55 protein-coding genes and 2 pseudogenes (1 of these 57 only partly in view) are annotated in these 56796 nt (G+C 65.9%); 29 read left to right on the top strand and 28 right to left on the bottom strand.

Translation table 11 applies throughout. From position 1 onward, the window contains the following. Positions 1-859: the 3' portion of a cytochrome P450 gene (locus ABZW16_RS08740; RefSeq protein ID WP_354953764.1), read on the top strand. 371 nt of this gene lie to the left of the window's left edge; only the last 859 of its 1230 coding nucleotides appear in the window; the start codon falls outside the window, past its left edge; it ends in the stop codon at positions 857-859. 10 nt (positions 860-869) lie between these two features. After that, positions 870-2090: a cytochrome P450 gene (locus ABZW16_RS08735; RefSeq protein WP_354953705.1), complete on the top strand. Its 1221-nt coding sequence runs from the start codon at positions 870-872 to the stop codon at positions 2088-2090. Positions 2091-2160: 70 nt separating this feature from the next. Here ABZW16_RS08735 and ABZW16_RS08730 read toward each other — a convergent pair whose 3' ends face one another. The 8 genes from ABZW16_RS08730 to ABZW16_RS08695 all read right to left on the bottom strand — a co-directional run bounded on the left by ABZW16_RS08730 (position 2161) and on the right by ABZW16_RS08695 (position 10117). Then, positions 2161-3147 carry a potassium channel protein gene (locus tag ABZW16_RS08730; RefSeq protein WP_354953703.1) on the bottom strand — a complete coding sequence of 329 codons (987 nt, stop codon included), beginning with the start codon at positions 3145-3147 and terminating at the stop codon, positions 2161-2163. 57 nt (positions 3148-3204) lie between these two features. After that, the gene (locus tag ABZW16_RS08725; protein ID WP_354953701.1) at positions 3205-3987 is read right to left on the bottom strand and encodes a hypothetical protein; all 783 of its coding nucleotides are present in this window, start codon (positions 3985-3987) and stop codon (positions 3205-3207) included. 504 nt (positions 3988-4491) lie between these two features. Continuing rightward, complete coding sequence (locus ABZW16_RS08720) at positions 4492-4818, bottom strand: DUF1048 domain-containing protein (RefSeq protein ID WP_354953699.1); 327 nt, start codon at positions 4816-4818, stop codon at positions 4492-4494. A 1-nt stretch (position 4819) separates the two neighbouring features. Then, positions 4820-5176, bottom strand: coding sequence for a DUF1048 domain-containing protein (locus tag ABZW16_RS08715; protein ID WP_354953697.1), 357 nt, complete (start codon positions 5174-5176; stop codon positions 4820-4822). Continuing rightward, the gene (locus tag ABZW16_RS08710) at positions 5173-5481 is read right to left on the bottom strand and encodes a PadR family transcriptional regulator (RefSeq protein WP_354953762.1); all 309 of its coding nucleotides are present in this window, start codon (positions 5479-5481) and stop codon (positions 5173-5175) included. Before ABZW16_RS08710 ends, ABZW16_RS08715 begins: the two co-directional genes overlap by 4 nt. A 522-nt stretch (positions 5482-6003) precedes the next feature. Then, the gene (gene glpD, locus ABZW16_RS08705) at positions 6004-7683 is read right to left on the bottom strand and encodes a glycerol-3-phosphate dehydrogenase (protein ID WP_354953695.1); all 1680 of its coding nucleotides are present in this window, start codon (positions 7681-7683) and stop codon (positions 6004-6006) included. A 63-nt stretch (positions 7684-7746) separates the two neighbouring features. Further along, entirely contained in the window at positions 7747-9267 is a 1521-nt protein-coding gene (gene glpK, locus ABZW16_RS08700) for a glycerol kinase GlpK (RefSeq protein WP_354953693.1), read from the bottom strand. 34 nt (positions 9268-9301) lie between these two features. Beyond that, on the bottom strand, positions 9302-10117 hold the full coding sequence (locus ABZW16_RS08695) for an MIP/aquaporin family protein (RefSeq protein ID WP_354953691.1): 816 nt from the start codon (positions 10115-10117) through the stop codon (positions 9302-9304). Between the two features lie 258 nt (positions 10118-10375). Between ABZW16_RS08695 and ABZW16_RS08690 the strand changes: the two genes are divergently transcribed. From ABZW16_RS08690 to ABZW16_RS08670, 5 genes are all read left to right on the top strand, one after another. Next, entirely contained in the window at positions 10376-11140 is a 765-nt protein-coding gene (locus ABZW16_RS08690; RefSeq protein ID WP_354953689.1) for an IclR family transcriptional regulator, read from the top strand. Positions 11141-11205: 65 nt separating this feature from the next. Beyond that, positions 11206-12714 carry a glycerol kinase GlpK gene (gene glpK / locus ABZW16_RS08685; protein ID WP_354953687.1) on the top strand — a complete coding sequence of 503 codons (1509 nt, stop codon included), beginning with the start codon at positions 11206-11208 and terminating at the stop codon, positions 12712-12714. Positions 12715-12737: 23 nt separating this feature from the next. After that, on the top strand, positions 12738-12962 hold the full coding sequence (locus tag ABZW16_RS08680; RefSeq protein ID WP_354953685.1) for a hypothetical protein: 225 nt from the start codon (positions 12738-12740) through the stop codon (positions 12960-12962). A gap of 60 nt (positions 12963-13022) precedes the next feature. Continuing rightward, positions 13023-13916, top strand: coding sequence for a DUF5995 family protein (locus tag ABZW16_RS08675; protein ID WP_354953683.1), 894 nt, complete (start codon positions 13023-13025; stop codon positions 13914-13916). 44 nt (positions 13917-13960) lie between these two features. Continuing rightward, a complete protein-coding gene (locus tag ABZW16_RS08670; protein ID WP_354953681.1) occupies positions 13961-15268 on the top strand; it encodes a VWA domain-containing protein in 1308 nt (435 codons plus the stop codon). 47 nt (positions 15269-15315) lie between these two features. On the opposite strand, the gene ABZW16_RS08665 is transcribed toward ABZW16_RS08670, so the two are convergent. After that, positions 15316-15591 carry a hypothetical protein gene (locus ABZW16_RS08665; RefSeq protein ID WP_354953760.1) on the bottom strand — a complete coding sequence of 92 codons (276 nt, stop codon included), beginning with the start codon at positions 15589-15591 and terminating at the stop codon, positions 15316-15318. A 293-nt stretch (positions 15592-15884) separates the two neighbouring features. Between ABZW16_RS08665 and ABZW16_RS08660 the strand changes: the two genes are divergently transcribed. From ABZW16_RS08660 to ABZW16_RS08650, 3 genes are read left to right on the top strand one after another with little or no spacing between them, the layout of a single operon-like run. Further along, positions 15885-17288, top strand: coding sequence for a DUF1254 domain-containing protein (locus ABZW16_RS08660; RefSeq protein WP_354953679.1), 1404 nt, complete (start codon positions 15885-15887; stop codon positions 17286-17288). 12 nt (positions 17289-17300) lie between these two features. Further along, positions 17301-18716 (top strand): DUF1254 domain-containing protein, encoded by a 1416-nt coding sequence (locus ABZW16_RS08655; RefSeq protein ID WP_354953677.1) that lies wholly within the window; start codon positions 17301-17303, stop codon positions 18714-18716. A gap of 22 nt (positions 18717-18738) precedes the next feature. Next, on the top strand, positions 18739-19455 hold the full coding sequence (locus ABZW16_RS08650) for a hypothetical protein (RefSeq protein ID WP_354953676.1): 717 nt from the start codon (positions 18739-18741) through the stop codon (positions 19453-19455). Here the strand turns inward: ABZW16_RS08650 and ABZW16_RS08645 are convergent, their stop codons facing one another. After that, on the bottom strand, positions 19456-19899 hold the full coding sequence (locus tag ABZW16_RS08645; protein ID WP_354953674.1) for a group II truncated hemoglobin: 444 nt from the start codon (positions 19897-19899) through the stop codon (positions 19456-19458). A 278-nt stretch (positions 19900-20177) separates the two neighbouring features. On the opposite strand from ABZW16_RS08645, the gene ABZW16_RS08640 reads away from it, so the two are divergent. Both ABZW16_RS08640 and ABZW16_RS08635 read left to right on the top strand, forming a co-directional pair. After that, a complete protein-coding gene (locus ABZW16_RS08640; RefSeq protein WP_354953758.1) occupies positions 20178-21407 on the top strand; it encodes a cytochrome P450 in 1230 nt (409 codons plus the stop codon). An 8-nt stretch (positions 21408-21415) separates the two neighbouring features. Then, on the top strand, positions 21416-22141 hold the full coding sequence (locus tag ABZW16_RS08635; protein WP_354953673.1) for a TetR/AcrR family transcriptional regulator: 726 nt from the start codon (positions 21416-21418) through the stop codon (positions 22139-22141). Here the strand turns inward: ABZW16_RS08635 and ABZW16_RS08630 are convergent. Both ABZW16_RS08630 and ABZW16_RS08625 read right to left on the bottom strand, forming a co-directional pair. Then, entirely contained in the window at positions 22131-22892 is a 762-nt protein-coding gene (locus tag ABZW16_RS08630; protein WP_354953671.1) for an NAD(P)H-binding protein, read from the bottom strand. The genes ABZW16_RS08635 and ABZW16_RS08630 overlap by 11 nt on opposite strands. A 150-nt stretch (positions 22893-23042) precedes the next feature. After that, the gene (locus tag ABZW16_RS08625) at positions 23043-24842 is read right to left on the bottom strand and encodes a TerD family protein (protein WP_354953669.1); all 1800 of its coding nucleotides are present in this window, start codon (positions 24840-24842) and stop codon (positions 23043-23045) included. A 641-nt stretch (positions 24843-25483) separates the two neighbouring features. Here ABZW16_RS08625 and ABZW16_RS08620 point away from each other — a divergent pair. Next, positions 25484-25972, top strand: coding sequence for a hypothetical protein (locus ABZW16_RS08620; protein WP_354953667.1), 489 nt, complete (start codon positions 25484-25486; stop codon positions 25970-25972). A gap of 244 nt (positions 25973-26216) precedes the next feature. On the opposite strand, the gene pabB is transcribed toward ABZW16_RS08620, so the two are convergent. After that, positions 26217-28304, bottom strand: coding sequence for an aminodeoxychorismate synthase component I (gene pabB, locus ABZW16_RS08615; protein ID WP_354953665.1), 2088 nt, complete (start codon positions 28302-28304; stop codon positions 26217-26219). Positions 28305-28384: 80 nt separating this feature from the next. On the opposite strand from pabB, the gene ABZW16_RS08610 reads away from it, so the two are divergent. The 3 genes from ABZW16_RS08610 (at position 28385) to ABZW16_RS08600 (ending at position 31429) form a co-directional block, all read left to right on the top strand. Continuing rightward, positions 28385-29449 carry a phosphotransferase family protein gene (locus ABZW16_RS08610; RefSeq protein ID WP_354953663.1) on the top strand — a complete coding sequence of 355 codons (1065 nt, stop codon included), beginning with the start codon at positions 28385-28387 and terminating at the stop codon, positions 29447-29449. A gap of 90 nt (positions 29450-29539) precedes the next feature. Then, a complete protein-coding gene (locus tag ABZW16_RS08605; RefSeq protein WP_354953661.1) occupies positions 29540-30124 on the top strand; it encodes a DinB family protein in 585 nt (194 codons plus the stop codon). A gap of 174 nt (positions 30125-30298) precedes the next feature. After that, entirely contained in the window at positions 30299-31429 is a 1131-nt protein-coding gene (locus ABZW16_RS08600) for an NDMA-dependent alcohol dehydrogenase (protein WP_354953660.1), read from the top strand. Positions 31430-31744: 315 nt separating this feature from the next. On the opposite strand, the gene ABZW16_RS08595 is transcribed toward ABZW16_RS08600, so the two are convergent. Then, positions 31745-32431 carry a winged helix-turn-helix transcriptional regulator gene (locus tag ABZW16_RS08595; RefSeq protein ID WP_354953658.1) on the bottom strand — a complete coding sequence of 229 codons (687 nt, stop codon included), beginning with the start codon at positions 32429-32431 and terminating at the stop codon, positions 31745-31747. Between the two features lie 9 nt (positions 32432-32440). After that, positions 32441-33139 (bottom strand): alpha/beta fold hydrolase, encoded by a 699-nt coding sequence (locus ABZW16_RS08590; RefSeq protein ID WP_354953656.1) that lies wholly within the window; start codon positions 33137-33139, stop codon positions 32441-32443. A 212-nt stretch (positions 33140-33351) separates the two neighbouring features. Here ABZW16_RS08590 and ABZW16_RS08585 point away from each other — a divergent pair, with 212 nt between their 5' ends. Further along, on the top strand, positions 33352-33777 hold the full coding sequence (locus ABZW16_RS08585) for an organic hydroperoxide resistance protein (RefSeq protein ID WP_354953654.1): 426 nt from the start codon (positions 33352-33354) through the stop codon (positions 33775-33777). A gap of 186 nt (positions 33778-33963) precedes the next feature. On the opposite strand, the gene ABZW16_RS08580 is transcribed toward ABZW16_RS08585, so the two are convergent. Beyond that, positions 33964-35154: a serine hydrolase domain-containing protein gene (locus ABZW16_RS08580; RefSeq protein WP_354953652.1), complete on the bottom strand. Its 1191-nt coding sequence runs from the start codon at positions 35152-35154 to the stop codon at positions 33964-33966. A gap of 85 nt (positions 35155-35239) precedes the next feature. On the opposite strand from ABZW16_RS08580, the gene ABZW16_RS08575 reads away from it, so the two are divergent. Together ABZW16_RS08575 and ABZW16_RS08570 are read left to right on the top strand one after the other, a co-directional pair. After that, positions 35240-36070, top strand: a complete 831-nt coding sequence (locus tag ABZW16_RS08575) for a serine hydrolase domain-containing protein (RefSeq protein WP_354953650.1) — start codon at positions 35240-35242, stop codon at positions 36068-36070. A 121-nt stretch (positions 36071-36191) separates the two neighbouring features. Then, positions 36192-36725, top strand: coding sequence for a DUF3145 domain-containing protein (locus ABZW16_RS08570; protein WP_354953648.1), 534 nt, complete (start codon positions 36192-36194; stop codon positions 36723-36725). A 238-nt stretch (positions 36726-36963) separates the two neighbouring features. On the opposite strand, the gene pcaC is transcribed toward ABZW16_RS08570, so the two are convergent. Beyond that, positions 36964-37350: a 4-carboxymuconolactone decarboxylase gene (pcaC, locus tag ABZW16_RS08565; protein ID WP_354953646.1), complete on the bottom strand. Its 387-nt coding sequence runs from the start codon at positions 37348-37350 to the stop codon at positions 36964-36966. 21 nt (positions 37351-37371) lie between these two features. Here pcaC and ABZW16_RS08560 point away from each other — a divergent pair, with 21 nt between their 5' ends. Continuing rightward, positions 37372-37506 carry a hypothetical protein gene (locus ABZW16_RS08560; protein ID WP_354953644.1) on the top strand — a complete coding sequence of 45 codons (135 nt, stop codon included), beginning with the start codon at positions 37372-37374 and terminating at the stop codon, positions 37504-37506. A gap of 79 nt (positions 37507-37585) precedes the next feature. Here the strand turns inward: ABZW16_RS08560 and ABZW16_RS08555 are convergent, their stop codons facing one another. Together ABZW16_RS08555 and ABZW16_RS08550 are read right to left on the bottom strand one after the other, a co-directional pair. Beyond that, positions 37586-38221 carry a helix-turn-helix domain-containing protein gene (locus ABZW16_RS08555; protein WP_354953642.1) on the bottom strand — a complete coding sequence of 212 codons (636 nt, stop codon included), beginning with the start codon at positions 38219-38221 and terminating at the stop codon, positions 37586-37588. Positions 38222-38298: 77 nt separating this feature from the next. Beyond that, positions 38299-38961: a TetR/AcrR family transcriptional regulator gene (locus tag ABZW16_RS08550; protein WP_354953640.1), complete on the bottom strand. Its 663-nt coding sequence runs from the start codon at positions 38959-38961 to the stop codon at positions 38299-38301. Between the two features lie 124 nt (positions 38962-39085). On the opposite strand from ABZW16_RS08550, the gene ABZW16_RS08545 reads away from it, so the two are divergent. The 4 genes and pseudogenes from ABZW16_RS08545 (at position 39086) to ABZW16_RS08530 (ending at position 42650) form a co-directional block, all read left to right on the top strand. Continuing rightward, positions 39086-40219 carry a VOC family protein gene (locus tag ABZW16_RS08545; protein ID WP_354953638.1) on the top strand — a complete coding sequence of 378 codons (1134 nt, stop codon included), beginning with the start codon at positions 39086-39088 and terminating at the stop codon, positions 40217-40219. Beyond that, the gene (locus ABZW16_RS08540) at positions 40216-41154 is read left to right on the top strand and encodes a fumarylacetoacetate hydrolase family protein (protein WP_354953636.1); all 939 of its coding nucleotides are present in this window, start codon (positions 40216-40218) and stop codon (positions 41152-41154) included. Before ABZW16_RS08545 ends, ABZW16_RS08540 begins: the two co-directional genes overlap by 4 nt. Before the next feature lie 133 nt (positions 41155-41287). Next, positions 41288-41485: pseudogene (locus ABZW16_RS08535) on the top strand (AMP-binding protein); the annotation flags it as partial. 232 nt (positions 41486-41717) lie between these two features. Beyond that, positions 41718-42650, top strand: a complete 933-nt coding sequence (locus ABZW16_RS08530; RefSeq protein ID WP_354953634.1) for an alpha/beta hydrolase — start codon at positions 41718-41720, stop codon at positions 42648-42650. A gap of 11 nt (positions 42651-42661) precedes the next feature. Here the strand turns inward: ABZW16_RS08530 and ABZW16_RS08525 are convergent, their stop codons facing one another. The 3 genes from ABZW16_RS08525 to ABZW16_RS08515 all read right to left on the bottom strand — a co-directional run bounded on the left by ABZW16_RS08525 (position 42662) and on the right by ABZW16_RS08515 (position 46135). Next, entirely contained in the window at positions 42662-43558 is an 897-nt protein-coding gene (locus tag ABZW16_RS08525; RefSeq protein ID WP_354953632.1) for a hypothetical protein, read from the bottom strand. 103 nt (positions 43559-43661) lie between these two features. Continuing rightward, positions 43662-44636, bottom strand: a complete 975-nt coding sequence (locus tag ABZW16_RS08520; RefSeq protein ID WP_354953630.1) for a phosphotriesterase-related protein — start codon at positions 44634-44636, stop codon at positions 43662-43664. Beyond that, positions 44633-46135, bottom strand: a complete 1503-nt coding sequence (locus tag ABZW16_RS08515) for a long-chain fatty acid--CoA ligase (protein WP_354953628.1) — start codon at positions 46133-46135, stop codon at positions 44633-44635. The genes ABZW16_RS08520 and ABZW16_RS08515 overlap by 4 nt, the downstream gene beginning before the upstream one ends. Before the next feature lie 340 nt (positions 46136-46475). On the opposite strand from ABZW16_RS08515, the gene ABZW16_RS08510 reads away from it, so the two are divergent. The 5 genes from ABZW16_RS08510 to ABZW16_RS08490 all read left to right on the top strand — a co-directional run bounded on the left by ABZW16_RS08510 (position 46476) and on the right by ABZW16_RS08490 (position 50199). Next, positions 46476-47054, top strand: a complete 579-nt coding sequence (locus ABZW16_RS08510; protein WP_354953756.1) for a helix-turn-helix domain-containing protein — start codon at positions 46476-46478, stop codon at positions 47052-47054. A 147-nt stretch (positions 47055-47201) separates the two neighbouring features. After that, positions 47202-47957, top strand: coding sequence for an SDR family oxidoreductase (locus tag ABZW16_RS08505; protein ID WP_354953626.1), 756 nt, complete (start codon positions 47202-47204; stop codon positions 47955-47957). Further along, positions 47954-48937: an NADPH:quinone oxidoreductase family protein gene (locus ABZW16_RS08500; RefSeq protein ID WP_354953624.1), complete on the top strand. Its 984-nt coding sequence runs from the start codon at positions 47954-47956 to the stop codon at positions 48935-48937. Before ABZW16_RS08505 ends, ABZW16_RS08500 begins: the two co-directional genes overlap by 4 nt. Before the next feature lie 35 nt (positions 48938-48972). Then, complete coding sequence (gene fabG / locus ABZW16_RS08495; RefSeq protein ID WP_354953622.1) at positions 48973-49734, top strand: 3-oxoacyl-ACP reductase FabG; 762 nt, start codon at positions 48973-48975, stop codon at positions 49732-49734. A gap of 12 nt (positions 49735-49746) precedes the next feature. Continuing rightward, on the top strand, positions 49747-50199 hold the full coding sequence (locus ABZW16_RS08490) for a MaoC family dehydratase (RefSeq protein ID WP_354953620.1): 453 nt from the start codon (positions 49747-49749) through the stop codon (positions 50197-50199). A 117-nt stretch (positions 50200-50316) separates the two neighbouring features. Here ABZW16_RS08490 and ABZW16_RS08485 read toward each other — a convergent pair whose 3' ends face one another. The 6 genes and pseudogenes from ABZW16_RS08485 to ABZW16_RS08460 form a co-directional block, all read right to left on the bottom strand. Further along, on the bottom strand, positions 50317-51372 hold the full coding sequence (locus ABZW16_RS08485) for a phosphotransferase family protein (protein WP_354953618.1): 1056 nt from the start codon (positions 51370-51372) through the stop codon (positions 50317-50319). A 15-nt stretch (positions 51373-51387) separates the two neighbouring features. Further along, positions 51388-52608, bottom strand: a complete 1221-nt coding sequence (locus ABZW16_RS08480) for an acyl-CoA dehydrogenase family protein (RefSeq protein ID WP_354953616.1) — start codon at positions 52606-52608, stop codon at positions 51388-51390. Positions 52609-52666: 58 nt separating this feature from the next. Continuing rightward, a complete protein-coding gene (locus ABZW16_RS08475) occupies positions 52667-53299 on the bottom strand; it encodes an HAD family phosphatase (RefSeq protein ID WP_354953614.1) in 633 nt (210 codons plus the stop codon). Further along, complete coding sequence (locus ABZW16_RS08470; RefSeq protein WP_354953612.1) at positions 53296-54105, bottom strand: SDR family oxidoreductase; 810 nt, start codon at positions 54103-54105, stop codon at positions 53296-53298. The genes ABZW16_RS08475 and ABZW16_RS08470 overlap by 4 nt, the downstream gene beginning before the upstream one ends. Continuing rightward, positions 54105-55118, bottom strand: a complete 1014-nt coding sequence (locus ABZW16_RS08465; RefSeq protein ID WP_354953610.1) for an NADP-dependent oxidoreductase — start codon at positions 55116-55118, stop codon at positions 54105-54107. The genes ABZW16_RS08470 and ABZW16_RS08465 overlap by 1 nt, the downstream gene beginning before the upstream one ends. 138 nt (positions 55119-55256) lie before the next feature. Beyond that, a pseudogene (locus ABZW16_RS08460) lies at positions 55257-56796 on the bottom strand (protein kinase); the annotation flags it as partial.

The raw sequence follows: 56796 nt of genomic DNA, 5'->3' as shown, positions 1-56796 counted from the left end.
TCTGCACGCACTGCATTTCACGGTCGAGAAGATCGCCGTGCCGGTGATCAATTCCTTCTGTGCCTCCGGTGCGGCCGACCTGGTCACCCAATACGCGCTGCCGGTCGTATTCGAGGTGCTCAATCGGATGGTCGGCTGCTCGGCGGAACTGGGGCAGCGGGTCGCGACCGGTATGGCGATGCTCTTCGATACCGTCGAGGCCGCCGCCGGTATGGAGATGCTCAGCGCGGCGCTGATGGAGCTGGTACAGCTGCGGCGGGCCGAGCCCGGTGACGATGTCACCTCCCGGATGGCGCATCACCCGTCCAAGCTCGACGACACCGAAATGCTATGCCAGCTGATCAGTTTCTACGGCGCCGGTATCGAACCGATGCAGAACCTGATCACCAACACCCTGTTGCTGATGCTCACCGACGACCGGTTCGGCGGCGATATGCTCGGCGGCAGCCTATCGACCCGCGATGCGCTCGACGAGGTGCTTTTCAACGACCCGCCGATGGCGAACTTCAGCATTACCTACCCGCGCCAGCCGATCCTCATCGACAACACCTGGCTGCCAGCCCATCAGCCGGTCGTCGTCAGCCTATCCGGCTGCAATAACGATCCCGCGATCCGCGGCGGGGATCGCACCGGCAACCGCTCCCATCTGGCGTGGGGCGCCGGACCGCATGCCTGCCCCGCCAAATCCGTTGCCTACCTGGTGGTGCAGGACGCCATCGATCAGCTGCTCGACGCACTCCCCGAAATGGAACTGGCCGTGCCAGCGGACGAATTGACCTGGCGGCCCGGTCCGTTCCACCGAGCCTTGGCGGCGCTGCCGGTCGAATTCCCGAAGTCCCCTCTGTTGCCAGTGTTCTAAGGAGATAACGATGGAGCATGAACCAATAGCCCTGGACCTGACCGGCGCCGATATCCAAGGCGAGAACGAGCGGATCAGGGCGCGTGGGCCGGTCGCGCTGGTTGCCTTGCCCGGCGGTGTGCCCGCATGGTCGGTGACCGATGCCGCCGTGCTCAAGAGCCTGCTCGCCGACCCCCGGGTGTCGAAAGATGCTCGGCAGCACTGGACTTCGTTCATCAACGGCGAGATCGCCCAGGAGTGGCCGCTGCACCCGTGGGTCGCGGTGGACAACATGTTCACCGCCTACGGTGCCGACCACCGCCGCCTGCGCAGGCTGGTCTCGCCCGCGTTCACCCACCGGCGCACCACCGCGCTGCGTCCGCGCATCGAGGCCATCGTCGAGGGGCTGCTCAACGCGCTCGCGGCCACTCCACAGGGCGAAACCGCGGACCTGCGCGAGGGATTCGCGTATCCGGTGCCGATCGAGATCATTACCGAAATGATGGGTGTGCCGGACCATCTCGGCCCTGGCATGCGCACATGCGTCGACGGGTTCTTCGACACCTCGTTCGGGCCCGAGGAAGCACAGGCCAACTACCTCGAGATGTACGGTCTCGTCAGCGAACTCGTGGCCTACCGGCGCGAGACGCCCGGCGACGATGTGACCAGTGTGCTGATCGCCACCCGCGATGAGGATGACGGTTCGCAGCTGAGCGAGAAGGAACTCGTCGATACGCTGATGCTGGTCATCAATGCCGGGCACGAGACCACGGTCAACCTGCTCGACCAGGCGATCTTCGCACTGCTCACCCATCCGCAGCAGCGCGCGGACCTGGTCGAGGGCCGGGTGCCCTGGTCGGATCTGGTCGAGGAGACACTGCGTTACGAGGCGCCGGTCGCGCATCTGCCGCTGCGCTATGCCGTCGACGATATCGAGATCGGCGATATCCGAATCCCCAAGGGCGAGGCCATCCTGGCCTCCTACGCCGCGGCGGGCCGCGACCCGAACCTGCACGGCGCCACTGCCGCCGCATTCGACGTGCACCGGGCCAATAAGGAACATCTGTCCTTCGGTCACGGCGCCCATCACTGCATCGGCGCGCCGCTCGCCCGGCTCGAGGCGACCATCGCGCTTCCGGCCATCTTCGAGCGCTTCCCGAATCTGCGCTTGGCCGTCGACCCGTCGGAATCGGCTCCGGTCGGCAGCTTCATCTCCAACGGACACCGCACACTGCCGGTGTTCCTGGACTAGTTCCGACGCCGAGTGGGGTGCCGCATCGGCACCCCGCCTGGCAACGCTGCCCGGGGTACCGCTGTGCGACCTACTTGCCGCCCAGGGTTCGGATCGCGTCGAGTTGGGCCGGTGTCCCGAGGACGATCAGAATCGTATCGGCCTTCAGCGTGGTTTCGCCGGTGGGATTCGCGATGAACTGGCCGGTCGCCGTTCGGATGGCCAGTACCAGTGCGCCGGTTGTCTGGCGCAGTGCCGAATCCTTCAGGGAACGGCCGACCAAGGGGGATCCGGGGACGATCTCGACTTCTTCGATTCGGTAGTCGAGTGTGTCGTCGTGCATGACGACGTCGAGAAATTCGGCCACATTGGGCTGCAGGGCGAATGCGGCCATCCGGCGGCCGCCGATCAGCTGCGGGTTCACGGCTCGATTCGCACCGGCCCGCAGCAGTTTCGACTTCGAATCCTCGGTCCGGGCGCGGGCGATGATGACCAGGTCATGGCGCAGTGCACGGCTCGACAAGGTCACGTAGACGTTGTCGGCGTCGCTGTCGAGCGCGGCGATCAAGGCTTGGGCGCGGCCGATTCCGGCGGCCTGCAGAATGCTGTCGTCGGTGACATCGCCGAGCACATTGGGGTATTCGAGATCCTGCAGGCGCGCCGGGTCGCGATCGACGATCACGATCTGCTTGCCGAGTCCGCTGAGATATTGCACGCAGGAGCGGCCGACGCGGCCCCAGCCGCACACGATGACATGACCGGACATCCGGTCGATCCGGCGGTCCATGCGTCGCCTCTCCATTTGTTGGCGCAGATGTCCCTCGATCAGCGCCTCGAGCACGACACCGAACAGATACAGCGCGGTGCCCGCACCGACCAGGATGAGCAGCATCGTGAACACCATGCCCACCGCGTTGAGCGGGTGGACCTCGCGAAAGCCGACGGTGGTTATCGTGGTCACCGTCTGATAGAGCGCATCGAGCAACCCGAAACCGAGCAGGCCATACCCGATGGTTCCGACCAGCAGCATCAGCAAGAACGCCAAAAGCGCTCGGCTGATACGTCGTAACGGGCTCACGCGAGGATTGTCCACCCGCGGCAACGGTCGTATCCGGCAATTGCCGCGCGACGCGCGTTATGCGATTGTCGGTTGCTCCTCGGCTGGTATCGGGGAGATCGAGCCCTCGACAACTCCGACGGCCGCACCGACGGCGGCGCCGGCGGCGGCGGCCGGGGCGGCGATCACCGCATAGCCGATGGCCGCGCCGATAATGGGGACGACCACCAGGCCCGCCGGGAGGAATGGGATTCCGGCGATGAAGCCTGCGACCGCACCGACGGCGGCACTGGTGCTGGCGATCGGGCTCGCCAGGGTGGAGCCCACCGACGCGCCGATGACCGCGTCACCCACGACAGCACTGGCGATCTGGTCGGAACGAGCGCGTTCGACACCTCCCGACTGCAGGGCCTGGGACAGCGCGGATTCGGTGCCCGCGGAAGCGTCATTGATCTGGGCGGCCACCTCGGGCGGCAGAAAATCCGGGCGATCGACCTGGACTTTGCCGATCCGGATGCGGTTGGCGGGGGCAGCGAAGGGTGCCTGCGGGACTTGGCCCGGCAGTGCCGCGTTCGGACCGTCCGGCACCACGAAGTCCGGATCGGCCACGGGTGCGGCGGCGTAGTGCAGCGGCAAGGGTGTGAATGCGGCCGGGTCGTCGACCGGAGCCGATGGATCGGCGATGAGCGCCAGTCCATAGGGAGTCCGCGACAGCGTCGCGGTACCGAGTGATTGCGACTCGGCACTGGCAGATGCGGTGCTGGTCAGGGCGACGGACAGGGGGAGCGCACTGGCTAGGATCAGTGCGGCTGTGCGTCGACGGATGGGATGAACCTGAACGGCGGGCTGATGTTGGCCCATGGGCTACCTCATTCCGAACATCGGTTGGTTACTTACCTACATTCGGAACAGTCCGCCTTTCGGATGAATACGAATTTCGAGGTTGTGTGCGCTGGCTGATGCGAGCGGGTGGCGGTGCGGTTCCGTGCCACCAATGTGGCGGTCCGAACCGGCTTGCACCGTCGAGCCCCGGCACTCGCGAGCACCGCATTGCGCCGGTCCCCGGTCGCCTCTGCCAGCCGCGCCGAAACGAATCCGCCACCCAAATCCATACCGGCACCGGTGATAACGAGCCCACCGGCCTCGATCAGCGGGGTCAACTCGGCCCGAGCGCTCCGGCATCGGACCGTGCCGCCCACACCACGGCCGCAACATCGGGCAGATCGCGCGCCCGCGGATCCACTGGCTCCCCGCTCTCGACCCGGCATCGGAATCCTGAAGCAGAGGTCTATGTGTGGTTTCCAGCGCAAAGCCAACGTTTACGAGCCGTGAGTTCGGTGATCAGTCCGTGCGAGACGATGGAGATCATCTCGTTCCCTTTGACTTCCTTGCTGCCACGGACTCCTGATAGATGTCGGCGTAGGTTCGTGAGTCTTTTACCAGGTCATCGGCGAAAGCCGCGACATCATTGCCAATGAGTTCCATGACTCCTTTGTCAGCTGCGACCCCTTCCTCGAAGAAATCGACAATCCCCGAGAGCAAGCTCCCGTCGACCAGTTCGACCGGCCCGATCTTGAAAAAGTACTTTTGCATCTCTTTGTAGACGATCTGGTAATCGGGTGGGAGCGCCTTGACTCGCGCCATGTGCGCCCGCCACGCTCTCTTACCTTCGATGATGTCGTGGATGCCCACCTTATCCTCCTAGCCGGCCCAGTTTCTTTGCAACGTTCTTGTTCAGCTGCGTGCGCCACTTGTCGTGAAAGCTCTTGGCTCCTTCTTCGCCAGCAATGGCCGCACAGAAGCCTTTGATGTCGTCGCCCAGTGCCTCGTGGACACTCTGACCATCCGACGCTGTTTCCTCGAGCAGCCCCAGAGCGCCGTCGAGAATGGGCATCAAGTTGCGACCCGTGAAGTCTCCGTAGGGGAAGAGATGGATCTGGATCTCTTCCCACGCCGTTTGATACTCGGTCGGGAGGGCCTTGGCTCGAGCTATGAAGGCTTTATATTCCCTGGTGAGATCGCTGCCTGTGATTGTCTCCCAGAAATTCATTGGTTGCTTTCCTTGAGATCATTGATGCGTGATGAGACGTATTCCCATTTCGTCCAGAATGTCGCGAGTTCTTTGCGTCCAGCATCGTTGAGTGTGTAAAATTTGCGCGGCGGGCCGACTTCGGACGGTCGTTTTGAAACATCGACCAATCTGTTCTTCTCCAACCGCAGCAGAATGGTGTAGACCGTCCCTTCGATGACGTCTGCGAAACCGAGTTCATTCAGCCGGCGCGTGATGGCGTAACCATATGTCTCCTCGGTGTCGATGATCTCGAGGACGCAGCCCTCGAGCGTACCTTTCAGCATTTCCGTCAAATTGTCCGTAGCAGGCCTCCTTCGATCGAAAGCGCACTATTCAGTGCTACTGACTACCACTAGACTGTATCACAGAGTAGATGTCGAGACACCCCTCTCGAAGAGGTCGTCACGGAGCGGCCGTGGGTCGCGGTCGGGCGTTGATGTGCACCATCGCCGATTGCAGTAGGTGCGGCGCCAGCATCGACGCCTCGGCGTGCGCGCGGTCAGCGCCGGTGAGTTGGGAATCCTTGCCCGAGCCGTGATTCCGAGTCCGAGGTTTCGGTTCCCATTGCCCGGCTGAAGGCCAAGGCTCTGGCAGCTGCGCGATATCTCGAGCCGCGTCGATATGGCACGGGCGGTTGGGCTTTCGCACGCGCATTTCAGCCGGGAGTTCCGGCGGGTGTTCGGAGAGTCGCCGCAGGGTGTTGACCAGGCGGTTGGAGCGGGCCGCAGCGCTGCAGAGTTGACCGACACCGAATACAACTCGGCCCTGTGCGGTAGCTACCGCACAGGGCCGAGTCGCGATTCGGATCAGGCCACGGCGACCAAACGGGCCGCATTGGCCGACTCGTCGTCGGCGGCCTTATTGGCCGCCAGCTCGGCCTCGACCCGCTCGCGATAGCGGGTGACTTCGCGGTCGGTGGTCGCGGCATCCCAACCGAGTCGGGCGCCCATGAGGTAGGCCACCGCGGGGGCGGCGGTCAGACCGCGGTCCGCGGCTTCGATGGAGATGCGGGTGCGGCGGGTCAGGACGTCATCGAGATGCAGTGCGCCCTCGTGAGTTACCGCGTAGACGACCTCGGCACCGAGGTACTCGTCGGCACCCGGGAGCGGTTCGGCCAACTCCGGTTCGGCGGTGATCAGATCGAAAAGTTCGGAGACACCCGATCCGTAGCGGCCGAGCAGATGTTCGACGGTCGCGACGGGCAGGCCCGCGCGCTGCGCGACGCTGTGCACGTCGGCGGCCAGTTCCTGATAGCCAACGGCGCCGAGCAGCGGCAGATGTTCGGTCACCGACGGGGCGGCGGCGCGGCCGAAGCCCTTGACGGCGGCATCGACCACATCGGCGGCCATCACCCGGTAGGTGGTGTACTTGCCGCCCGCGATCACGAACAGACCCGGAACCGGTTCCGCGACAGCGTGTTCGCGCGACAGCGATGCGGTATCGCTGGACGCACCCGACAGCAGCGGCCGCAGACCCGCGTAGGTGCCGACAATATCGTTGCGAGTCAACGGCTCTCGCAGCACCGCGTTCATATGGTCGAGGATGTACTGCACATCGGCGTCGCTGGCGACGGGATGGTTCTTGTCCAGCGCCCAGTCGGTGTCGGTGGTGCCGATGATCCAGTGCCGAGCCCACGGGATCACGAACAGCACACTCTTCTCGGTGCGCATGATCAGACCGGTATCCAGGTCGAGCCGTTCACGCGGGACCAGAATGTGCACGCCCTTGGACATGCGCACGTGGAATGGGAATTTCACGCCGGTCATCTCGTTCATCTCATCGGTCCAGACACCGGTCGCGCTGATCACCCGGCGGGCGCGCACGGTGTATTCGCGACCGGTCTCCAGATCGGTGACGTGCGCGCCGATGACGCGCTCGCCGTCACGCAGCAGTCCGGTGACCTTGGTGCGGGTGAGTACCGTCGCGCCGTGCTGTGCTGCGGTGCGCGCGATGGTCATGGTGTGGCGGGCGTCGTCGACCTGTGCGTCGAAGTAGCGGATCGCGCCGATCATCGCGTCGTCACGCAGCGCTGGCGCCAATTCCATTGCGCGCGTGTGCGATAGGTGCCGGTGCATGGGCAGCGCCCTGGCTCCGCCGATGGTGTCGTACAGCGCGACGCCAGCGCCGATGTAGGCGCGCTCCCATACCCGGTGCTGCAGCGGCAGCAGGAACGACACCGGCCGCACCAGATGCGGTGCGAGCCGGTGCAGCAGCAGGCCGCGTTCCTTCAATGCCTCACGTACCAGCCAGAAGTCGAGCTGCTCCAGGTAGCGCAGGCCACCGTGGATGAGCTTGCTCGAACGGCTCGAGGTGCCCGCGGCGAAGTCCCTGGCCTCGACCATGGTGACGGTCAGGCCGCGCGCTGCCGCGTCGAGGGCGGCACCGGCGCCGACCACGCCGCCGCCGATAACCAGTACGTCGATTTCATTGTCGCCCAATGTGTTCAGCGCATCGGCGCGGTAGTTCGGGTCCAAACGTGCGGACACGGTACGTCTCCTTGTTTCGGTGCTACTCAGTCTTCGGGTTCGGGCCGAGCTGGTTTTCGAGGGTCATTCGTCCACATCGATCCAGTCGAGGGTGCGCGTGACGGCCTTTTTCCAACGGGCATAACCGCGTTCGCGCTGCTCTTCGGTCCAGGTCGGGGTCCAGCGCTTGTCCTCGTGCCAGTTCTGCACGAGTTCATCGGTGTCGCTCCAGAATCCGACCGCCAGCCCCGCGGCGTAGGCGGCGCCGAGTGCGGTGGTCTCGGCGACCACCGGTCGCGAGACGGGCACATCGAGGAAGTCGGCCTGCAACTGCATGCACAGTTCGTTGGCGGTGACGCCGCCGTCCACGCGCAGGGTGTCCAGGCGCACACCGGAATCGGCCTCCATGGCCTCGACGACATCGCGGGTCTGGTAGCAGATCGATTCCAGCGTGGCCCGCGCGAGATGGGCATTGGTGCTGTAGCGGGACAGGCCGACGATGGCGCCGCGCGCATCCGAACGCCAATACGGTGCGAACAGTCCGGAGAACGCGGGTACGAAGTACACCCCACCGTTGTCCTCGGCCTGCCTGGCCAGTGATTCGCTCTGTGCCGCACCGGAAATGACACCGAGCTGATCGCGCAGCCACTGCACGGCCGAACCGGTGACCGCGATCGAACCCTCCAGCGCGTACACCGGCTTGTCGTCGCCGAACTGGTAGGCGACGGTGGTGAGCAGGCCGTGCTGCGAGCGCACGATCTCGGTTCCGGTATTGAGCAGCAGGAAGTTTCCGGTGCCGTAGGTGTTCTTGGCCTCACCCGGACGGAAGCACACCTGACCGACGGTGGCGGCCTGCTGATCGCCGAGCACACCGGCCAGCGGCACCTCGCCGCCGAACGGGCCGTCGGCCCTGGTCTTGCCGAACAGTTCCGGATTCGATGAGGGTGCGATGGTCGGCAGCATCGCGCGCGGAATCCCGAACAGCGAGAGCAGTTCGTCGTCCCAATCGCAGGATTCCAGATCCATCAGCATGGTGCGACTGGCATTGGTCGGATCGGTGACATGCACCCCGCCGTCGATGCCGCCGGTGAGATTCCACAGCAGCCAGGTGTCGGTGGTGCCGAAGATCGCCTCGCCCCGCTCGGCATCGGCGGCGACGCCGGGGACGTTGTCCAGGATCCAGCGCAGTTTGCCGCCGGAGAAATAGGTGGCGGGCGGCAAGCCGGCCTTGCGGCGGATGACTTCGCCATGACCCGCGCGTTCCAGGTCGGCGGCGATCTTATCGGTCCTGGTGTCCTGCCAGACGATGGCGTTGCAGTACGGACGCCCGGTCCGGCGATTCCACACCACCGTGGTTTCACGCTGGTTGGTGACACCGACCGCGGCCAGATCGCTCGCGACGAGATCGGCCTTGTTGAGTGTGGAGGCGATGACCGAGCGGGTGCGCTCCCAGATCTCGGTCGGATTGTGCTCGACCCACCCCGCGCGCGGCAGGATCTGCTCGTGCTCGAGCTGGTGGCGGGCGATCTCGTTGCCGCCATGGTCGAACACCATGAAGCGTGTGCTGGTGGTGCCCTGATCGATGGCGCCGACGTACTGGCTCATCGCTGTCCTTTCGAAAAACGCATGGGAAGAAGATTCAGAACAGGAATTGCGCGGCGAGTCCGGCGAGCGCGCCGCCAACCAGCGGGCCGAGTACCGGCACCCAGGCATAGGACCAGTCGGAGTTGCTGCGACGGGGTTCGGTGGGGTGTTCGGGCAGCTGTTCGGCATATCCCGCACCCGCCGCGACCGGGATTCGCGCGGACTGCGCTGGCGCGGGCTTGCCGATCGGCAGCAGCGCGTGCGCGATGCGTGGCCCGAGGTCACGGGCCGGGTTGATGGCGTAACCGGTCGGGCCGCCGAGCGAGGCGCCGATGCCGACGACCAGCAGTGCCGCGGCGACCGGACCCAATCCGGTCGGGGTGTGGCCGAACGCCATGATCACCAGAACCAGGACGAATGTGCCGATCACCTCGGTGGCGAGGTTCCACCGCAGGGCACGGATCGCGGGCCCGGTGGCGAAGACCGCCAGCTTCTTGTCCGCATCGGTCTCGGCGTCGAAGTGCCGTTTATAGGCCAGATAGGCCAGATTCGCGCCGAGGAAGGCACCGACCATTTGCCCGCCGAGATAGGCGATGGTGTTGACGACCGAAATATCGACACCGGGCGCGTACTCGTCCGCGCCACTGAAGAGAATGCCGATGGTGACCGCGGGATTGAGGTGACCGCCCGATTTGTAGGCGACGTACACCCCGGCCATGACGCCGAGACCCCATCCCATATTGATCAGCAGCCAGCCGCCGTCGTATCCCTTGGATTTGGTCAGCAACACATTCGCGACCACGCCGACACCGAGTAGCAGCAGGATCCCTGTGCCGAGTGCCTCGCTTACGAATACCGAGCCGAAGTTCACCGTTGAGCCTCCGTCTGAAAATGCCAGCCGCGGTTGCGGCTGCTGGCGCAGAGGTTACGACCGCGTTCCCGTACCGGACATAGCTCGCGTTCGACAATGCCGAACGGTTGTGGTGGCCGTCGCACTGCGCCGCCACTACTGTCCAGCGACCGTGGAGGTCACCATGACGCAGGTCACACCTCATAGCGCGGGTGTTGCTCGGAGGTCCCTACGCATTCGACATTGTCGAACTCGCAGGTTCCGGATAGGTTTCGGCGTATGCCCGGTCCGATCCAATCGATCGAACGAGCGGCGGCCGTCCTACAGCTGCTCGCTCGGGGTTCCGGCCGCCTCGGGGTCGGTGAGATCGCGGGTGCGCTCGATCTGGCCAAGCCGACCGCGCACGGCATTCTGCGTACGCTGCAGGGTGTCGGATTCGTCGAACAGGATCGGGCCAGCGGCAAATACCAGCTCGGTGCGGCCGTCTTGCATCTCGGGACCAGCTATCTCGATAACAACGAGCTGCGCTCGCGGGCGATCAACTGGGCCGATGCCTTGGCCGCGCGCACGGGTGAGTCGGTGCGAATCGGAGCGGCTGCGGAAGGAGATGTGGTGGTCGTGCACCATGTCTTCCGCCCGGACAATACCGAGCAGGCGCTCGAGGTCGGGGAACTGCTGCCGATGCACGCGACCGCGCTCGGCAAGGTGCTACTCGCTTATGACGCCGAGGTGGCCGCCGCCGTCCGCGCCGGTGAGCTGGCGCGGCTCACCCGGCGCACGATCGTCGACCGGGCGGCGCTCAACCGGGCGCTCGCGGCGGTTCGGCAGGCCGGATGGGCCGGAGAGACCGAGGAGTTCCGGTCCGGCGTCGCCGCTATCGCGGCGCCGATCCGCGCGCACGGCGGACTGGTGGTCGGCGCAATCGGGATCAGCGGGCGGGTCGACCGGCTCTGTGATTCGCAGCTGCGGCATCGGCCGACGCTGGTCGGCCTGGTGCGCGATGCCGCGTACGCGGTATCGCGGGATCTCGGTGCCGGGCACTGAGTTCGCTGAACTCGATCCGAATCACGCTCCACCGAACCGAATTTTCATCCGATAGGAAGCAGGCGATGTCGCAACGCTATGTGCTGGCGATCGACCAGGGCACCACCTCGACCAGGTGCATCCTGTTCGATCAGCGTGCCCGCCTGGCCGGTGTCGCCCAGCGCGAACACCAGCAGTACTATCCGCGTCCGGGCTGGGTCGAACAGGACGCGATGGAGATCTGGCGCAATGTCGAGCGGCTCGTCCCGCAGGCATTGCGGGATTCGGGTATTGCCGCCGAACAGGTTGTGGCCCTCGGCATCGCCAATCAGCGCGAAACCACGGTGGTCTGGGATCGGCGCACCGGCGTGCCGATCGGGCGAGCGATCGTCTGGCAGGATATGCGCAGCGATGACCTGGTGCGCGAATTCGACAGTAAGCCGGGTGCGGAACGGATCCGCGAATTATGCGGTCTGCCGCTTGCGGGCTATTTCGCCGCGCCGCGCCTGCGTTGGCTGCTGGATGCCATTCCGGGACTGCGGGATCGGGCCGAGCGCGGCGACGTGCTGTTCGGCACCATGGAGACCTGGCTGATCTGGAATCTGACCGGCGGTGCGGACGGCGGTGTGCATCGCACCGATGTCACCAATGCCAGCCGCACATTGCTGATGAATCTCACCACGCTGGCCTGGGATCGGGAACTACTGGAATTCTTCGGAATTCCCGCCGCGATGCTGCCGACCATTCAGCCCTCGACCGCGTCCTACGGGACGACCAGTCGCGTGGTGCCCGGCATCCGGATCGCCGCCGCACTCGGCGACCAGCACGCCGCGCTGTTCGGCCAAACCTGTTTCGCCCGTGGGGAAACCAAATGCACCTACGGGACCGGGGGCTTTCTGATGATGAATACCGGGCGAGAACTGGTGCAGTCGTCACACGGTCTGCTCACCACGATCGGGTATCAGATCGAGTCCGAACCGGTGTACGCGCTGGAGGGGCCGATCGCGGTCGCCGGATCGCTGGTGCAGTGGGTGCGCGACAATATCGGCCTGGTGTCGAGTGCGCCCGAAATCGAAACCCTTGCTCGCACAGTCGAAGACAATGGCGGCTGTTATATCGTGCCCGCCTTCTCCGGTCTGTACGCGCCGCATTGGCGCAGCGATGCGCGGGGTCTGGTCATCGGCCTGACCTCCTATATCACCAAGGGCCACCTCGCCCGCGCGGTACTGGAGGCAACCGCCTGGCAGACCCGCGAAGTCGTCGACGCCATGAACGCCGACTCCGGTCTGCATGCCCGCACCTTGCGCGTCGACGGTGGCATGACCTCCGACAACCTGCTCATGCAGATAGTTGCCGACGTCCTCGACATTCCCGTCATGCGCCCCTTCGTCGCCGAAACCGTCTCCCTCGGAGCCGCTTACGCCGCCGGTCTCGCCGTCGGCTACTGGCCGGACCTGGAAGGTCTGCGCAGCAATTGGCGCCTGGCGGGCCAATGGATCCCCCGAATGGACCCGATCCACCGCGCCGATGAATACGACAACTGGAAACGCGCAGTAGCCCTCACCTTCGGCTGGGCGCGGTCGAAACGGCAATAGGTACCCCGACCAGCGCCCCTGACGTGGTCGCATGCACCGTCGAGATCGCTCGCATCGATGTCCGTCGCTTCCGCGATGCCCTTGTCGCGGATCAACAAGTCCGCGAACACCTTGTCGGCCGATCGGTCACCGAATCCGGCACTCTCATCGTGGTCGCCGATATCGACCTGCCCCAGCGCTTCGTCGCATTGAGCGGCACTTGGAACGCCGCCAGCTTCCAATACGGTGACCGCGAGTTCGTCGGATAGCCCGGTCGGCGCGCCCCGACGCAGTCGGCGCAAACCTGAATCACGCTTTAGACTTCGGCGGTGCGAACTTCGTTGCGACCGGCCGTCCTGGGTCTGATCAGTGCGATGCTCGTGATGGCCGTCGGGTCGACCCCGGCGGCCATTGCGCAAGCGGTCGACCCGGCGGTCTGCGGCACGCCGCTCTCGCCGGATGAGCTGGACACCATCGCCCGGCTCTCCGATACCGGCACGCTGGCCGGAGATGCGTTGCAGCGGTTGACGATCGCGGTGGCGCGCCATCATGAGATCACCGACATCCTGGTCGCGCATCGGGATCGGCGCGGGCTGTTCCCACTCGGACTCGACGGTGTCGAGCAGTCGGCGGTTATGCCCTTGCAGCGTGATCCCGTCGCATTTCGGGACCGGGAGTACGCGCATGCGATCAGCCTCGAGCTACTGGGGCGATTCCTGAAAAACCTGCATGCGGCCTTTACCGGCGCGCCCGTCGAGCCACACTGGGCGCGGTATTTCGAGCTGGCCCGGCGGTGTGAGGTGTCGCCCGCCCGCGTCGCGATGGCGGGCTACAACGCGCATTTGACCGTGGATCTCGCGTATTCGGTGGCGTCCGTGGGCAGTAAGCCGGACAACGCACCCGACTACTTCAAGATTGTCGATGCCATTGCGTCATCCGGTCAGGTGATCGTCGATCGCACCAAGGAGGTCTACAACGGGGATCTCGGTCCGCTGTGGCGGTTCTATTTCCTCGGTGAGGGGCTGGACCTGCTGCTCGGTGCGGGGGTCGCGACCGGTCCGCTCCTGCGGGCCGCGGATCTCGGGTACAACGTGGTGATCTACGGCAATGGGCTGGCGCTGGAGGATCCCGGACTGCACGATGCGACCGTGGTGGAAGTCGGGCTGCTCAGTGCTTCCGTCGATGCTGCACTGGATGTGTTGACGCTGCTCAGAGGTTTGTGAGACACCTAGGCGGTACGGGTCTGGTGGCAGGGCAAGGAGTCGCGGTGGGCACATCACTCGTCAAGGGACAGAACGGCCCGCTGGCGGTGTCGAATGTCGTTGTCTCGGTGCAATCGGCGGCAGCGGTCGATGTTTCGGCGCTATTGGTCAACGATGCGGGCCGGGTGCGTACCGACGCCGACTTCGTCTTCTTCAATCAGCCGAATGCGCCCGGTGTCGGGTTGCGGTCGGGAATGCCTGCGGCGCTGGTCGTTTCCACGGCCGAAGTATCCGCGGAAATCGATCGAATTCGGGTGGTCATTACGCTGGATGATGCCACCGCAACTTTCGGGCAATTTCCGCCACCGGTTGCCACCGTCGCCGACGGATCCGGAAACATCCTGTACGAGTACGTGATCGGTGGGCTCGGCGCCGAATCGGTCGTGATCGCAGTGGAACTGTATCGGCGTAATTCCGACTGGAAGATCCGCGCGGTTGGGCAGGGCTATGCGGGTGGGTTCGCCGCGCTGGTCACCGACCACGGGGTGAGCGTCGACGATGAACCCGCACCGGTGTCCGTTGCGCCGGTGGGATTCCCGGCGCCCGCCGCAACGGCAGCGCCTCCGGCACCTGCCGCCGCCCCCGAAGTCCGCACCGTCCCCGGTGAGGCCGCACTCTCCTTCGAGAAGCGCGCCACCCTCGACCTGCGCAAACGCGAGGTCGCCAAGGTCCTGATCACCAAGAACGCCTTCGGGATTCGTGCCCGAGTCGTCCTGGTCATCGATAAAACCCTCAGCATGAGCAGGCAATACAGCAAAGGGGTCGTGCACCGCGTCGTCCAGCGGATGATCCCGGTGGCCACCCAACTCGACGAGGACGGCACCCTGGAGGCCTACCTCTACGCTCTGTCCTTCGCGAAACTGCCTGATATCACCATCGAACACGGCGATGCATGGGCCCAGACCTTCCTGCACCTCACCGGCATCCACCAGGGCATCGACTACGCCAGAATCGGTGGCCGCAATGACGAACTGCCGATCATGCGCGACATCATCGCCTCATTGCGCCCCGGCGGCACCCCGACCCTGGTGCTGTTCTTCACCGACGGCGGGTTCGCCAAGAAGCGTGAAATCACCGCACTCATGCGCGATGCGTCTCGGCTGCCCGCCTTTTGGCAGTTCGTTGGCCTCGGCAAAGCCAACTACGGCCTGCTGCGGACCCTCGACGAAATGTCGGATCGTGTGGTCGACAATGCGGGTTTCTTCGCCCTCGACGACATCGACCAGGTGGACGACGCGCAGCTCTATGCCCGCCTGCTCGGCGAGTTCCCGGACTGGCTGCGCGCCGCGACCCGGGCGGGCATCCTCGGCTGAATCATCGGCGAACCGAAAGACGCTCGCGCGCAACCGCCGACGCGGACTCAGCCGATAACCGCGTTCATGATGGTGCCCGCGCTGGTGGCGACCACGCCGCCGATCATGGCTCCGGCCACCATCTTCGGGGATTCCAGGCCGCCGCCGCTCCACTTCTCCCAGGCGAAACGGCCACCGGCGTAGATGATGGCGGTGATGCCAGCGAGCAGCACGAACCAGGTCAGATAGCGGACCATCTGGAGGAATTTGTCGGCCACCGGTGGGGCCTCGGGGGTGGGATTGCCGAGCTGCGCCCAAGTGTCGTAAACGCTGGCCAGGATCATTTCGGATTGCTCATTCTGGATGCGGGACAAGGATGTAATTCGCTCACCGAGGATGGTATCGGGTTCTCGGCGACCGCGCAGTCACGTCTTTCCGACCTTGCCAGACCACACCACGATGATCGGCGGTGTCGTCGCCACCAGCGCGGGCACCATCATGAATTCGATTCTCGGCACCGGCTGATCGCGGCACGGCACCTGGACTGCGGCTTGCCCGATATATGGCAAATCTGTGGCTATACTCCGGCTGATCTCTCGAAGTTGTCCGACCTGATCGGGAAAGTAGGGAGAAGGCCATGACCCAGGTGTCGCGGCGATCTGTGCTGCTGGCCGGTGCCGTCGCGGGCACGGGCCTGGCCGCGTGCGGAAAATCGACGGAATCCGGGGATGGCGGCGGTCCCCATGGTGAGCCGCCGGGCGATGCGCGTTCGATCGCGACCGACGCCTATATCTTCGGCTATCCACTGGTGCTGATCGATGTCACGCTGCAGACGAATACCGCTGCCGTTCCCGCGAATAGAATCGCCGCCCTCGGCCCGATCGATTCGACGATGAACTCGGTGGTCATGCCGAATGTCGACACCCTTTATGCGTCAGCCTGGCTCGATCTGCGTGCCGAACCGGTGGTGCTGCAGGTTCCGGAGATGGACGGCGACCGGTACTGGCTGATGCAGATCATGGACGCCTGGACCAATACGACACACAATCCGAGCAGTGTGGCACCCCAGGTGAAGGATGGGCATACCGCGCCGTACACCTACGTGATCACCGGCCCCGATTGGTCGGGCCCGCTCCCGGACAACCTGACTCCGCTGGCGATGCCCACCGCGACCGCATGGTTGATCGGTCGGGTCGAACTGCGCGATCAGGCCGATCTCGCCGCCGCCGAGGCATTGCAGCATCAGGTGTACATAGCGCCGCTGAGTGCCTGGCAGCGCGGTGAACGACCGACCCCGGAGATCGATCCGAATATGGTGGCCCCGATCTCGGCGCCGCAGCAGGTCGCGCGGATGGACGGACACACCTTCTTCACTCGGCTCTGCGACCTGATGCGCACTAATCCGCCAGCTGCCGCCGACGCCCCTGCCCTGCGGCGCTTTTCGACGATCGGTATCAGGCCCGGCGGCGCGCTGGATGGTGCTCCGGCCGCGGATCTCGATGCCGCCGTCGCGGCGGGCCAATTGCAGATTCCGGACTACGCCAATCCCGAGGCCAGACGCGAGAACGGTTGGGATATCGCGACCAATCTCGGTACCTATGGCACCGACTACGCGTTGCGCGCCTCCACCGCATGGACCGCGCTCGGTGCGAATCTGCCCAAGGATGTCGTCTATCCGGAGATCAGCGCGAATGCGGGGGAGCAGGGCACGCCGCACCGGTACCGGCTGTACTTCCCAGCCGGGCAGTCGCCGCCCGTGCGGGCTTTCTGGTCGCTGACCGCCTATACCGCTCAGCGCTTTCTGGTGCCGAATGCGGCGGGCATCTACTCGGTTGGGCACCAACGTCCCGTCGTACCGCTGCCGGACGGTGCGCTGGAACTCGCCATCCAGGCCGAGGATCCGAGAGGTGAAGTGCCCTATGGCAATTGGCTGCCGATTCCGGAGTCAGGAACGTTTCGGCTCGCGCTGCGCCTCTATGTTCCCGAGGGCGGTGCGCTCGACGGTAGCTGGACACCACCGAGTTTGACCCGAGTCGGATGAGCGAGGATAGCCATGGATAACTGCGATACCATCCTTACCCCGGCGCAGGTCTCGCGTCGGACGGTCCTCGGGCTCGCCGCCTCCGGCATCGGACTGGCTGCCTGCGGAAAGTCCTCGGACAAGTCCACGTCGACCTCGTCTGCCTCCGGCGATGTCGAGGCCATCGCCAAGGACGCCTATATCTTCGGCTATCCGTTTGTGTTGATGGACGTCACGCGGGTTGCGGCCGAAGCGATTGCCCCGGTCAATACCTTCCAGCACGCCACCGCGCTGCCGACACCGGAGCGCCGCGATATCCTGCGACTGAACCGGGACACCATGTATTCGACGGCGTGGCTGGATGTTTCGGCGGAGCCGATGGTTTTGCAGGTGCCCGCGATCGATCCGGGTCGCTACTGGCTGATGCAGGTGCTCGATGCCTGGACGAATACCGTGCACGACCCGAGTAGCCTGCGGCCGCAGGTGAACTCGGGTCGCCCGCCCTTCACCTATCTCCTCACCGGTCCGAAGTGGTCGGGCATGGTGCCCGATGCCATGATCGAGTTGTCGGTGCCGACACCGACTGTGTGGTTGTTCGGACGGATCGAGGTGAAGGGTCCCGATGACATCGCCGCCGTGAGGGCGCTACAGCAACAGCTGAAACTGGTGCCGCTCAGCGCATGGGCCACGAGCAAGGACATGCCGTCGCCGTCCACCAAGACGGGTCCCATCACCGTTCCGCCGCCGAAGCAGGTGCACGATATGGACGCGGCGACCTTCTTCAACCGAATGTGCACGGTCATGGCGGTGAATCCGCCACGTTCCGATGATGAACCGGCGATGAAACGCTTCGCCGCCATCGGCATTCGGCCGGGCGGCAGCGTCCACGGCATCTCTAACGATCAGCTGACCGCGGCGGCCGATGCGGCGAAGAAGGAGATTCCGGCCTACACCCCAACCGAGGTGAACGAGAACGGATGGCGCCTCAATCCGGGAGTCGGCACCTACGGCACCGACTATCTGCTGCGGGCCAATATCGCGTGGGGCGGCTTGGGGACCAACCTGCCGCGGGACGCGATCTACCCGAGCATGTTCGGCAAGGCCGACCGCAATGGCGTGCCCACCAAATTTCGGCTGCACTTCCCACCGGGACAACTCCCACCGGTCGACGCGTTCTGGTCACTGACCGCCTACGACGCCGACGGCTACCTGGTACCGAATGCGGCGAATATCTACTCGATCGGACATCAGGTTCCGGTGGTGCCCGATCCGGATGGTTCGGTCGATCTCGCCGTGCAGTATGAGGATCCGGGTGCCAGCGTGCCCGCGGGCAACTGGCTACCCATTCCGGCAGCGGGCCAGTTCTCGCTCCTCATGCGGCTCTATGCGCCGAAAGATGTTGCCATCAGCGGGCATTGGCAGCCGCCCGTGCTCACGGTCGCGGCGTAGGCGGCGAGATACCATGGGCCGCTTGGTTTTCCCGATTTCGGTCGCCGCCGTTGCGGTGCTGGTATTCGCCGCGCCGAGCGCCGCGACGGATGCGATCGGTGACGACACCCTGGGTGTGCCGTCGCGTACGGCATTCTCGTTCCGCTCGGTGGTTCCAGGTGTCGAGTGGGGCACTGCGAACGAATACGAATCGCGCACGGGATTGTCGCTGGTCAAGCTCTATATGGTCGATTACGCGCTGCACCACGGTGATCGCAGTGCGGAGGATCTGGTGTTGGCCGAGCGGATGATCCGCTACTCCGATGATTCCGCCGCCGACGCGATGGGCGCCAAGTATCCGCAGGCGATCGACGCCATCGCCGCGGAGTACCGCCTGACCGGCACCAAATCGGGTGCGGCCTGGGGCATGTCGTATACCAGCACCGCCGATGTGGCCAGCTTCCTTGCGGCCAAACAGCGCACCGAACCCAGCTCACCGATCTTCGATTGGATGGCCGCCGCGGGCGACCGGGCGGCCGACGGTACCTCCCAGGACTGGGGGACCGCGCGGCTGCCGGGGGTCCTGGGCAGCAAATGGGGCTGGTCCGATAGCGAGCCGCTCGAGGTGGCCTCGGCGTCGTTCGGCAACGGCTTCGCCGTCGCGGCGCATACCCGCGGCACACCCCAGGACCAGACGGCTGATCTCGAGGCTGTGGTGCCGCGGTTGCTGCAGGAGCTGGTCGCGCGCGTGTTCCGGTAGTCAGTCCTCGCCGTCCCAGGTCCAGTGCGGCACCGCGCGGATCGGGTGCAGTTCGTCATCGGACTCGGCGTGCGAATTCTGTTGTGCCACCTGCGCGCCGAATTCGGCATGTTGGCGCACCGCGTCGCGGAAGGCCGGATCATCGAGCAGGCCGGCCTCTTCGAACGCTTCCAGGTACAGCTGGGCGAACCGGTCGCGTTGTTCGTCGGTGATCGCGAGGCCGCGATGCACGGCGATGATGTAGTCGAAGCCGAGGTCGCGGGTGAAACGGTCCGGCCCACCGAAGGATTCGGCGGTGAACCAGGTGAGGTGGTCGACGTGGGTCGGGCGGCGTTCGGTGAACTGGGTTTTCAGCACTGGATCGGCCAGCACCTTGTCGTAGAAGGCTGCTTCGACGCGATGCAATGGCTCGTCGCCACCGGCGTGCTCGTACAGGCTGGGCATGGGAACCTCCGAACAGGGAGTCGAACCGGTCGAGTCCCATTACAGGCCGTCCTCGGTGGCGCGTCCACCGTTTCGCGATAAGCGATCAGGAAGAAAGTTATAGCTGATTGCTATTTATGCATCCCGCGAACGGGTGGCAACCGCTGATTCAGTTAACGGGTTTTACTAAACACTGTTCACAAGGCCTGGTTGTGTGGTTTTATCTCCTCAGGAACGTGTTCCACACAACGTTGTGAGGTCTGCAGCCCATGTCAGACCGGTAGGAGATAGCCGTGACCGTGACCACGCCAGCGATTCCCACAGGATTCGACTTCACCGACCCCGATCTGCTCGCCACCCGCCTGCCCATCCGCGAATTCGCCGAGCTGCGCCGGACCGCGCCGGTCTGGTGGTGCGCGCAGTCCGGGCGGGCCAGTGGCTTCGATGACGGCGGCTACTGGGTCGTGTCCAAGCTCGACCACATCAAGGAGATCTCGAAGAATCCCGAGGTCTTCTCCTCGCACGAGAACACCGCGATCATCCGGTTCAACGAGGAAACCACCCGCGAGCAGATCGACATGCTCGGCAATATGCTGCTGCTGAACCAGGATCCGCCGCAGCACACCAAGACCCGCCGCATCATCTCCAAGGGCTTCACCCCGCGCGCGGTGGAGAGCCTGCGCGCGGCGCTCACCGAACGCGCGGCCCGAATTGTGCACGAGGCCAAGCAGACCGGCCGCGGCGACTTCGTCGAACAGGTCGCCTGCGAACTGCCGCTACAGGCCATCGCGGAGCTCATCGGCGTCCCACAGGACGATCGCAAGAAGCTGTTCGACTGGACCAACCAGATGATCTCCTATGACGATCCGGAATTCGACGGCAACCACCATGCCGCGACCGCCGAAGTCATGGGCTACGCCTGGAATATGGCCGAGGAACGGCGCACATGCCCGGCCGATGACATCGTCACCCAGCTGATCAATGCCGATATCAATGGCGAGAATCTGGGTTCGGACGAATTCGCGTTCTTCGTGATCCTGCTGTCGGTCGCGGGCAACGAGACCACCCGCAACTCGATCACCCACGGCATGAAGGCCTTCGTCGACAACCCCGAGCAGTGGGAGCTCTACAAACAGCAGCGTCCGCGCACCGCACCCGACGAGATCGTGCGCTGGGCCACCCCGGTGACCGCATTCCAGCGCACCGCCACCCAGGACACCGAAATCGGCGGGCAGCAGATCAAGAAGGGGCAGCGGGTCGGCCTGTTCTACAGCTCGGCCAATTTCGACGAGGACGGTTTCGAGGATCCGTTCACCTTCAATGTGCTGCGCAACCCCAACCCGCACGTCGGATTCGGCGGCACCGGTACGCACTACTGCGTGGGCGCCAATCTGGCCCGGCTGCAGATCGATCTGATGTTCAACGCCATCGCCGATGTCATGCCGAACCTGCGACAGGTCTCCGAACCGGTGCGGTTGCGCTCGGGTTGGTTGAACGGGATCAAGCGCTGGGAAGTCGAATACGCTTGAATCCCCTGATGAACAGCTCGAAGCCGCGGGGGCGGGCGCCGGTGGTATCGGATGCGGATATCCGTCGGGTGGCCCGCGCACTGCTGGTCGACCATGGTCCCGATGCGGTCACGCTGCGGGCCATCGCGCGCGAGCTCGGCATTACCGCGCCCGCGCTGTACCGGCACTACAACTCTCGCGAGGACCTGCTGGAGAGCCTGCGCCTGGAGTTCTGTGCCGACCTCGCGGCCGAGCTGTCCGAGCAGATCGCGACCCTGCCCGATGACGGTGCGGTGCAGTTCTTCGCCATCTGCAAGGGTTTCCGGCGCTGGGCGCTGGCGCACACCAGGGAATTCACCCTGGTATTCGCCTCGCCCGGCGCGGGCCGGGCACGCATGCTGCGGCGGTTCAACGAACCGTTCGGGCGGATCTTCCTGGCCGCCACCGGTCGGCTGCTGGCCACCTACGATGTCGTGACGCCGCCGACCGATGTGATTCCGGCGGAGCTGCGCGATGATCTGGTGCTGTTCCAAACCGAGCTGCTGGCAGCGCTTTCGGAGTCCGGGCAGAAATTTCCCGCCGAAAAACTCGATCTCGGCGTGACATATCTGATGATCCAGATCTGGGCCCGGCTCTATGGGCACGTCACCCTGGAGGTCTTCGGGAATTATCCGATTCCGCTGTCGAATCCGGAGATTCTGTTCGATGCGATGCTGGCGGATCTGGGGCGGACCGCCGGATTGATCAGTGAGTGAGCCGGGACAGCCAGTCGGCGTAGCCGATGCCGATCGCCTCGCCGCGCTCGTCCAGGCAGAGGGCGCCGGACCGCAGCGCCCGCCCGATGCGGCCCGGGATGGGCACCGGCAGCGGTAACAGCTTGCGGCCGCTGTGGTTTCGGTAGATATCCGCCAGCTCGGTAATGGTGTGCACGGACGGCCCGGCGATATCGGGAATGCGTCCGGCCGGTCCGTTGTCCACCGCATCGGCCAGCCGGGTCGCGACGGCACTCACATCGATCGGCTGCACCTTCGCCGTCGTGTGCGGAGCGATCCGCCATCGCGCTGGCAGTGCGAGGATTTCGGTGACGAGTTCGTGGAATTGGGTGGCGCGCAACAGCGTCCACGGAACCTCGCCCGTGGTGATCACCTGTTCCTGGGCCACCTTCGCCTGGTAGTAGGCGATGGGCACCTGATCGCAGCCGACAATGGAGATTTCGACGTGGTGGCCGATGCCCGCCTGCCGCTCGGCCTCGAGTAGCCGACGCACTCCGTCCACCATGACCGATCGGGTCCGGCGGCGGGCACTCACCGCGTCGACCACGGTATCGCAACCGTTCAATGCGGATTCCAGTCCGGATCCGGTGGCGAGATCGGCGGCTCGATGCTCAGTCACGCCAGTCGCCGGAGCGGTCCGGCTCACCACCCGAACCTCATGTCCGCGCGCGCCCAGCTCCCGTACCACCGCGGTTCCCAGCACCCCGGTTCCGCCGACTACCGCAACCCGCATGATCCACTCCCTCCAAACGGCCCTGTTCGGTAAGTCGCACGCTACGGCGACACGGTACGCGAGCTCAACGTGCTTCATCGCATATGCCTGATTCGCCACACCGGTGTTCCGGTGCGCGGATGTGTGCGGTATCGGAGCCGGGGTGGGCGGTCAGATTCGCGCGCCTTTGGCGCGGTTACAGGCGCGGCAGAGGATCTGCAGATTGGTCGCGCTGGTCGCGCCGCCGCGGCTGAGCGGGATGATGTGGTCGAATTCGAGATAGTGGCCGTCGCCGCATTCGACGCATTTGCCGCCGTCGCGCTGCCACACTTCGGCCTTGACCTCCTGGGGGATGCTGCGGGTGTCGCGCTGGCCCGGGGTGAGGATCAGGCGTTTGGCGACCCGCAGCGCGCCCTCCAGGGCGGCCGCGACGTAGTCCGGATCGTCGACATCGAAGGTGGCGCCGCCGCGCGCCGAGGTCGCCGCGATGACCACCGTGCGCTGTTCGACCCGCACCGAAACCACCCGGTTCCACGGCAATTCGGTACCGGTGTCGGTGCCGACGAAGCGCAGCTTCTTATTGCTGGCGATCAGCCTGCCGTCGGTGAGCTTCGGCCCCCTGGCGAGCTGGCGCACGTGTACCGCGGGCAGATCCAAGTGCACCCGCTCCTCCGGATCCAGGTGCAGGCCGGGGGTCCGGACCACCGGTAGATCTCCGCCGCGCAACCTGGACAGGGTGTGGCCGCGATACATTCGCCTGCGCAGATCCTCGACCAGCGGTCCGCTGAGCGCCAGTTCCTCGATCGCGTATTCGAATGCCTCGTATTCGGCCTGCTCGATCTCCCCATCCGCGAATGCGAAGGCGACAAGTCGCTCCACATAGGTGAGCGCGACATCCCGCAGAGCCGCCCGTCCCAGCCCCTCGTCGATCCGCTGATACCGCAGCGACGCCCACAGCTCCGCCCATTCCGCGCCACGCGGCCCGAATGCGGTGAGCACCCGCCAAGCCTGGGTGTGCCAGTGCGTCAGAAACTCCTCGATTTCACTCTCGCAGCGTTCACACGGCGCGAGTCCGCCGAACAGCTTGCGTCGTCGGGGATTTCCGCACCGTGCACAGTCGCGTGGGCCGGGTTGCGGCCGTGCACGGATGGCGCTCGTCCATTCGGCTCCGTCCCACCAACGCACACGGGAGGGGTGCTCGGGATCGGAATGCCAGTCCGCACGTTCGGGATTCGGCGGTGGTGGCGGCGGCGGATCGATCCCGTGGCGTCGGCGATCGAGGTCGACTGCTCTGCTTCGGCCGAGCTGGTCGTCCTGGTCCGAGGGCGCGGAGTGGTGGAGCTGCCGAGGGGGAGTGGCATCGGTCGGTCCGCCCACGGAAACACGTTGTCGCGCTGGGGAGGTGGATGATCGGTGTTGTGGAAGGGCCGTCGGGGCCGGGCGCGGTCGGTCGGGTGTCGGCGCTGCGGGATCGTCGACGGTGACCCCGAATTCGGTGACGAGTCCGGAGAGTCCGCTGGCCCAGCCCTGCCCGATCGCGCGAAAGCGCCACTGGCCGTCGCGGCGGTAGAACTCGCCGAACATCATCGCGGCCACCGCATCGGTATCGGTGATATCGAACTGGGCGATCGGCCCGTCGGCGGCTTCGATGGTGAGGGTCAAATCCGCGATATCGCCGAAGGTTCCGTCGTCGACCGATCCCGCGACGACGATCCGGGCCACCTCCGGTTCGGTGCGCGGTAGTGAGATGCTCAGTCGCGCGGTACCAGGCGCGGGTTCCTGATCGAGCGTCACCGCCTGCGACATATGCCGGGGCGCATTGAAGAACACCAGATCCCGATCGGTGCGCACCGCCCCCGCCTCCGCCAGCAACAGCGCATGCGCATCCACCGCATGCTCCGACCGCCATGAAATGACCACGGCTAGAAGGGAAGTCGGTACCGGCGCATTGGCCCCTTTGCTCAGTTTCATCGTGCTCGAACTATGCCACGAAGGTCCGACACGCCGAACCTGCCCATCCCTTGGTTCGGCGATGCGAGCGAATACACGACTCGGGCGCACCACGGATATCGGCGGGTGTGTCCGCCAGCCGCAGTATCGCGCCCGGCCAGCGCGTACGGCACCCACTGCGCTGCGTCATCCCGACCTGCCCACTGCCGTGCTGCAGCGACAGGCTCGGACCAGTCGCACACGGACCTGACAGCGACGCGTTCGGGCCGTGCCGCATCGTGTGCTGTGGGCCGGTCGCACCTGCGGATCAGCCGGGCGGCTTGGGGTGCCGAGGTGGGTTGGGCTGGTGGTGCGTTGCGGGCTGGTGGTGCGTTGCGTCGGTTGCACGCTGCGGATCAGCCGGGTGGCTTGGGGTGCCGAGGTGGGTTGGGCTGGTGGTGCGTTGCGGGCTGGTGGTGCGTTGCGTCGGTTGCACGCTGCGGATCAGCCGGGCGTGCTGTGGGCCGGTGGCGACCGCGCTGCGGCGGCGGCCCGGTCTGGGTGCGGCCGAGCATCGGGAGCGGATCGGCGGGCCGCCGGTGTGTGGTGGGCTGGGCGGCGACACAGACCGGTCGGTTGGGGATTTGCGGTCGGAGGTGGTTCGAGTGCGGCAGAGTGGGGGTATGACTACCCCGAAGGGAGCGGGTCGGAAGGGTTCGGTTCCGAAAGTGCCGGGTGGGCGGGTGCCCAGTCCCAGCGACATTCTGGCCGCCGCGCAATCCGCGGTGGAGGCTGCGCAGTCGGCGGCGGTGCAGGCGTTGGATGCCGCGCAACTGACGGCCGGTCAGGCCCTCGACGCCGCGGTGCGGCTGCCACCGGCCTCGGCCCAGCTGGTGGTGCGATTGCCGGATCTGATCGAGAACCTCTCGGTCGCCATCGACCGGCTCAATTCCACCATCGATCGCCTCGACCGCACCCTGGCGCTGGCCGACCCGGCCTTAGCCGCTTACGACCGACTGCTGCCCCGCCTAGAGGCGATGATCGGCCTCGGCGAAGTCGTCTTGGTCGCCCTCGCCAAGCTCCCCGGCATCTCCCTCCTCGGCCGCCTCACCGGCAAAACCGCCGAGCCACCGCCCGCCCCCGACCCCCCGAAACGCCGTCGCCGCAGGTAGCCGCCGAACCGTTCTCGGGGATTCTGCACGCCCGGAGCGGGCGCGAAGCCCGAGCGGGCATGCGGATTCGAGACGCCCGAGCCAGCATCGTCGCCGCACCCACGCAATCGTCCGCGCCGACAACGCCGCCACCGCATCCGGATCCACTGCCGGCGCACGCTCCGCAGGCGCTCCCGGGGCCCTGATTCGGCGCCGACTGTCCCGCCGGAGGGAACGGCCCGTCGGACTGCGGCCGCGCGATTGCTCAGCGGGTGGTTGCGCGGTAGGTGGCGGCGGCTTTGAGGAGGGTTTCGTGGTATTCGTCCTCCGGATCCGAATCGAGGACGATCGCGCCGCCAGCACCGATGCGCCAGTGTCCGTCATGGCGGACGGCGGTGCGGATGACGATATTGAGGTCGGCCGTGCCCGCCAGCCCGAGGAAACCGATAGTGCCCGAATAGATTCCGCGCGCTTCGGTCTCCAGTTCGTCGATGATCTCCATGGTCCGCAGCTTCGGTGCCCCGGTCATCGAGCCGCCGGGAAAACACGCACGCAGACAATCGATGACGTCGACATTCGGGCGCAGCGTGCCGCGCACGGTGGAAACCAATTGGTGCATGGTCGTATACGCCTCGGTGGCCATCAATTTCGGCACGTGCACACTGCCGATCTGGCAGACCCGGCCGAGGTCATTGCGCAGCAGATCGACGATCATCAGGTTCTCGGCCCTGGTCTTGGGGCTATCGGCCAGTTCGCGACGCAGTCGTTCGTCCTCGGCGGGGGTGCGGCCGCGCGGCGCGGTGCCCTTGATCGGTTTGCTCTCCACCGTGCGGGCACGGTCGACCTTGAGGAAGCGTTCCGGTGAGGAGCAGGCGATTTCGAGATCGTCGAATCGCAGATACGCCGCGTACGGCGCGGGATTGCAGCGGCGCAGGGTGCGATAGAAATCGAGGCCGTCGGCTTCGGCCGCCACCATGGACGCGCTGTCGGTAATGGTGATTTCGTAGGACTCGCCGGCGTGCAGCCGCTCCTGACAGATGGCGATATCGGCGAGATACCGCTCCCGTCCACGGGTGAAAAGCGGTGCGACGGCAGCGGTATCGGAGAACACCTCGAGCGGCGGCGGATTCACCCACGTCGGCAGGGATTCCAGGATCTCGCGGGTATCGCGCAACCAATCCGCGCCCGCCCGAAGGGCTTCCGGCACCGGATCGGTGAGCGCGAGCAGATGGGTCCGCCCGGCGACATGGTCGACCACCACGATCCGGTCGGCGAAGATCCACTGCGCATCCGGCGTGGCAGCGCGATGCGCGGCATTCGCCCCGCAATCGGCCTTCACCTCATAACCCAGATACCCGATATACCCGCACGCGAAATCAAAAGGGAGATCTGGTAATTCGGTATGTCGCAGATGCAGCTGCCCGGCCAGATAGTCGAGAATTCCGCCGGGTACGGTCCGCCGATTTCCGTCCGAGGATTCGACCGTCACCATATTCTCGCCGACCCGATAGCGGATCACTTCCGCCAGTGGCCCGCTCGCATCACCGAGAAAGGAGAACCGATCCAGCCCCGGTTCGACATGCTCGCTGTCGAGCCAGAATGCGGTGGGGGAGTTGCCATATAGCCGAACGAATGCGGCCTCGGTATCGATCGCCCGTTCGATCACCGAATGTCGCAGCTGCCAGGAGCGCCGCGATTCCCGGTACTCGTGTCTACCGCCCTGCAGCGGTTCGGCATGTTCGAACGGCGCGATAATGCTCGACCGAATGCGCTGGCCCGCAGTGAGTTTCGCGAAGTTGCCGAGTAATGCCGCACCGTACTCGCTGGCTATCGATTCGGGATGGAACTGCACCCCCCACTGCGGTCTGCTCCGATGCCGCACACCCATGATCACGCCATCGGCCGCGACGGCGGTGATCTCGAGACTGTCCGGCAGTGGTCGTTCGGCGGCCAGCGAGTGGTAGCGCACCGCGGTGAAACCCTCGGGGAGCCCGGCGAACAGGTCATTGCCGTCGTGCTCGATGTGATCGAGATATCCGTGTCGTGCGGCGGGCGCGGTGGTCACGATGCCGCCCTCCGCGACGACCAGCGCCTGATGTCCGAGACAGACGCCGAGCAATGGCAGTTCGGTCTCCCGGATCACCGCCGCCGATATGCCGATATCCCGCGTGACGTCCGGGCGGCCCGGACCGGGGGAGATGACGACATTGTCGAAGCGCTCCAGCCGCAGCTGTCCGATATCGCCGACCTCGTCATTGCGCACGACCGTGGGCTCTTCCCCGTTCACCTCGCTGATCAGCTGATACAGGTTGTAGGTGAACGAGTCGTAATTGTCGATCAAGAGCGTACGCATCGTGTCCAGAACCCTACGCCGCCCCGGTCGAGGCAAACTGTTGTCATCTGCCTTCAGTTCGACGGACGGCGTGGTGCACAATGTGGGACATGTCTATTGCGCAACCGGTGGATGTGGATCGAGACATCGTCGACTTCGCCATCGTCGGTACCTGGATGGATCAGCAGGGTCTGCCCGGTGGCGAATTCGAGAATGTGACCGCACTCGGCGGTGGCACGCAGAACATCATGCTGCGCTTCGCCCGCGGCGGTCGGGACTATGTGCTGCGCCGCGGCCCGAAGCATCTGCGTGCCAAGAGCAATGACGTGATCCGCCGCGAGGCCAGACTGCTCGGCGCGCTCGACGGAACCGGCGTGCGCGCGCCGAAGGTGATCGCGGCCTGCCCGGACGAATCGGTGCTCGGCGCGGTCTTCTATCTGATGGAGCCCATTACCGGATTCAACCCGCAGAACGAATTGCCGCAACTGCATGCGGGCGATCCGGAGATCCGGCGGCAGATGGGCCTGTCCGCGGTGGAGGCCATCGCGCGTCTCGGCGCACTCGATTACCAGACGCTCGGCCTGAACGACTACGGCAAACCCGATGGCTTCCTGGAGCGTCAGGTGCCGCGCTGGCTCGGCGAACTCGAGTCGTATTCGGCCAACGCGGGGTATCCGGGTCCGGAGGTTCCCGGCCTACAGCAGGTCGGGGATTGGCTGGATCGCAATCGCCCCGCGCAATGGACCCCCGGCATCCTGCACGGCGACTGTCACCTGGCCAACATGATGTTCTCCTATGACGGTCCGGAAGTGGCCGCGATGGTGGACTGGGAGATGTCGACCATCGGCGACCCGCTCCTCGACCTCGGCTGGCAGATCGCGACCCGCCCGGAACCCGGCACCACCGGCGCGGCGCTGATCGGCAAGCTCGGCGCCGTCGGCGGTCTGCCGACACCGGAGGAGATGATCGCGCACTACGGCAAGTTCTCCGACCGCGACCTGGGCAATGTCACCTGGTACACGGTGTTGGCCTGCTTCAAATTGGGAATTGTCTTGGAGGGCACGCATGCTCGCGCATTCGCGGGGAAGGCGCCCAAGCAGGTCGGTGACTTTCTGCATGCCATCACGCTGGAACTGTTCGAGCGAGCGCATCGTCTGATGGACTGAGCGGACCGGTTCAGGTCCGCTGTCGGAATCTTGTCGATGACTGGCTGGATTTATGTCGCTGAAAATATCCAGCCAGCCTAAGGTTGCCGCATGCCAATCGTTCCCGATGTGAAGAACTGGACCTGGGTGCTCGAACGGCGCTGTCCCGAATGCGGATTCGACCCGGAGTCCATCACCTATGCGGCCGTGCCCGAGTTGGCCCGCGAATATGCGGGCCGCCTATCGGCAACCCTCATGCGACCCGACGCCACCGCGCGCCCGGACGATGCGACCTGGTCGGCGCTCGAATACGCCGCCCACGTTCGCGACGTCTGCCGCATCTTCACCTATCGCACGGCCATTGCGGCGCGCACCGAAGCGGTGGATCCGCAGGTCCCCGGTTTCGATGCGAAGGGGCTCGATGCCGCCGAGACCGCCGACGGCATCCCGGTGTTCTCGAACTGGGACCAGGATGTGACGGCCATCGCGGATCGATACGACCAGCAGGATCCGAGCGGGGTCGCCACCGAGTTGACCGACGCGGCCGAGGCGGTCGCGCGCGCCTTCGCATCGGTATCCGCCGCCGACCTCGGCAACCAGGTGCGGCGCAGTGACGGTTCGGTCTTCACCGTCGAATCCCTGGCGTCCTACTTCGTGCACGACGTAATCCACCATGTGCACGACGTGCGGGGCTGAAATCGGGCAATATCGGAACTGAGCAGCGGCGGGATCGGGTAGAACTGGAACCCGTTCGACGGTCTCGCCAATCCCTGTCGACGAATTTCCGATCCGGTACTAGAACGCGTTACAGTTTTCTCGTACTGTGGGTGCAGTCACATAGAAGCCCGTGCATGCGAGAGGTCGACAGGAATGAAGACGAAAGGCGCGATCCTGTGGGGGATCGACCAGGAATGGTCGGTCGAGGAGATCGAGGTCGGCGATCCAGTAGCCGGTGAGGTCCAGATCCGGATGGAAACCGCCGGTATGTGCCACTCGGATCACCACATCGTGACCGGTGCGACACCGATGCCGGCATTCCCCGTCATGGGCGGCCACGAGGGCGCGGGCGTGATCACCAAGCTCGGGCCGAACTGCCCCGCCGATCTGCAGGTCGGCGATCACGTGATCCTGTCGTTCATTCCCGCGTGCGGACGCTGTCCGGCGTGTGTGAGCGGCAATATGGCGCTGTGCGACCTGGGCGCCGGACTGCTGATGGGCCAGGCCATCAGCGATGGCACCTACCGTATCCAGGCGCGTGGCGAGAACGTCATCCCGATGTGCCTGCTGGGCACCTTCGCGCCGTATATGACGGTGCACCACACCTCGGTGGTCAAGATCGACCCGAGCATTCCGTTCGAGGTCGCCTGCCTTGTCGGCTGCGGCGTCCCCACCGGCTTCGGCTCCTCCACCCACGTCGCCGACGTCAAGCCGGGCGAGACCGTGGTGATCGCGGGCATCGGCGGTGTCGGCATGAGCGCGCTGCAGGGCGCGGTGCTCTCCGGCGCGTCCAAGGTGGTCGCCATCGACCCGAACCCGTGGAAGCGCGAGCAGGCGGAGAAGTTCGGCGCGACGCATACCTACGAGAGCATGGCCGCCGCGATCATGCCGCTGCTGGAGGCCACCGAGGGCAGGATGGCGCAGAAGGTCATTCTCACCATGGGCGAGATGCACGGTGAGTACATCGAAGAGGGGCTGATCCTCACCGCGAAGGCGGGCACCCTGGTCGTCACCTCCATGGGGCGCATGGACGAGAGCGACGTCAAGCTGAACAGCTTCCTGCTGTCCATGCTGCAGAAGACCGTCAAGGGCTGTATCTTCGGCGGCGGCAATGCCCGCCAGGACGCCCCGCACCTGCTTTCGCTGTACAAGTCGGGTCAGCTGAATCTCGACGATATGGTGACCCGCCAGTACTCCCTGGAGCAGATCAACCAGGGCTACCAGGACATGCTGGACGGCAAGAACATTCGCGGCATCATCAAGTACACCGAGGCCGACTGGTAAACCGTCGGGTCACCGCTCGGCGAGCCTGGTCGCGATCTGCGTGATCGGCTCGTACGGAACGGCTTGCCGAGCGGAATTTCAACGTCCCCTTTCCCGCCCGGTACGCGCCGCAGTTGTCGGTGGGCGCTGCCGGGTCCGGCTACGCCGCGCTGCGGGTGGGCTCGGCCGAACCGGCCGCCATCCGCTACGCCACCAAGGCCCAGCATCTACTCGGTGTCTTTGCGTGGATCTCTGACGCCGGTTGTCCGCAAATTTCGAGGGCGCGGTTGGCCGGGTTGCGTTGACGGGAGCGGGGTCTGGATTTCCGGAGCGTGATCAGGACGAGGTCTGGTCGGTCTTCCGGTCGTGTGGGGGTGGCAGCCGGAACAGGCCCGTCAGCCTGCGGAGAGCCGTGCTGTCTCCGGATGCTGACGCGTCGCCGATCTCGATCGCATCGGCGAAGGTGAGGCCTTGGCCGGTCAGGCGGAGAAAAGCGGCCCTGCTGATGGTGATGGTCGCGTCGGGGTGCTGGGCGGGTCCGTGTAGTGCCTCGATTGTTTTGTCGTGGATGCGGGCGTGGAAGACCTCGTCGTCGATGTGGAACTCGTAGACGGCGTGCAATCCGGCGGCGGCGTCGGGGTCGAAGCAGGCCCGTAGGCCGAGCACCGCCCAGCCCGGGTGGAACGTCTCGGTCGCACGGGGTTCGCCCATTGCCCACTTCAGGCCCCACCGGGCGAGCGCGAGGATCGCTGGGCCGAGTTCCTCACCTGCTCGGGTGAGGGCGTAGGCGGGCGTGCGGGCAGGCGGCGGGAGGGTGATCTTGTGAGCGAGTCCTTCGTGTTCCAGATGTTTCAGGCGGGCTGCGAGTAGGCCGGTGCCGAGGCCGCGCAGGCTGGCCTGCAGGTCGCCGAACCGTTTGGGTCCGGTCAGCAGCTCGCGGATCAACAGCAGCGTCCAGCGCTCGCCCACGAGGTCGAGGGTGCGCGCGGTCGCGCAGTACTGGTTGTAGCTTCGCTGATCCACTTCATCATTCTAGGCTTCGCGCTTCCCGATTTTGAATGAGCAAGCTTCCAGGAGCATCCGGGCGAGCGGTTCGGGCTGGGTGAGCATTACATCGTGCGGGCCATCCAGCGCGTGGGTCCGGTAGCCGAGGGCTTCGCCGAACTGTTCGAAGGAATAGGTCTGCGGTCTGCAATAGATGGCGGTGCCGGGAATCCGGTCGACGGCCCCGCTCAGGCGAGTGGGTTCGATGAACGTGCGCAGTGGCTGTGGGAGCAGGCGCGCGTCCAGCCATGCCGCAATGTCGGCGTCGACGATGCCGAATGCCGCTGCGGGCGGTGCCGGGATCCGCCAACCTTCCCCGCGGGCCTCGGTCGCCGCGTAGACGGACGCAACGAAGGGTTCGGGGGCCAGATCGACCATGCTGGCGCCGTCTGTCCCCGCCCATCCGTCGACCAGGATGATGTGGCCGACCGCATCGGGACGTGCGTCTGCCGCCTCCCGCACGACCAGGCCCGCGTAACTGTGTCCGACCAGCACAAGCTCGTCATCGTCCGGTGTGCTGTCGAGGGCGGCGGCGACTGCGGTGGCGTGGTCGTGGAGCCCGCAGTCGCCGACCGTGCTGAGGTCTGGGATGACAGTGCGCGCGCCGGCGGCATGCAGCAGCGGGGCGACCCGCTCCCATGCCCATGGGCCGTGCCAGGCGCCGTGGACGAGTACGAATGTGGTCATTGTGATACCTCGGCCCGCCGTGCCTGGACGACAAGCCGTTCTGGTTCGTGTTCGCCCAGATCGGTCTGTTCGCGGGTCGGTAGCAGGTAGCCGATCGCCAGCCTCGCCATGTCATCTCCTGGTCGTCGTGAGGTTCACGAGCCTAGCTATTGACTTCTTATTTTTGAAGTGCGAAGTTCATTTGGCAGTAGCGATGAAGGGAGTTCAGAATAATGAAGGTTCTGTACCGAGCGCAGGCGCACGTGGCCGGAGGCAGGAACGGCCACGCAAGCACGTCCGACGGACAGCTGGATCTGGACCTGCGTCAACCCAAGGAACTAGGCGGGGACGGTGCGGGCGCCAACCCTGAGCAACTCTTCGCGATCGGATACGCCGCCTGCTTCGGAACGACGCTCGCTCTGATCGGACAGCGCAGCAAGCTCCAGGCCGATGACGCGGAAATCGACTCGTCGGTCTCGCTGATCCCGATCGACGGTGGCCGCTTCCAACTCGGTGTCGAGCTACAGATCTCGCTGCCGTCGGTCTCCGGAGACCAGGCCGTCGAACTGGTGACCGCAGCCCATCAGGTCTGCCCCTACTCCAACGCCACGCGCGACAACATCGACGTGACACTGGTAGTCAACGGCAGCCGACTGTGACACCCGCTCCGCTCCCCGCGAGGGGAGCGGGGCTTCGACCTCCGGTTGGGCGACGGACAAAGCTGCTCGGCGACGCTCACTCCACCGCACGGCCGAGTTGCATGCCAAACCAAGTGCCTACCCTCGCGAATGAGGCAGGTCCTCTAGAAACGCCCGGAAGTCGGCAGCCCGGCCGCCAGCGCGGCGTCAGGCGGCGCAGCGCAGTAGCGCCTCGCGCAGGTTGCGGCTGCGGACGTCGTCGAGGACGGCGAGGCCGAGGCGGTTCATCGCGTAGCCGAAGCCGAATCCGGTTGTCGGATCGGCGAATCCGAAGGAGCCGCCGAGGCCGGTGGTGCCATAGGCGTGCTTGTCCGAGCCGAAGCGGAACGAGCCGCGGGACTTGCGGAAGCCCAGGTGGTAACGGGATTTGGTGTGCAGCACCAGGTCATCGGCGGGGACATCGTCGGCGGCCGGGGCGGCGAGTTGATCGAGCACGCTGTCGTCGATCGGGAGCGCGCCGGTCCGACCGGCCGCCGCGCCGTACACCTTGGCCAGCGACCGGGCATTGCCGACACCATTGGAACCCGGCATCTCGACTTCGAGGAGTTCGCGCCGGCTCGCGCGCGCCGGCGCGCCGATGCGCGGATTGGTCAGCGCCGCATGGGAAAGTCCGCGTTTGGCGAAGATCTCGGCACCGATCCGCATCGGAATATCGCGCTCATAGCGCAGGATATCCATGCCCTCGGTGGCGGACAGGGTGGCGATCCGGTCCATGCTCTGCACGGCGGGCAGTCCGATGAAGAAATCCAGGTCGAGCGGCTGGGCGAACTCCTCGGCGAATATCCGCCCGAGCGTGCGATGTTCGGGATCCACGCGCCGCACCAACTCGCCCTGGTACAGGCCGAGGGTGATGGCGTGATAGCCGTGTCGCGTCCCCGGCCGCCACGCGGGCCGCTGGGCCGCGAGAATCGTTGCGAGACCATCGAGATCGGCGATCTGCGGCAGTCGCACCACGCTGTCGAGGCCCGACAGTCCGGCCTGATGATCGATCAGCTGACGCACCGTGACCGCGTCCTTGCCTGCCGCGGCGAACTCCGGCCAGTACTTCGCGACCGGCTCCTCGTAGTTCAGCAGCCCCTTCGATACCGCGCGGGCGACCACGAAGGCGGCCATGCCCTTGGTCGAGGAGAAGACCGGAACGATTGTGTCGCGCTCCCACGACAGTGTCGCGCGTCGGTCCCGGTGGCCGGCCCACAGATCCACCACGAGGCGGTCGCCCGCGTAAACGGCCACGGCGGCGCCGATTTCACCGTGCTGGGTGAAGTTGCGCCGGAAGGCATCGGCGACAGGGCCGAATCCGGCCGCCACCTCGCCATGGACGGTGGGATGTGTGCTCATGATCAGTTGATGGTACCGGCGGTACCGAGTTCACTGCGAGGAAGGTGCGAGGCCGCCCGGTCCCGGCGTCTCGTAGGCTCGATTCGTGGGTGCACTCGAGCAGATCAGGGATTGGCCGGTTCGGCATGCGGCGGCGGGCATCGTCACCCGCGACGGCGCGCGGATGGCGGGCGATGTCGAGCGGGTCTTCCCGCTCGCCTCGGTGACCAAGCCGCTGGTCGCCTACGCGGTGCTGGTCGCGGTGGAGGAGGGGGCGATCGAACTCGATCAGCCCGCGGGTCCGCCCGGAGCTACCGTCCGGCATCTGCTGGCGCACACCTCCGGCATCGCCTTCGATACCACCGATATCCTCGCCGCCCCTGGCACACGACGGATCTACTCCAGTGCGGGTTTCGAAGTGCTCGCGGCCTTCGTCGCGGAGCAGACAGGTATCGCCTTCCCGGAATACTTGCGGGAGGCGGTATTCGAGCCACTCGATATGAAAGCCTCGGTGTTGACCGGTTCGGCTGGGCATGCGGGCCGGTCCACCGCGGCAGATCTGGCCCGCTTCGCCGCGGAACTGCTGAATCCCCAGCTGATTTCGGCGCCGACGCACGCCGCGGCCACCTCGGTCCAGTTTCCCGGGCTCAACGGTGTGCTGCCCGGTTACGGGTCGCAGCGTCCCAACGACTGGGGGCTGGGATTCGAGATTCGCGACGGGAAATCCCCGCATTGGACCGGCGGAGCGAATTCCGCAGGTACCTATGGCCATTTCGGGCAGTCTGGAACATTTCTGTGGGTCGATCCCGAATTAGGGGTGGCGAGTATCGCTTTGAGCGACGAGAATTTCGGCGACTGGGCACGGGAGGCTTGGCCCGTCTTCTCCGATGCGGTGATCGCCGAGGTGATCCTCGCTCGGAACTCTGTTCCGAAGTAACGGATCGGACACGCCTCCGAAGTAACACGTGTAACTCGGGACACTCCAGTACACTCAGGCAACGCCAGATTCGACGGGTCGTTGGGGAAGACGTTCCTCGTCGAAGCTGGAGGTGTCAGTCGTGCGTGCATCGGGTCAGTTCGCGGACGCGACGGCGGGTGTGGTCTATATCCACTCATCGCCAGCCGCGCTGTGCCCGCATATCGAATGGGCACTCACCTCGGCACTGGGCGCACCCGCGAAACTGCGCTGGACCGCCCAGCCCGCCGACGGCCAGCTCCGTGCGACCACCGACTGGTTCGGCCCGGTGGGTACCGCATCGCGAATTGCCCAATCCTTGCGGTCCTGGAATGTGCTGCGCTTCGAGGTCACCGAGGACCCCAGCGACGGTGTGGACGGCGAACGCTACAGCTTCGTCCCGACGCTCGGCCTCTGGCACGGCTCCACCTCGGCCAACGGCGATGTGACCATCGGCGAAATGCGCCTGCGTGCCATGCTGCAAGCCAACAACGAACTCGGCAACTACACCGGCTACGACTTGGCAACCGAACTCGACCGCGCCCTCGGTACCGCCTGGGACGAAGATCTCGAAATCTACCGCTACGGAACCGAATCCGGTGCGGAGATCACCTGGCTGCGCCGCGACGTCGGCTGATCGGCACAGCCCCGCTGATCGCCGAGATGCCCGCGCTCACCGGAGCGCGGGCATTCTGCTTGTGCGGTGCTGGTACTCGGCCTCGATCAGGCGTCGAGGTCGGTGGCGACGAGTTTCGCCACGAGTTCGAGTGCCTGCGGGTCATCGCTACCGCGTTCGAGTGACTGGACGTAATGGGTCGCGCGCTGGCTGTCGTCGATACCGCCGGTCGGGCATCGTCGTCCTCCTCGACAGCGTGCTACAGCGCGGTGTCGTCCCCGAGTTCGGCGAGTACCTGCTGCCCGATCGCGAATGCGGCATTGGCGGCCGGCACGCCCGCGTAGGCGCCGGTGTGCAGCAGTACCTCGGCGATCTCGGCGGCGGTGAGACCGTTGGTGATCGCGGCGCGGACATGCATCGCAATCTCCTCGTGCCGCCCGAGGGCGGTGAGCACCGCAAGGGTGACGCAGCTGCGGGTGCGCCGGTCCAGGCCCTCGCGGGTCCAGATCGAACCCCACACCGCCTCGGTGAGGTAGTCCTGGAACGGCCTGCTGAATTCGGTGGTCCTGGCAATGGCGCGATCGACGTGAGCGTCGCCGAGCACTTCGCGCCGGACCGCCATGCCGCTCTCGGCTCTGTCGTTCATGACCTCTCCTTCGCTATGTGGATGGGGCTCGAGGGGCACCAGGGCTGCCGCGAGGCGGGAACCATTGCCGCCGAACTGGTCCTGTGTGCGCTGGGGGTGCCGCGCGAGGAGGCCGGGCAGATCGCCGTCGCCCCGCTGCCCGCGCTGCACGGGTGATCTGAAGCCGCAGGCGGGACTGCTGATCTCGGGTGCTTGCGGTAGATATGGCGGGCCGCTTTCGAATCGGCCCGCATGGTCACAGCTGCGGTTGTGGCGGAAGCGGTTTGGTGGTCAGCTTCTCCGCCGAGCGCTTGTTCATGCCGAACATGCGCAGCACATGGCAGGTCATCTCGTCGGTCAGTGCGCCAGCGTCGGCCTCGGGCCGGGCGTCCAGCAGTTGTAGCAGTCCCAGCAGCGCTCCACCCGCGGCCATGATCGCCATATCCGGATCCATCGGCTCGAACCGGCCCGCCTCCTGGGCGGCGATGATGTCGCGGCGGGCCCGCGGGGCCAAGCCCTCGTCATGCAGCAGCACCGACATACCCGAATGCAGAATCACCCGAACGCCTTCGGGGATCTGGCGCTGTAGGCGACCGGTCATCCGGAAGCTCACCGCGAATACCTCGGCCGGATCGTCGTAGAGCGCCACGATATCGTCGCGCATCTCGCTGTAGACCTGCAGTACCGAGCGCACGGCCTCGTCGAACAACTCGTCTTTCGAGCTGAAGTGGTTGTAGAAGGAGCCGAATCCCACATCGGCGGCGTCGGTGATCTCCTGAATGCTCACCGCGGAACGCCCCTCCGACAAGAACTTTCGTGCCGCACCGAGCAGCGCGTTGCGGGTGCGCTCGCGTCGGCGATCGATGCGGTTGCGCGCTACCGGCTCGGCCATCGGCTCCCTCTTTCCGCTCACATTCGTTATCGGAATCGTATCTGAGGAAAGGATCAGAGGCGATTGCGAGTCAGTTTTCAGGCGGCCGTGTCGTGCTGCGGGAGTGCGTCGAGGGGTGGCAGTGGGCGCTGGCAGATCTCGTGGGCCTCATCGGCCGGTAGGCCGAGCATGCGCAGCAGATCCTCGGTGACCTGATCGGTGGCCGCGGCGTCGTCGCGGTCGGCTTGGTCGTGCAGTAGCTGGCCGAGGCAGATGGCGGCGCCCGCGACAATGGTCATCGCCAACTCCACATCTTGAACCTGGAATCGGCCAGCGCGGGTCGCGGCCTCGATATCGCGACTGGCCCGCGGGGCCAGGCCCCGGTCCGAGCGGATCAAGGCCAGTCCATTGCTGAGCAGCACCTTGCTGAGCGTGGGATTGCGGCGGTGCAGCCGACCGGTGAGTCGGAAGCTCTGCGCGAAGACCTGGGCGGGATCATCGAGGTTCTCGCACAACAGATCCAGCGCGGCACCGTGCCGGTCCAGTGCCTCCTCGATCGCGGCCTGAAACAACTCCTCCCGGCTCTGGAAGTGGTTGTAGAACGAGCCCATTCCGACATCGGCCGCCTGGGTGATCTCCAGGATCGGCGCGTTCAGTTTCCCGGCCGCGATGAACGACTGCGCGGCGGTGACCAGTGCGGCGCGGGTCCGCGCTTTGCGCCGCTCCAAGCGGTTGGGTTCTTCGCGAGTCTTATCGGCCATCTCTCTCCCCGAATCTGCGGACGACCAGCATAGCTCGTTCAGTCAGTATTGACGAATTCTTCAGATTCTCTTGACTGACGCAATGTTCTTGAGTGACGATATCGTCAGCAGAATGGAGGGTCCGATGACCGACCAGCACGACCCGCATGCGGGTCTGCACAGCGCGCAGGGCGCCCGGCCCGGTGAGCATCCTGGGCGGGCGCGGAATCCGATCGTCAAGGTGCACGATCTGGCCTGGTTGGAGTTCGCGAAGCCGGACCTCGACGGTGCCGAAATCTTCGCTCGCGCATTCGGATTCACGACATCGCTACGCACCGCCGAGGAGTTGCAGCTGCGCGGCACCGATGCGGGGGCGCCCTGCGTGCGCATTCGCCGGGGTGCCCGTTCGCGGTTCCTCGGCCCGGCGTTCCGGGCGGGCGATGCCGCCGATCTGGTGCGCTTGGCGGAGGCGGCCGGTGCGAAGGTGCTGCCGCTGACCGACAGTCTGGGCGGGATGGTGGTGGATCTGACCGACCCCAGCGGCCTGCGGGTCCGGGTTGTCGCGGAGACGCGGGTACTCGATGCCCTACCAGCCCAGGAGCCGCACATCTTCCACTTCGGGCACAAGCTGGAGCGGGTGAACGGCACGCAGCGGCCGCCGCGCGAGCCCGCCCTGGTGCAGCGGCTCGGACATGTCGTCGTGCAGACGACCAAATATCGGGAAACGCTCGATTGGTATCTGCAGCACCTGGGTTTGATAGTCAGCGACTTCCTGTACTACTCGGGGCAGCGCGAGCGTGGGCCGGTGATGAGCTTCATCCGCTGTGATCAGGGCACGGTGCCGACTGATCACCACACTCTGGCGCTGACACTCGGTCCGTCCAATCGATATGTCCACTCGGCGTACCAGGTGGCCGATCTGGATGCGCTCGCCGCCGGTGGCGAGTATCTGCGCGAGCACGGATACCACCGGTCGTGGGGGATCGGCCGCCATATCCAGGGCAGCCAGATCTTCGACTACTGGCGCGATCCGGACGGGTTCATGGTCGAACATTTCAGTGACGGCGACATGTTCGACTGCACCCTCGAGCCGGGGTGGGCGCCGATGAGCGCGTCCGGACTCGCCCAGTGGGGGCCGCCGGTCACCAAGGACTTCCTCGGCATCACGCCCGGCCGGGAATCGGTGCGTGAACTGCGCGCGATCGTCGACGCACTGCGCGAGGACAACGAATTCGATATCCGCCGCCTGCGCGGCCTGTTGAAAGTAGCCAATTCATGAGTGTTTCCGTACTTCGCACGGTCGACGCCTGGTGGGTGCAGACACCACGTGGTGCCGCCCGCATCGACACCGCGGCGACCACGACCGGTGCGCTGCTGGCCGACCGACAGGCGATCGCCGCCGCAGCCGCGAACTCCGATCTCGTTGCCGTCGAAAGCCTTTCGCTGATTTCGCCGGTCACCGCGCCGTGCCGGGTGGTGGCGCAGATGACGAATTTCGTCTCGCATGTGGCCGACTCGGGCATGGACCCGAAGACCGTGCCGCTGACCTTCTTCCGGAAGGCCTCCGGATCGATCAGCGGCCCGTACGACGATGTGGTGCGGCCCGCACATGTGCGGCTGCTGGACTACGAGGTGGAGATCGGGCTCGTCTTCGGCCGTGAGATGCCGGTCGGCACCGAGATCACCCCCGACAACCTCGCCGACTACATTGCCGGACTCGTCGTCACCAACGATGTGTCCGCCCGTGATGTGCAGTTGCCGAAAACCCAGTTCTACGAGGCGAAGTCATATCCGACCTGCACCCCGGTCGGTCCGGCGCTGGTGCTGCTGGACGCCGATGAGCTGAAGCGGTTCACCGATCTGCGGCTGCGGCTGTGGGTCAACGGCCGAGTGCGCCAGGATATGACGGTCGCGGACATGATCTACCGGCCGGTGCAAACCCTGCGGGAACTGACCCGATTCCAACGCATGGACGCGGGCGATCTGCTGCTCACCGGAACCCCGGTCGGCACGGCGATCAGCGCACCGCCCAAGCCGGTGCAGTTCATCGCAAATCTGCTGCCAGCGGCGGTCAAATGGAAGCTGTTCTTCGAGGGACAGGCCAAGAATCCGAAGTATCTGCAGGAGGGTGATGTGGTGGAGGCCGCGATCGCCACCGATGACAGCGCGATCGATCTGGGCCGCCAGCGCACGGTCGTGCGGTACGCCCGATGACCGAGCAGGCGGTGACCGAAAACCCGCTGTGGCCACGCTATGAGTGGCGGCCGACGGGTTGGTCGACGCGCTGCTGGTGCTGCGCCCGACCGCATCGGCCGCCGCCGACCCGCTGCCCCCGATCGACGAGGTGCGGATCGGCTATCTGGATGAGCTTGCGGCGGAACAGGATTCGGCATCATTCACCGGACAGCCACCGACAGCCACGGAGTTGGCGGCACTGTTCCACACCGGCGGTACCACCGGAACACCGAAGCTGGCCGCGCACACCCATGCGGGCGAGGTCGCCAATGCCTGGATGATCGCCGCCAATTCGCTGATCGACGAGGACGGGCACCACTGGCTGCGTCGAACCCACTGCGGTGCCGTCCTCATCCGCCCTGACGGCACGGTACTGCGCGGTGCTCGCACCCTATCGGCGCTGTACGCCGCACTGTCGCGTCCACGACGCGAGCAGGTCTGGTCCCTTCCAGCGGCCTACTTCCGCCGATAGTTGAACTTGACGTCAGAATTGAATACGGTGATGAGCCTATGGTGCCGTGGTACACGAGGTGACCTTCGAGATGGACACACGCAATCTGCTGGACGAATGGCTGCGGCTCGGCAGCCGTCAGGTCGCGACGAATGGGATCGAGCTGCGCGTCGTCGACCACGGCGACGGTCCCGCCGTGGTGTTCTGCCATGGCTTCCCCGAACTCGGATTCTCCTGGCGCCACCAGGTTTTCGCACTCGCCGAGGCCGGTTTCCGGACGCTGACCCCGGATATGCGCGGATACGGCGGCAGCTCGCGTCCGGACCGGATCGAGGACTACGACATCGCCGCGCTGTGCACTGATCTCGTCGGTGTGCTCGACGATGCCGATATCGAGGACGCGATCTTCGTCGGCCATGACTGGGGCGCCTCGGTGGTCTGGCAACTGGCCGTTCGGCATCCGGATCGAGTGCGGGCCGTCGCGGGGCTGAGTGTTCCGGCCACGCCGCGATCGGCGGCGCCGCCATTGCCGATACTGCGGTCCCGGCTGGGCGAGGACTTCTATATGTGCTGGTTCCAGGAACCGGGCGTCGCCGATGCGGCGCTCGCATCGGACGTGCGCCGCACCCTGCTGCAGGACGACGTCGTCAGCGCCCGGGATCTGCTGAACGGCAATGGTTCGGAGATGGTCGCCCCGGCCTGGCTGAGCGAGGCCGAACTCAGTTACTACATCGAAACGTTCACCACCACCGGATTCACCGGCGGTCTCAACTACTACCGCAACATCGACCGCAACTGGGGGCTGGCCGCGCACCTGGCCGATGCGAAGATCCACCAGCCGACGCTGTTCATTGCCGGATCGCAAGACGCGGTCATCCGGTTCACCCCGTCCAGCAAAATGACCTCCGTGCTATCCGACCTGCGGGCCTCGATTGTCCTGGACGGGGCGGGACACTGGATTCAACAGGAACGCGCGGCCGAAGTCAGCGCGGCACTGATCGACTTCGCCCGCAGCATCGGCTGAATTGTCGAGGCCTACCGCACCTGGGCCTGGATCGCCTGCCGATAACGCGCCGACAGCAGGGCTGGGAAGCCGAGGTCGGCTTCCATCACCCGGATCGCCAATGGCGCGGCGAGGGCACGCAGGCGCGCGCATCCCGCTTCGCCGATCGCTTCGTATGGATGGACCGCGAGTTCGTCGGTCCGGGTCTCGAGCGCGCCGCGCCGCTCGGCGCCGTACTCGCTCAGCACGAGATCATCGTCGGCCAGCCAACCCCGCACCCGCAGCCGTCGCACACCGGCGGCCCATTCCGCTTCGCTCCAGGATCGGCTCGCGCGCAACACTTCCGGCGATATCTCACCGGTCGCACTGTGCGTGATCAATGCTTCCGTGCCGTCGAGCCCCTCCGTCATCAGCAGGGCGACGTGTCCGTCGCCGCGGTATTCCCGCAGCAGTGTCTGCGCATGCCACAGCACCAGATGTGGTTCATCGGGCCACGGCAGCGTTGCGTGCGCCGCGAACAGCGGACGGCCGTGTGGGCGTGCACAAGCGCGTTCGGCCGCTTGCCGGGCGAGGTCGGCGGCTTCGCGGACTTCGGGGCCGGTGATGTCGTCGCCCCACGCCTGCCGAAGTGACCGGTCGACAGCACGCAGTCGTGCTCGCAAAATATCTGCGGGCGCGGAGATTTCCCATGCGGCGGGAATGACGGCGCGCACCGCGGCCGGATTGAAGTTGAAAAAGGTGGCAATGGTGACCGCGTCCGGCACCGGGCCGAAGGCCGCGGACCGGGATGCGAAGTACATCATGCGCGGATCGGTGATGCCCAGCTCGCGGTACTCATCCGGGCCGTATGGGGTGAAGTAGATCATGCCGTGTACCGGCTCGAGAGCGCGGAACGTCAGGCGGGCGCTGTGTGGGGAGACCGTGGTCAAGGGATCGCTCCGGTATCTCGTCGTGTTCGAGTGGCTCAGTTTCGACGGCCGCACAGAAATTCCGTGCGGCCGTCGAGTCATCGAATCTGCTTGCGTTCCTGCGTTACTCGGATTGCACGCCGTTCTCGAAGTAGCGGCGCGGATTGCGTACCAGGATCGCGTCGATATCGTCCTCGGTGAGCCCCCGTTCGAGTAGTGCCGGAAGCACATCCGCACTGATGTGGCGGTAGTTCCACTTGGGCGCCAACTGCGCCTTGGCATCGGGGTCGAACCAGTCGATGTGGCAGGCTGCGTCATGGGCGATAACGATCTTGTCCCGATAGCCGCGCCGCACCAGTTCGACAATGGTGTCGATCCGATCCTCGAAGGGCAGCAGGACGTCGAGCCCGAATCGGTCCATGCCGAGCAGCGATCCCGCATCGGCGACTTCGGTGAGGTAGTCGACGTCGGTGGTGTCGCCGGAATGGCCGATCACCACCCGGCTCAGATCCGCGCCCTCCTCGGCCAGCACTCGCTGTGCCACCAGCCCGGACCGAGTGTGCGGGTTGGTGTGCACGGTGATCGGCGCACCCGTTTGCGCCGAGGCCCGGCCGACCGCGCGCATGACGCGTTCGACGCCGGGCGTCAGTCCGGGTTCCTCGATGGCGCACTTGAGGAATCCGGCGCGCACACCCGTATCCGCGATGCCCTCGGTGAGGTCCTTGACGAACATGTCCACCATCGGTTCCGGCCGGTCGAACAGCAATCCCGGTCCGGTGTAATGGAATTGGAAGGGGACGTCGTTGTAGGTGTAGATACCGGTGGCGACGATGATCCGCAGATCGGTGCGGGCCGCGATCTGCTGGATGCGCGGGATGTACCGTCCCAGCCCGAGTACGGTCGGGTCGAGGATGGTGTCGATGCCGAGGGACTTCAGCTCGTCGAGCTGTTTCACGGCGTCGTCGATGCGGGCGTCCTCGTCCCAGTCGGCATAGTTCTGCCGGAATTCCTCGCCGAGTATGAAGACGTGCTCGTGGACCAGGACGCGGCCGAGTTCGCTCGAGTCGGCGGTGCCAGTTGCGGTGGGTACTGCTGTCAACGGGATGCCTTGTCTGTGAACAGGTTCGGATCGATAGCGCGCTTGAGAATCTTGCCGGTGGCGCCCTTGGGCAGCTGGTCGGTGAAGGCGAACCGGTGTGGCACCTTGTAGGCCGACAGCCGCTCCTTGGCCCAGGACCGCAGTTGCTCGGGTTCGAGCTCGACGCCGGGTGTGGCGGCAACGACCGCACCGACCTCCTCGCCGTATCGGTCGTCCGCAATGCCGATCACCGCCACTTCGACAATGTCCGGATGCTGGTAGAGGACCTCCTCGACCTCGCGTGGGTACACGTTGTACCCGCCGCGAATGATGAGGTCCTTTGCGCGGTCGACAATGTAGACATAGCCGTCGGCGTCGACGCGGCCCAGATCGCCGGTCTTCAACCAGCCGTCGGACAATTCGGCGGCGGTGGCATCGGGCCGATTCCAGTAGCCCTTCATGATGCTCGGGCCGTGCACGAAGATCTCGCCGACGGTATCGGCGGGCACCACCTTTCCATCGAGGTCGCGAACCTCGATCGAGGTCCCCGGCAGGGCGGCACCCACCGATCCCACCCGCTGTTCGCGATCGAGCGGATTGTAGGTGGCCGCACCGGTGGATTCGGTGAGTCCGTAACCCTCGAGGATGGTGGCGCCGAAGCGGTCCGAGAAGGCCCGGATCACCTCACCGGGCAGTGACGCTCCGCCGGAGGCCGCCAGCCGCAGGCTCGTGAAGTCCGCGGGGCCGTAGTCACCGGCGGCGTGCAGCATGGCATTCCACATGGTCGGAACTCCGGCGACATGGGTGAGCTGGCGATCGCGGATCATCTCGATCATGGCCCGTGGTTCGAACGGGGTCACCATGGCGAAGGATGCGCCCGCGTTGAGCGCGGTCACCAGGCATACCGCCTGTCCGAAGACATGGAACAGCGGCAGCCCGGTGCCGAAGCGATCCTCCGGGCCCAGCCGCAGCTGATCGGTGAAGATTCGGGCGGTCTCGTTGAGATTGGCGACGGTGAGCTCGACGCCCTTCGGTTTGCCGGTGGTGCCCGAGGTGTAGAGCAGCACCGCGGTATCGTCGGCGCCGCGGTGCACCGGTTCGGTCACCGGACTGTTCGGCTCGGCGTGCGCGCCGGGCTCGAGCACCAGTAACGGGAGATTCCGTTCGGTGGCCGCCCGCTGGGCGGCATCGCGCGCGCTGTGCCATGCGATCGCCATCCGCGCGCCGGAATCATCCAGTACGTAACCGATTTCGGGCACGGTGGCCATGGTGTTCATGGTGATGGCGATGGCCCCGATGAGTTGCGCGCCCAGATACGCGACGACGAATTCGGCCACGGTGGGCGCCACCAGCAGCACCCGGTCGCCGGTGGCGATACCGGCTTCGCGGAGCTGGCCGCCATAGGCCGCGCTGCGGCGGGCCAATTCGCCGTAGGAGATGTGGGCGTCCGCGGTCAGCAGCGCGGTGGCCTCGGGGCGTTCGGTGGCGTGTTGCCAGAAGCGGTCGGCGACATTGGTCACGGTGTCTCCCTGTCGGGTCGTTTCCGCTGATCCGATGCTGTCGGGGCAGCCGGATTCGCAGGCATGGCTTTCTCCCGATCCAGAGGTGGGAGAGGTCTGATGTGACGCAGGCCACGTCAGTGCGTCGGAACGCTACTTGAATTCGGCGTCATGTTCAATAGATAGTGCGTTGCTCCTGGTCGCCCTGCCGTGCCTGTCGTACGTCGTGGGGTAGGGGGAGCGGCGCACGCTGTTACGATCCACGACGTCAGCGAGCCCGACGACAGCGAGTGAGACGGTGAACGCCCAGGAAGCCATCGAGGACCAGTCCGGTCGGGTGCCTCCGCGTAGTAAGCGGGGGATGCGCACCCGGACCGCGCTGGTGACCGCGGCGCGTGAGGTGTTCGAACGGGACGGCTTCCTCGATGCCAGGATCAGTGACATCTCCAAGCAGGCCGGGGTCGCATCCGGATCGTTCTACACCTACTTCGATAGCAAGGAAGAGATCTTCGCCGCGGTCGTCGAGCAGGTGCGCGAGGAGATGTTGCACCCGCATATTCGGGAGCGGGTCGGCATCGATGATCCGCGCGAGCTGATCGCCGCCGCCAATCGCGAGTATCTGCAGTCGTATCGGCGCAATGCGCGGCTGATGGCCGTGCTCGAGCAGGTATCGAAAATCGACGAGAAATTCCGGGTGCTGCGATTCGAGCGCGCCATGGCGTTCGTCGAGCGCAATGCCGAGATGATCCGGAATCTGCAGAAGCGCGGCCTGGTCGATGCCGAGTTGGATGCCGCGATCACCTCGCAGGCGCTGTCGAGCATGGTGAGCCGCATGGCCTATTTCGTATTCGTCGAGGGGCAGAAGATCTCCTTCGAAAAGCTGGTGACGACGCTGAATCAATTGTGGTTCAACGCCCTTCAGCTGAAGGAAGTTCGCTGAGCCGGCATCGGCCCGGCGCCAGCTGTATTCGCTTCGATCATCTCTGTGACCCGGATCACGCGCCATGCGATCGCTCATGAACTTGACGTCGGATTCAAATTCGGTGACGCTGGGGCGGGCACCTCAGCATCAGGAAAGGCTTACGACATGGGTCGTTTCGACGGAAAAACGGCGATCGTCACCGGAGCCAGCCGCGGTATCGGGCTGGCCATCGCGCAGCGGCTGGTGGCCGACGGTGCGCGGGTCTGTGTGACCGCCCGCAAACAGGACGCGCTGGATGCGGTGGTCGCCGAACTCGGCGGGCCCGAGCATGCCGTCGCCGTCGCGGGACGAGCCGATGACGTCGATCATCAGCGTGCGGCCATCGACCGCACGCTGGAGGCCTTCGGTTCGGTCGACTTCCTGGTCAACAATGCCGGTATCAATCCGGTGTACGGGCCGATGGTCGAACTCGACCTGGACGCCGCCCGCAAGGTGTTCGAGGTGAACTGCCTGGCCGCTATCTCCTGGGTACAGCAGGCGCACAAGGCGTGGATGGGTGAGCACGGCGGCGCGGTGGTCAATGTCGCGTCCGTGGCCGGAATCAAGCCCGCGCCCGGCATCGGGTTCTATGGGGCCACCAAGGCGATGCTGGTGCACATCACCCAGGAGTTGGCGGTCGAACTCGGCCCGTCGATCCGGGTGAACGCGATCGCGCCCGCCGTGGTGAAGACCCGCTTCGCCACCGCGCTCTACGACGGCCGCGAGCAGGAGGTCGCCGCGGCGTATCCGCTCAAGCGCCTCGGCGAGCCCGAGGACATCGGCAGCGTCGCCGCCTTCCTGCTCTCCGCCGACGCGGCGTGGTTGACCGGACAGCTGATCGTCGTCGACGGTGGGGTCACCCTCACCGGAGGTGTGGCGTGAAGGCTTGGCAGGTAACGGAACTGGGCGAACCGGCGCAGGTGCTGCGGCCGGTCGAACTGGACGATCCGACGCCGGGGCCCGGCCAAGTGGTGGTGCGGACCCGCGCCGCCGCGGCGAACTTCCCGGATGTGCTGATGTGCCGGGGCGAGTACCAGGTCAAACCGGAACTGCCGTTCACTCCCGGAGTCGAACTGTGCGGGGAGGTGGTCGCGATCGGTGCCGGTGTCGACGGCATCGCGGTCGGCGACCGGGTGCTCGGCGGCGCGGCGCTACCGTGGGGCGGATTCGCGGAACTGGCGGTCATGGACGCCGTCGATGTCTTCCCCGCCCCCGCGTCGCTCGACGATGCCGAGGCCGCGGCATTCTTCATCGGCTACCAGACGGGCTGGTTCGGGCTGCATCGGCGCGCGGGCCTGCGGCCGGGGGAGACGCTGCTGGTGCACGCGGCGGCCGGTGGTGTCGGCAGCGCGGCGGTGCAATTGGGCAAGGCGGCCGGGGCGAAGGTGATCGGGGTGGTCGGCAGTGCGGCCAAGGCCGAAGTGGCGCGGGCACTTGGCGCCGATATCGTGGTGGATCGCAGCGCGCAGGACTTCGTGTCGATCGTCCGGGACGCCACCGACGGTCGCGGTGCGGATGTAGTGTACGACCCGGTCGGTGGTGAGGTGTATCAGCGATCCACCAAATGCATCGCCTTCGAGGGCCGCATTCTCGTCGTCGGTTTCGCGGGCGGGCAGATCCAGTCCGCCGCGCTCAATCACGCCCTGGTGAAGAACTATTCGATCGTCGGTCTGCACTGGGGTCTGTACCGCGGTAAGGATCCGCAGGCGGTGCGCGACTGCCACCGGGAGCTGACCGGACTGGCCGATCAGGGTCTGGTGAAACCGCTGATCGGCGAGCGGCTGCCGCTCGATGACGTGGCCGCCGGACTGCAGCGCCTCGCCGACGGCAAGACCGTCGGCCGCGTAGTTTTCGAACCGTAAACGGTGCCAACCGAATTCGACAAGGGAGAACCGTAATGAGCAGTGAGACAGCCCGTACCGCCATTGTGACCGGCGCCGCGCGCGGCATCGGCGCGGCCGCCGCGCGGCGGCTGGCGGCCGACGGATTCGCGGTCGCCGTCCTGGATCTCGCGGAAGAGGCGGGCAAAGCCGTTGTCGCCGAGATCGAATCGGCTGGCGGCCGGGCGCTCGCGGTGGATGCGAACGTCGGCGACGAGCAGGCGGTCGCCGCGGCGGTGGAGCGGGTCGCCGCCGAACTGGGCGCGCCGACCGTCCTGGTGAACAATGCGGGCGTCATTCGCGACAACATGCTGTACAAGATGACCGTCGACGACTGGGACACGGTCATGAACGTGCACCTGCGCGGGTCCTTCCTGATGAGCCGCGCGGTGCAGAAGTACATGACCGAGGCGCGCTGGGGTCGCATCGTCAATCTCTCCAGCACCTCCGCGCTCGGCAACCGCGGCCAGGCCAACTACTCCGCGGCCAAGGCCGGATTGCAGGGATTCACCAAGACTCTCGCGATCGAACTCGGCAAATTCGGGGTGACGGTCAACGCCATCGCGCCTGGCTTCATCGAGACCGAGATGACCGCCGCGACCGCCGAGCGCATGGGTGTTTCGTTCGAGGAGTTCAGCAAGACCCTGGTGGCGCGGATTCCGGTGGGACGTGTCGGCAAGCCGGAGGATATCGCGCATACGGTGTCGTTCTTCGTCAGCGAGGGCGCGTCGTACGTCACCGGTCAGGTGCTCTACGTCGCCGGTGCGCCGACGGTCTGAGTGGGGGCGAATATGAAGGTATTCAATGGAATCGGCGAGCTGGAGCAGGCCGTCGGCACCCATCTCGGCTACAGCGAGTGGCACACCGTGACCCAGGAGCAGATCGATCTGTTCGCCGCGGCGACCGGTGACCACCAGTGGATCCATGTCGATCCGGAGCGCGCCGCGCAGGGACCGTTCGGCACCACCATCGCACACGGGTACCTGACCCTGTCGCTATTGCCCGTGCTGGTCTCACAGGTATATCGCGTCGACGGGCTGAAGATGGGTATCAACTACGGCTGCAACAAGGTTCGCTTCCCATCGCCGGTGCCCTCCGGCAGTCGGGTGCGGGCGGGAGTGGAGCTGGCGGAGATCAAACCGACCAATGCGGGAGTCCAGGTGACGGCCCGGGTGACCATCGAACGCGAGGGTGGCGATAAGCCCGCCTGCGTTGCCGAGGCGCTGTCGGTTCTCGTGCCCTGAAGAACTGAAAGAAGTGACCGCCGAGCACTGTGTGTCCGGCGGTCACTTCGTTCGAGCGAGTATGCGAACCAGACTGTCTCCCTGACGATATGAGCAGGGAGACAGGCCCTTATCGGCTCAGAATCCGGCTTCGGTGGCGACCCGGTCGGCGGTGTCGACGAGTCCGTCGATCAGATCCGTAGTCGGGGTGCCGGCCATGGCACGGTTGCGCGGGTCGTCGAGGGCGCGGCGGAACACACCTTCGGCGATGATCGCGAGTTTCCACAGGCCGAGGGCATGCCAGAAGCCGAGTGCGCGGCGGTCCCGTCCGGTGATCGCGAGATATTCCTCGACCAGTTCGGAACGTGACGGAAACCCCGGGAGAGTGCACATTTCGGTACCCGGGATGGCCGCTTCGCCGGGCATCGGCCAGTAGGCGAGCAGACTGCCGATATCGGCGAGCGGATCGCCGAGGGTGCACAGCTCCCAGTCGAGTACGGCGGCGATCGCACCCGTATCCGGTGTGGTGATCACATTGCGGAGATTGTAATCGCCGTGCACGAGCGCGAGTTCGCGCTGTTCGGGAACGGCGGTTCGGAGCCGTTCGGTGAGGCGGTCCACCAGCGGCAGGTCCCGGGTTTTCGACTTCTCCCACTGTGCCGACCACCGTTTGAGCTGTCGCTCGGCGTACGGTTTGTGACTGGCGAGGTCGATCAGCGCGGTGGCTTCCAGGTCGACGGCATGGATTCGGGCCAGCGTCTGCACCAGTGACAGTCCGGCGCTGCGGCGCAGGTCGGGGGTGAGTCGTTCGGCGGTCTCGACCCCGTCGATGACCAGCCCGTCGACGAATTCCATGAGCACGAGCCGGATATCGCCCTCGGGCCGGACATCGTGCACGCGCGGCACCGGGACATCGGTAGGTGCCAGGGCCGACATGACGCGGGCCTCCCGCGCCACATCGTGCGCGGACGCGAGCAGGTGGCCCAGCGGCGGACGGCGCAATACCCAGCGCCGCCCTTCGGCATCGGTGATCAGGAAGGTCAGATTGGACTGGCCGATGCCGACCCGTTCGGCCCGCACCGGCGCGGTACAGGCCGAACCGAGTCCGGACACCCAGTCCACGAACGCGGCCGCATCGATATCGAAGCCGGTCGCGTCCGCGGTGGGCCGAATGAGTTCGCTACTTGTCTGCATTCGTTCCTATCCGTCCTATGCCCCGCCGGCCCTGAACTTACCCAGTTCGGCGTGCGCGATGGTCCGTTTGTGCACTTCGTCCGGGCCGTCGGCGAGACGCAGCGTGCGCAGGTGCGCGTACATGCTCGCGAGCGGGAAGTCGTCGGTGACACCGGCCCCGCCGTGCACCTGGATCGCCCGGTCCACGATCCGCAGCGCCATCTCCGGTGCGGCGATCTTGATCGCGGCGATCTCGGTCCGGGCCGCCTTATTGCCGACCGTATCCATCATCCAGGCGGCCTTGAGGGTCAGCAGCCGGGCCTGTTCGATATCGATGCGGGCCTCGGCGATCCAGTCCTGGATATTGGCGCGCTCACTCAGCTTCTGCCCGAACGTGATTCGCGTTTCGGCGCGGGCGCACATCAGCTCCAGCGCGCGTTCGGCCATGCCGATGGCACGCATGCAGTGGTGGATGCGGCCCGGCCCCAGCCGGGCCTGGCTGATGGCGAAACCCTCGCCCTCGCCCTTGAGCACATCGGTGACGGGGACCCGCACATCGGAGAAGTCGATCTCGGCGTGGCCCTCGCGGTCGGCGTAGCCGAAGACCGGAAGATTGCGCATGACCGTGACGCCCGGCGCGTCGATGGGCAGCACCATCATCGACTGCTGCCGGTGCTTGGCCGCGTCCGGATCGGTCTTGCCCATCACGATGAGCACCTTGCAGTTCTTGTGCAAAGCGTTGGAGGCGAACCACTTGCGACCGTTGAGCACGTAGTGGTCGCCGTCGCGCACCATGCTCAGCTGGATATTGGTGGCATCGGAGCTGGCGACGGCGGGCTCGGTCATCGCGAAGGCGGAGCGGATGGTGCCCGCGAGCAGCGGTTCCAGCCAGCGCTCGCGGTGCTCCTGGGTGCCGAAGAGGGTGAGCACCTCCATATTGCCGGTATCGGGGGCCGAGCAGTTGCACGCCTCCGGTGCCAGATGCGGGCTGCGGCCCATGATCTCGGCCAGCGGGGCGTACTCCAGGTTGGTCAGGCCCGGACCCCATTCGGGATGCGGATGGAAGAGGTTCCACAGGCCGCGGCCACGGGCCTCGGTCTTGAGTTCCTCGATGATCTGCGGATGGTGGTGCGGATCGCCGGATGCGGCCATCTGCTTCTCGTACACCGCCTCGGCGGGGTAGACGCATTCATCCATGAAGGCGAGCAGATCGCGCTGATATTGCCGGGCGCGGTCGGATGTTGTGAACAGATCCATCGAGGCTCCGATCGTCGGTGCGAGCTGTCGAAAGCGACTGCGCCGCAAGTTGGGTGGGTCAGTTCAGGTTTTGTCCCCGTGGCTGTAGCGCGGGCCACAGCCGGGCGGCCGTCGATTCGGCGTCGCGGTGCACAATGCCGCCGAGTCCGAGCAGTTCGGCCGCGGTGATGTTCTGTTCGAGGTCGTCGACCATGATGGTCTGCTCCGGCGCGGCGCCGAGTCGTTCGCAGCCGATGAGATAGGCCCGCCGGGACGGTTTGCGGACGCCGATCTCCGCGGAGATGGTCACCGCGTCGAACATGGTCGGCAGGTCGAAGCCCGCATAGCAGTCGTCGCCGAGCGAATTCGACAGCAGCCCAACGCGATAGCCCGCCGCGCGGACATCAGCGACCAGCCGGATCATCGCCGGATCGGGATGCAGCCGAGACTGGATGCGATCGACCAGGCCCACGGCCTCGATATCGGCGCCGTGCGCGCGCAGTCGCCGCGCGAAACCCTCCTCGAACGCGCGCTGACCGATGCGGCCCTCTTCGTGATCCACCAGCAGCGCACTGCTTTCCGGATCACGGGTGAGCAGCCGCAGCGGCAGCCGCGAATCACCCAGCTCCGCGCCGAATTCGGCGAATGCGGTGAGCACGGCCGTGGTGAGCACCCCGCCGAAATCGAACAGCACCGCGGTGCGCCCGCTCATGTCAGCGACCTCCGGTAGCGCTGCATGCCCGCGATCCACCGGTCGTGATCGGAAACCTTGCGGTGCAGGAATTCTCGGACCTCCGCATGCGGCAGGATGAGGAACCGCTCGTCCTCGACCGCCTCGATCACCCGATCCGCTACGTCGAGGGGACGCAGTACCGCCCCGGCTCCGGTGACGGCCCGGGTGGCGAGGTCGCCGACGGGTCCGCCATCGGCGCCGAGTCCGGTGAGCATGGCGGTATCGACACCCATCGGGCACAGGCAGCTGACGCGTACCCCGCGGTCCCCGTAGGTCACCGCCAGCCATTCGGCGAATCCGACCGCGCCGTGCTTGGAGACCGTGTAGGTGGCCGAACCGATCTGAGTGAGCAGCCCCGCCGCCGACGCGGTGCTCACGAAGTAGCCGCCGCCGCGCTCCAGCCAATCGGGAACGAGCAACCGCGCCGCCCGCACATGGGCCATGACGTTCACCTGCAGCGCCTGCTCCCACTGCGCGTCTGTGGCGTCGAGTCCGGGGCCGCCGCCGACACCGGCATTGGCGAAGAACATGTCCACCGGACCGAATTCGCTGGTGGCCGTGTCGATGAGCTTGCGGAGATCGGATTCGGACGCGGCGTCAGCGGCCAGCCCGGACACCGCGCCCGAGAATTCGGCGGTCAGGCGGCGGGTGGTCGCCGCGAGCCGATCGGCGTCGCGGTCGGTGATCAGGACTCGGGCGCCGTGTTCGAGTAGACGTTGCGCGATGGCCGCGCCGATGCCACCAGCGGCGCCGGTGACGATCGCGACCGCGTTGCCTACCTGCATCAGCTCTCCTCAGCAGTCAGTCGGACCAGCATTTTGCCGGTATTGGCGCCGCGCAGCAGGCCGAGGAGGGCGTCGACCGCGGTGTCGATACCTGTCTGCACCGTAGTGGGGACGCGGAGGCTGCCGTCGCGCACCCAGTCCGCTGCGAGTGCCGCGTATTCCGGTGCGAGGTCACTGTGGTCGGTGACGATGAAGCCGCGCAACGACAGTCGGCGCACCACCGCCAGCGCCAGATTCTTCGGGCCGGGCGGTGGGGTTTCGGCGTTGTACCCGGCGACGGCTCCGCACAGGGCGATGCGGCCGAAATTGCGCATCGAGCCGATCGCCGCCTGCAAATGGTCGCTGCCGACATTGTCGAAGTAGACGTCGATGCCGTCCGGGGCCGCCTCGTGCAACCGTTTCCCCAGACTGCCCGCCCGGTAGTCGATCGCGGCGTCGTAGCCGAACTCCTCGACCAGCCGCCGCGCCTTCTCCGGACCGCCCGCCGACCCGATGATCCGCGCCGCGCCGAAGTGCTCGGCCACCCGGCGGGCGGCGAGGCCGACGGCGCCCGCCGCGCCCGAAATGAAGACGACATCACCCGGCCGGACCGGTGCAATTTCCTTCAGGCCGACATATGCCGTCAGTCCGGGGATGCCGAGCGGGCCGAGGTAGCTCTCGGCCGGAGCCAGGGTGGTATCGACGACTCGCGCGTGCCCGGCGTCCAGCAGCGCATACTCCCGCCATCCGAGATCGTGCAGCACGGTCGCACCGACTTCGACGCCGGGCACTCCCGAGGCGACGACCGTACCGACCGCGCCGCCGTCCATGGCGGCGCCGAGCCGGAACGGTGGAATGTAGGACTTCACGTCGTTCATGCGGTTGCGCATATAGGGGTCGACCGACATCCAGTCGTTGCGAACCAGCAGCTGCCCGCTGCCGGGATCGGGGACATCCGTCGTCACGATGCGGAAATCGGATGGTGCGGGTTCCCCGGTGGGGCGGGCCACCAGATGTACCTCTCGGCTCTTCACGGCCAGAAACCTCCATGCTCATGCGCGACGATCAAGGTGTCCGTCGGGAGCGGACCGAGCCCCGGGACGGCTCCGACACTAATTGAAGTTGACGTCGGATTCAATTGTGGTTCCGTCGGCCTGCGGGTTGCCTGTTGATCAGGGGCGCTCTACCTCATACCCCGTCAAGACTTTCCGGAGGAACGGACGCGGGATATCGGCCGCCGACGTCGGGTCCGCGCACAGGGCTTCCAAGATGCGGCGCAGCGGTCGGCCCTCGTCGGCCACGAAGCGGATCAGTCCGTGCTCGGCGCAGCGCGCAAGTACCGGGGCCGCGGCGGCGATCGCCTCTTCCATCCGTCCCGCCTCGGAAAGGCATGCCGCCCAGAGGAGTTCGGCTGTCGTAATGGCACGGGGCCGGTTATCGGCGGCGATTTCGGCCACCAGAGCCTCGGCGCGTGTGCAGGCCTGCTCGGTTGCGGCGGGGGAGTGCGCGCCGAGCAATAGCCGAATCGCGCTGTCCTGCTGGAATTCCGCGGTGAGCGTGTGCAAGGTGTTCGGCAGGCGGCGATACGGCGGCAGCTGGACCAGCGCGTCACGGTCCTGCGGATCGATGGGCAGCCCGATGCGCACGCGTTCGTTCACGATCCGCGCGGCGAGCCGGGGCAGTGCGAGGTTCTTCGCGATCTCGGCGCCCTCGGCCAGCCGGGCTTCGGCTGCGTCCATATCACCGCGCAGGGATTTGACCCGCGCCCCGATGGCGTAGGTGGCAATCATGATATCGACGAGCGCGAATTCCGGTCCCAGCGCGACACTTTCGTCGAGCAGCGCCTCGGCCTCGGCAATATCGCCGACGTCGTATCGAATCGCGCCGAGCAGAGCCGAAGCCAGCTGGGCGCCGTAGGAGTGCATTCCGATCGTCTGCGCCAGCGCGAGCCCGGTGCGCAGCTCGGATTCGGCTGCCGCGATATCGAGCTGTTCACTCGCCGCGATACCGGACAGACAGTAGCCGTATACGATGCCGAAGGGGCCCTTGCGCTTCGGGTGATACGGCGCGGCCCACCGTTGCCACCGGCGCGCCTCGTCGAAGTCGAATTCGTACATTGCGCACATGGACGCGACGTTGGCGCCGATCATGGCGAAGAACGAGTCGATCGTCCCCGCCGAAGCGTCTTGCTGCAGGCGCTGCTGGACCAGCTCCGGCAGGCCGTCGAAGTCGTCGGCGAACAATCCCGATGTGGCGCGGATCAGGGCAACCTCGGCCCGCATATCGGCGGTGTCGGTCTCGTCCCGCATGCCCGAATCCAGCATCGCCTCGACCATATCCAATGCGGTACGGGCGGGCTGGAGGCGTTGCAGCGTCACATCGGACCAGGCCACCAGCAGCTGCAGCCGCGGGTTCGTATTCGCATAGGCCGGTGGCAGCTTGGCGACCAGCCCGAGCAGTGTCGCCATCTTCGACCGTTCCAGCAGCTCCAATCCGCGTTCCTCGATAATGCGCGCCGCGCCGGGGGCGTCGTTCGCGGCCAAGGCGTGGTCGACCGCTTCGGGCAACATTCCGTGGTCCGCGAACCAGGTCGACGCGGCCGCGTGCAGCCGTCGCAGCCGCGGCGGGTCCTGGCGGGCGAGCCGGTGCCGCATCAGATCCGCGAAGAGCCGGTCGAATCGGAACCATTCCGAGTCGTCATCGACGCGACGC

Origin of the sequence: Nocardia sp. NPDC004604, from assembly GCF_040609795.1 — a bacterium.
GTDB lineage: Bacteria > Actinomycetota > Actinomycetes > Mycobacteriales > Mycobacteriaceae > Nocardia.
Note: the sequence above shows the minus strand (reverse complement) of the source record. Positions and strands in the feature narration are given on the sequence as shown.

Coding starts and splice junctions, on each gene's coding strand:
- ABZW16_RS08735 (WP_354953705.1), top strand. CDS start 870: ATGGAGCATGAACCAATAGCCCTGGACCTGACCGGCGCCGATATCCAA.
- ABZW16_RS08725 (WP_354953701.1), bottom strand. CDS start 3,987: ATGGGCCAACATCAGCCCGCCGTTCAGGTTCATCCCATCCGTCGACGC.
- ABZW16_RS08715 (WP_354953697.1), bottom strand. CDS start 5,176: ATGAATTTCTGGGAGACAATCACAGGCAGCGATCTCACCAGGGAATAT.
- ABZW16_RS08710 (WP_354953762.1), bottom strand. CDS start 5,481: ATGCTGAAAGGTACGCTCGAGGGCTGCGTCCTCGAGATCATCGACACC.
- glpK (WP_354953693.1), bottom strand. CDS start 9,267: ATGAGCCAGTACGTCGGCGCCATCGATCAGGGCACCACCAGCACACGC.
- ABZW16_RS08690 (WP_354953689.1), top strand. CDS start 10,376: ATGCCCGGTCCGATCCAATCGATCGAACGAGCGGCGGCCGTCCTACAG.
- glpK (WP_354953687.1), top strand. CDS start 11,206: ATGTCGCAACGCTATGTGCTGGCGATCGACCAGGGCACCACCTCGACC.
- ABZW16_RS08665 (WP_354953760.1), bottom strand. CDS start 15,591: ATGATCCTGGCCAGCGTTTACGACACTTGGGCGCAGCTCGGCAATCCC.
- ABZW16_RS08660 (WP_354953679.1), top strand. CDS start 15,885: ATGACCCAGGTGTCGCGGCGATCTGTGCTGCTGGCCGGTGCCGTCGCG.
- ABZW16_RS08655 (WP_354953677.1), top strand. CDS start 17,301: ATGGATAACTGCGATACCATCCTTACCCCGGCGCAGGTCTCGCGTCGG.
- ABZW16_RS08645 (WP_354953674.1), bottom strand. CDS start 19,899: ATGCCCAGCCTGTACGAGCACGCCGGTGGCGACGAGCCATTGCATCGC.
- ABZW16_RS08635 (WP_354953673.1), top strand. CDS start 21,416: ATGAACAGCTCGAAGCCGCGGGGGCGGGCGCCGGTGGTATCGGATGCG.
- ABZW16_RS08630 (WP_354953671.1), bottom strand. CDS start 22,892: ATGCGGGTTGCGGTAGTCGGCGGAACCGGGGTGCTGGGAACCGCGGTG.
- ABZW16_RS08625 (WP_354953669.1), bottom strand. CDS start 24,842: ATGAAACTGAGCAAAGGGGCCAATGCGCCGGTACCGACTTCCCTTCTA.
- ABZW16_RS08620 (WP_354953667.1), top strand. CDS start 25,484: ATGACTACCCCGAAGGGAGCGGGTCGGAAGGGTTCGGTTCCGAAAGTG.
- pabB (WP_354953665.1), bottom strand. CDS start 28,304: ATGCGTACGCTCTTGATCGACAATTACGACTCGTTCACCTACAACCTG.
- ABZW16_RS08610 (WP_354953663.1), top strand. CDS start 28,385: ATGTGGGACATGTCTATTGCGCAACCGGTGGATGTGGATCGAGACATC.
- ABZW16_RS08605 (WP_354953661.1), top strand. CDS start 29,540: ATGCCAATCGTTCCCGATGTGAAGAACTGGACCTGGGTGCTCGAACGG.
- ABZW16_RS08600 (WP_354953660.1), top strand. CDS start 30,299: ATGAAGACGAAAGGCGCGATCCTGTGGGGGATCGACCAGGAATGGTCG.
- ABZW16_RS08590 (WP_354953656.1), bottom strand. CDS start 33,139: ATGACCACATTCGTACTCGTCCACGGCGCCTGGCACGGCCCATGGGCA.
- ABZW16_RS08585 (WP_354953654.1), top strand. CDS start 33,352: ATGAAGGTTCTGTACCGAGCGCAGGCGCACGTGGCCGGAGGCAGGAAC.
- ABZW16_RS08580 (WP_354953652.1), bottom strand. CDS start 35,154: ATGAGCACACATCCCACCGTCCATGGCGAGGTGGCGGCCGGATTCGGC.
- pcaC (WP_354953646.1), bottom strand. CDS start 37,350: ATGAACGACAGAGCCGAGAGCGGCATGGCGGTCCGGCGCGAAGTGCTC.
- ABZW16_RS08560 (WP_354953644.1), top strand. CDS start 37,372: ATGGGGCTCGAGGGGCACCAGGGCTGCCGCGAGGCGGGAACCATTGCC.
- ABZW16_RS08555 (WP_354953642.1), bottom strand. CDS start 38,221: ATGGCCGAGCCGGTAGCGCGCAACCGCATCGATCGCCGACGCGAGCGC.
- ABZW16_RS08550 (WP_354953640.1), bottom strand. CDS start 38,961: ATGGCCGATAAGACTCGCGAAGAACCCAACCGCTTGGAGCGGCGCAAA.
- ABZW16_RS08545 (WP_354953638.1), top strand. CDS start 39,086: ATGACCGACCAGCACGACCCGCATGCGGGTCTGCACAGCGCGCAGGGC.
- ABZW16_RS08540 (WP_354953636.1), top strand. CDS start 40,216: ATGAGTGTTTCCGTACTTCGCACGGTCGACGCCTGGTGGGTGCAGACA.
- ABZW16_RS08530 (WP_354953634.1), top strand. CDS start 41,718: ATGGACACACGCAATCTGCTGGACGAATGGCTGCGGCTCGGCAGCCGT.
- ABZW16_RS08510 (WP_354953756.1), top strand. CDS start 46,476: ATGCGCACCCGGACCGCGCTGGTGACCGCGGCGCGTGAGGTGTTCGAA.
- ABZW16_RS08505 (WP_354953626.1), top strand. CDS start 47,202: ATGGGTCGTTTCGACGGAAAAACGGCGATCGTCACCGGAGCCAGCCGC.
- fabG (WP_354953622.1), top strand. CDS start 48,973: ATGAGCAGTGAGACAGCCCGTACCGCCATTGTGACCGGCGCCGCGCGC.
- ABZW16_RS08490 (WP_354953620.1), top strand. CDS start 49,747: ATGAAGGTATTCAATGGAATCGGCGAGCTGGAGCAGGCCGTCGGCACC.
- ABZW16_RS08485 (WP_354953618.1), bottom strand. CDS start 51,372: ATGCAGACAAGTAGCGAACTCATTCGGCCCACCGCGGACGCGACCGGC.
- ABZW16_RS08480 (WP_354953616.1), bottom strand. CDS start 52,608: ATGGATCTGTTCACAACATCCGACCGCGCCCGGCAATATCAGCGCGAT.
- ABZW16_RS08475 (WP_354953614.1), bottom strand. CDS start 53,299: ATGAGCGGGCGCACCGCGGTGCTGTTCGATTTCGGCGGGGTGCTCACC.
- ABZW16_RS08470 (WP_354953612.1), bottom strand. CDS start 54,105: ATGCAGGTAGGCAACGCGGTCGCGATCGTCACCGGCGCCGCTGGTGGC.